The following is a 55502-nucleotide window of genomic DNA, read 5'->3' on the forward strand; positions in this document are numbered from 1 at the left end:
TTTCGCGCGTCCCCGCGCGAAAAGCATTCCGCCTCCGGCGCAGGTTTATGAATTCGCCCTCCGGGCGGAATTCATAAACCTGCGTGCCTCCGGCACGAATTGAGGGGATGTCAGGAATCCTCCGGATTCCTGGAGAGAGAAAGAGAGTTGGGGTTGGATTCCGTGGGGAGAGAACTCCACGGAATCCGGGGAGGGTTGGTCCCTCCGGGCCCAACCCGGCCGGGCCGGTACGTGGGTGAGGGAGTGTCAGAGAGGGGGTGAGAGGAGCTGTAGGCACCCTCCGGGCGCCCAGTACCCGGAGCGCCGTCCACCGGCGCTCCACGCGCCTCCGGCGCCAGCCGGACAACAGACCCCGAATCCCCGAGGCGACCCCGTCCCGTTGTGCCCGCCCGCCTATCAAGGCGGGCACAACGGGACGGGGAAGCTGAGGGGATGTCAGACCACCCCACCACCTGAAAACACCCTCTGTGCAGGCACGTTTGGCGAATTCCCGAAGGGAGCGGGAACAGCCAGCGCAGCAGGTAGCGCAACAGCTAACGCAACATCAAAAGCCGAACCTGGGGGGGGTACCAAACACACGCCTAAGCATCTATTATGGGTATTGCAGGGGCAAGGCGAGCCCCGGCACCGTCACCAAGCAGGACAACGAAGGGGAAGCCGTGGAAATCAAGATCAGCGACGGGATCGTACGGCCCGTCACGGGCGGCATTGACGCCCCCATGACTCCGATTGCCATTCAGGCCCGCACTATCGCCAACCTGTTGCCGCTCATGTGCCAGCGGCTCGGGGCAACAATCGTTCACAACCAGGATTCCCTTTACACCGGAATCCGGTTCGACACGAAGGCCGGCGCGGTCGTGCTGGAAATTCCCAGGGCCAAAGAGTCGTACCGGCTGGTCCACGAATTCATTGAGCCCGACAAGAAAACGGGCCGCACCGGAAAGGTGATCCACCAGATTCCCCAGCTCTACAGCGCAAACGGGATCGCTCACATGACGTCCGAATTCCTGCGCTCGCGTGGATTCCTCGCATAGCGGCACCACCGCACCGGGGCGCCCTCCGGGCGCCCCGGTATCGACCGGACAGGAATCCACGACAAGGAGTGGCAATGGACGAGACCCAGATGGGCGCAGCGGCAGAACTCCGGGGCGAGCCGTACTCAGAGCTTGAACTGGACGCGTCAGCGCATGCTCTCCAGGAATTGGCCCGAAGCGACCGCGACCCCGAAGCGCTGCGGGTGCCCGCGCGCTTCCTCGAAACGGTGCGCCCCTTCTTCAGGTTGGGTTGGGCGACCGGCGTACGGACGGGACACACGGGCCCGGCACTGGCCGGGGTGCCCGTAGACAGCGAGAACATCGACGCCGCATTCGCCACACTCATGGCGGAGGCAGTGGCAAACCGGCTCGCGCTGGACACCGCCCGGCGTCTGCCCTACGACATCCCCGCACTGTGGCAGAAGGTCACCTATCACGGCAGCCTGCCCCGCATGCACGGTGACTACTGGGTGGTGGGCATGCACGTCGACAGCCGCGAACTTGGATACGAGCCGGAAGTCCGGTTCGACCTGGGACGGGTGGTCGGTTCGTCCGTCGCACCGCTGGTCATGAAGGTGCGTCGCCAGAGTCTGACGCCTCATCAGGAGTACTACTGGCACTCATAGCCGCAGGTCACAGGCAGGGTTCACAGGAACCCAGAAGCCTCTATTATTAGTGGTGTCGGGGGGCGGTGGCCCCGCCCCCCGATTCCAAGCATCAGCAACGAAGGGGAACACCGCATGACTCAGCAGTACGCCGAGCGCGCCACGACAGCAGCCCCCCGAAGTGCCCGGAACGCCGATCTCCGCGATCTGGTCACCATGCTGGAGGACCACCGGGAGCGGAAACTGGACGTCGTGACGTCCGCGTCCGCCCTGTCGTTCCGGGACGGGAACGTCCAGGTCGAGGGCATAGAGCGGCAGATCACGGCCGACGGGGTCACCACCGTTGACGGCACCTACCGCCCCACCGCCGTTGCCGACGAGCACGTTGCGGAGAAGCTGAGCATCCCGGTCAGCTACCTGCGTCGCATGCGTGCCGAGAACGTGCCGCTCCTGGACGAGAACGTGAACGCGTGGCTCCGGAAGGACCCGAGCCGCCGTTTCATGCTCCGCGCGCTCCGGGGCGACAGCACCCCCGGCGCCGCGCCCGCCGAAGGCGTGGCCCGCGCGCTCATGTCCGACAGCTACAAGGTCATGGACAACCTTGACATCCTGTTTGCCGCGCTGGAGGGCGTGCAGGAGGCGGGGCACCCGACCGACGTCACCGGGTGTGACCTCACGGACCGGCGCATGTACGTGCGGGTGGAGTCCAAGGCGGTCGAGGTCATGGCGCCCGAGCTTCTCAGCGGGTACCGCTCCCCGTTCGACGGCCGCAGCGGCAACGAACTCCCGGTCGTCTCGGCCGGGTTCGTCATCACGAACAGCGAAGTCGGATCCGGCGCGTGGTCGGTCACCCCGCGCGTGGTCATGCAGGTGTGCACCAACGGCCTGACTCTGCCTATGGACGTCATGCGCGCCGTGCACGTCGGCGCCAAGCACGGCGAAGGCGTCGTGTCCTGGTCGCAGGAGACTCAGAAGAAGGAACTTGCGGTCATCACGTCCAAGACCGCCGACGCCGTCCGCACCTTCCTGTCGCGGGACTACGTCGAGGCGAAGCTCCGCGAGATCCAGGCCGCAGCCGGTAAGCCCGTGGCGGAGCCGACGAAGACGATCGAGCACGTCACGAGCGCCCTCAAGATCAACAAGGAGACCAGGGACACCATCCTTGCCCACTTTGTGCGGGGCGGACAGATGACGGCCGGAGGCGTGATGCAGGCCGTCACGTCGACCGCGCAGACGCTCACCGACGCCGACCAGGCCGCCGCCCTGGAAGCGCTCGCGCTGCCCGCCCTCACAGCCGCCGCCGCGCACGGCTGACAAGACCCCCGTGCGGGCCGGGTGACCCCGACACCCGGCCCGCACGGGCCCAGCCTCCCGAGCGCGGAGCGCGCCGCGTCCCCCGACGGAGCGCGCCGGCCTCGGCCCTCTGCCGCATAGCGGCAGAGCATCGCGTCTGCGGAGCAGACCGCGCGCCAAGGCCGCCGGGGCCATGAGCGAGTGCGGCATCGCCCACCGCCCCACCGCCGTCCGGGCGGCCCCGCCGGCCTTTTGCTGTCCCCCCTCTCGCCAAGGAGTGATTCGACATGCCCGCACGCCCCGGAATCAGCCGCCCAGACGACGCCGCCACTCAGGCCGCTATGGAGCGCACCTTGTCAGCGCTGGCCGCCGTGTTCGAGACCATCGGCCCCGGGCATCGGACCCTGGACATCGCGATCCTGCGGACCGATGACGTGCCCCTGTGTCAGACCGTGGAGTTCTCCCCTACAGCGGACGTCCAGCTCAGCGGCATTCTCGGTTCTGACGACTTTTACACGCTGGCCGTGTTCCTCGTGTTCGCGCTGGAGGGCAGCACCGTCACCGGCGCCACGCTCATAGCCACCACAGCCGCCGAGCCGCGCCCCCGCACCTGCGGTTGGACGGTACGTGACGGATGGCTGCACCCCATGGACCGCACGACCCTCGAGGTCGCGCTCATGCCCTGCCCCGGTGTGCCCGCTGAGGACCGCGAGATCTACGCCGCGCCGTCTCTCCCGGAGCCGCCCGCCAGCGACAAGGAATCCGGCCGTGCCTGACGCGCCTGCCACCGCGGATCCCATCGACATCCCCGCCCGTCAGCCGCTCCCCGGTACGCGGCTGATTGCCTACCGCATCCCGGAGTGGGGGATTGAGGGCCCGTACATCCACATGGCCGTCGCCGACATCCACGCGCGCTATGCCCAGACCGCAGGCCGCGCGGGGGACTTCCCCGCCCGCACCGCCCAGTTCGGCCGCACCACCGACGGCGAGGGGCTGGACAGGTTCCTACGCGGCAACCTCAACTTCTGGCGGTTGAGCGAGGCCCGGATTACGGACGACGGCATCATCCGCTACCGCCAGACCCGCAACCACGTTCACCCCCGACAAGGCGTCCGGCATCCTGATCAACAGGCCGGACGAGCAGGTGACCGCCCCCGCCTACCGCGTCACCGGACCGGCCGGTATCCCACAGTTGTGGCGCGGCCGTGCCGTCCGCGATGCCGTCGCCCGGTGCCGCCGCAAGCCCGTTGTCGGGTGGCCCGCAGGGTGGGCCCACCTCATGCCCGACGCGTCCGTCCGGTCCGACCCCGGAGGGTTCCCGTGGAGCACCCCGGACGTCTACACGGCCGAACCGGCCGCCGAGCCCGAATCCTGGGGCCCGCCGTGCGCCGAGTGCAAGTACCCCGATTCTGAACACGATCTCTCGCGTCTGTGGCCCCGTTCCCGAGCCGACGGCAGCGGCCACACCTGCTCGACCTACACCATCCCGCAGACGTAGCCCCCTGGCCCCGTGTCCCTCTCCAGCCCCCTGAGGGACACGGCCCCGGCCAGCACGCCACTGGCCGCAGTCTGTCTCCCCGCGCCCGCCCCTCCCCTTCGTCAGGCGCGGGGAGACCAGAACCGCCCACCCAGCACGACCATCATCTGAGGAGCCGTCATGCCCACCGCCAGCAGGCACACGTTCCGCTGGGCACACATGCCGTTCGACGACGAAGAGGACGAACCCACCTCCCTCATGGGCACGGTGGCGCAGCAGGTCGTTGCGCTTCTGGGGGACCAGTGCCAGTGGGGCGCCGCCGAGGGCCCCGGGGGCCGTACCGGGCACCTGCGCAACGCGCATCAGGCCGTGTTCACCATCGGGGTGTGTGAGGCCGGATGCGTGTTCCTGCGCAATGACGTTTCCGGCGCCGTGATGCACCTGCCGTACGTCGATGCGGACAGCAGTGCCGACGAGATCACCGAAGCCGCGCACGAGCACATCGACGAACTGTTCTGACCCCCGCCGCCCCGGTGCGGCCCGGCGCACCTGCCGGGCCCCACCGGGCACCGGCTCCGCCCGTTCACCGCGTCGACCGCCTCCAGGAGCAGCCGCCCATAAACCCGAGCCTCAGCGTCGAGACGCCCGCCGGCGCCGTCCACGCCACCGCCCGCCCCCGCGAAGGCGACTCCGTCGTGTTCGACCTTGGAGGAGCGATGCGCGGGAGCGTGCACGTCACCGGTACCCACCACGTGCGGCACTGGGACCATTTCACCGCCGTCCGCGCCTGTCTCGGCCCCCTCAACGCCTTCCAGGCCACCGCCCCCGCCGACGTACTGCCGCGGCTCGCACGCAGCCTCACCCTCTACCGCGACACCCCCGCCGACCGCCCCCAGGTATCCGTCTATCCGATGGAGTCCGCCGCCGGACACGAACCCTCACCCAGGACAGCGGCAACGCTCACCGCCGTCCTGCGCGCGTGCGCCGAACACGTCGAGCAGCGGGCCGACTTCCCCCAGATCCTCACCGCCTCCCGCGAACGCGACACCCCCACCCTGCTGCGCTTCCTGGCATGGTCGGCCGACTACCACCGCGGCGCAGCCGCCCGCCTGGAGGACAAAGCCCACGCCTCCCGGCCCGCGCTCCGCGCAGCCGTGGCCGCCTGGTGGACCGTCGCCCGCTGGTTCACCGCCCACCCCTCCCCCGTCCTGCTGCTCCTGCTCGCCGACCGGGACGGCTCACTGGCCCGCCAGGTCGACGTACAGGCGTGGCTGGGCCCCTACTGCCTCACCGAAGCCGCCGGCGAACACGACCGCGCCCGCAACGCCGAGACCGAAGCCGCCTCGCTGCGCGCCCAGCAACGGACGCGGCGCGCGGTCCACCAGACGCGGCCCGCTACGTCCGCCATTGCAGGTTGAGAGTGGGTTTACACACTCCATGAAGCATCCATTATAGATAGTGCGAGCAGATCCCATCTCCCTCGCCCCCACCTCTCACACTCGAACCAGACTGCCGCACGTCGCACGCCACACCAGGGTGCGCACGCGGTCAACCCGGCCAGCACGCCACTGGCCGATGACTGTCGTCCTGCGCCCGCACTCCCCTTCGGCGGGCGCAGTACGACAGAACACCTTTCAAAAGGAGAGCATCCATGCCACAGGCCCACGCGTCCGCTCAGCTGATTGGCGACCGTTCCCACCAGTGCGACGCCACTGCCACCTACACCCACAACGGGGCCCGCGCGTACGTCCTGTGCTACGGGATCGGCTCCAATGACGAGGTACAGGCCTGGACCCGGACCGCCGCCCGCCGCATCGCCCGTGCCGCCGCCCGGCGCGGCGACGCCGAGGCCGGCCTCCGATCCGTCTACGACCGCTACGCCGCCGAACCCGAGCGCAGCTCCCCGTTCGCGCACCTCCCCAGCGCGTGTGCAGCTGTCGCCGTCACCACCCCCGGCCAGCATCTGACCGTGGCAAGGTGCGGCGACGTCCGCGCCTACACCCTCACCCCGGACGGTGCCGACCACAACTTGCGACGCGTCTTCAACGGCAGGCGCAACGTCGTGACGTCCTATCTGGGGGCCGTCGAATCCGACGACCAGCGCAAGGGCCAGTACGGGCACCCGGCGATCGAGGCCGCCACCGCCCCCGCGGACGCCTATCGCCTGCTGCTCGCCAGCGACGGCGCGTACGAGCCCCTGGAGGACTCGGCCCGCAAGCTCGCTCGCTATCTCGACTGGAGCCCCAAGCGGGCCGCCGACAGCTTCGTCTCCGCCGCGATCGAGCACGCCGGTAGCCACGCCGACAACGCCACCGTTCTGATCGCCGATCTCCCCACGGGCCCCCGGGTAGCGCGCACCCGGCGCATGGCGGGCAAGTAGCCGCAGGTCAGGACAGGATTCACACCCACCACATTGCATCTATTACAGATAGAGCGAGAGGGGGGTTCCCCTCACCCCGCCCCCTCTCGCACCCAACCTGACAACCCGCCAAGAGCGCGCTGCGCGCGGCCAGGAGGACACCGGTGCCCGACGGACGCCCCTTCTTCGTCATCGGACAGTGGTCCGGCCCCGACCTCACGATCTGGCAGATCCAGCAGGCGTCGGACGACCCGGACGAGGCCTACGAGGAGATCCGTTGGGACGCGTGGGACGCAGACGGAGGCGTCGAGATCGTCTACGCGGCCAGCGCCACGGAAGCCGAGGCGACCGCCCGCAACGAGGCAGCGCAGACGGCCGAGCGGATCCGCCAGGACCTGACACGCCAGCGGGCGCGGCGCAACCGCACTTCCCGCCGCCGCAGGAAGGTCCGCCACCACTACAGCCAGCACGCATCGCGGTCGCGCGCGGCCGCCGGACGAAGGAGAACCGCCCCGTGGCCACGTTCGCCCACATCACCCCCGCACGCTGCACCCAACTGAGCAGTGCCCTCACCGCGGCTGGCCTCGCCTGGACGGACAACGGCAACCAGGACCGCCCCGAACTGCTCACCTACACCGTCACCGACCCCCACCGGCGCCGCTGGACCATCTCCCCGGCCACCAGCAACCAGATCACCCCATCCCGGCCCGCGAGCCTGTGGCAGGCCAGCTGCGCAGAGCCGTTCCACCACAGCCCCGTCCTGTCCGCCCGGACCGTCACCGCGCACATACGCGACTTCCCCGCCTGAGCAGGACCCCAGGAGCACCCAACCGACCCCATGGGGCCACGAAGTCGAAGGAGCGAACAAGCCGCCATGCCACCGGAGTTGACCACACAGGAGCAGTTCAACACTTTCGCCGACGAGATCGCGCGCGAGTTGGGCACACACTGCCGCACCGCCCCCGACACCAAGATCACCCACATGCTGGCCCGGCTCATCATCGACAACGACGGACGCACCCTGAGTCTGCGCCAGCACGACTCCGACCAGCCCACCCGCCTCAAGGTCTACGCCGCTCTTCCGCACGGCGCCGACCTCCCCACCCCGTCGATCGGCGTCACGGCCACCAGCGCCCGACACATCGCACGACAGATCACACGCCGGCTGTACCCGCTGCACGCCGAAGCAGCCGAAGTGGCCACCCTGATAGTCGAGCAGAAGGAGGCCGAAGCCCGCGCCCGTCACACAGTGGCCGAAGCCTTGGCCCGGCCGCTCCCCGGCGCCCAGGTCCAAACGTTCCACCGCCGCACACAGGTGTCCTGGCAGCGCGCTCCCGAGCCCCAGGAAGAGCCCGGACCGGCCCAGACCGACAAAGTCCATGCAGTCATCGGGCCCTCAGGGGACTGGATCAGCGTCGAGGTATCCGGCAACCTCCAGGCAATCACCGCCATGCTGGCCACCCTCGCAGCCGCACAAGAAGAATAGAAAGCGCAGCTCAAAGGCCGGGTTCACACCCACATAAATTCCTCTATTATAAATCTAGGCGGGGCCGGTCGCCCCCTGCACCCTCAGGAGACGCCATGCTGGAATCGCTGTTCCGCACCCTGCTCCCGCCCGTGATCCGGCTGACCGCTCGCGGTCTCACCACGGGCACCCCGCCGCTGCCGCCGACCGCCCGCGAGGTATTCGGCCCCGACCTCACGGCAGAGCAGGCCACTACCTACAACCGCGGCCGCGTGGCCACCGCGACCGCGCTTGCTCTGTACCGCAGCGGCCAGAAGGCCGAGATGCTGAGCGATGACGCACTCGACAGCGCCGTGCGCGCCCTGAAGTTCCCCTACTCCCGCCCGAGCGCAGAGACCCGCGCCGCCATCCGCGCCGCCCTCGGCGTACTGGAAACCGATCCGGCCATCACGCTCTTCTGACCCGCCGACCGGCGCCCTACCAAGGGGCTGCCCCACAGACCGCCCGGCGGCAGGACATGCGACCGCGCCACGGCGCACCGACTCGCTTCCTGCCGCCGGGCCCGGCACCACCGAACAGACAGACGCACGAGGCCGATTGCACACCGCACCCCGAACCGGAGGAATCCCCGTGACCGCCCCTACGCTCACGACGGATGACGTCACGGTCACGACGGACCACGCCGGCCGTCCGTACGCCGTCATCCTCGACGCCATCGCCCGCCCGCTCACCATCGCCTCGCTCAAGGGCATCGACCCCAAGGCGCGCGGCATCTTCTTCGAGTCCGACCCGCACCCGGCCGACTCCTGGGCCGCGACCACCGTGCGCACCATCTTCGAGGGCCTGCTCGCCTCGCCACTCGCTCACGAGGACGTCCACACCTGGGGCCTTGGCCAGTACCGGGAGTTCGGCGCCGGCACCTTCTACGGGTTCATCGTCGGCGAGAGCGGCTGGGACCCCGAGGCCCGTTGGTGGCGCGACCAGGAACGAACCAGCGACCTGTGTATCCGCGGCACCGCATCCATCGCGCCCGCATGCCGCCGAGCCCTCGCCGGGACCTGCACCTTCTGACCGCGCCACCCACGCCCGACACCCGCCCATCCACGGGGCGGCCGTTACCCGATCCAGGCCGGCCGCCCCGCAGGAGAGCCAGCCATCAGCGCGACCCCGCCCCCCAACCAGCCACGCCCGTGGATTCCCTCCGAGGACTTCACGGGGCCCTGTGAGTCCTGCGGCGTGCCCGCCGGGCCGACCGCACTGCGACACCGGATACACCGCCGAAGACGCACGGCGGGACAGCGAACGCCGCGAGCAGCAGCGCCCGCCCACCGGCTGAGTCCTTGAACCGTCCACGGAGCACCCGGCCCGTCGGCGCAGCGCCCGGGAGCAGGGCCCTGCCCGATGTGCCCACCGCCGCCGGCCTGGCATCTGGCCCGCGGCGGTGCCGAGCTCCGCGAGGCCGATCGAGCCGAGCCCGGCGACGGTCCAGACCGCCAACGGTTCACGCCGTGCGAGCTGGGCAAGCCCACCGCCCAGCCGCTCCGAGAACGCCGACCGCCCCCTTGCCCTAAGAGAGATAGCAGCGTGTTCCCCGAACCCGAACCCGCCGAGCATCTCCACCTGAATCCCCACCCCAACTGTATCTGCGCACGACTCCCGTGCCGTAGCTCCGTACTGTCTCCGGGATGCACCACGCAGGAATGCTCTCCGGTCGCATTCACCTGGCACGACGCGCACGTGTGCCGCAGCCAGCCCCGCCCCTGAGACTCCCCGAAGGAATCCCCGCCGCGACCGGGACGCTCACCTAAGGCACGCGTTCGACACTGCCTCGGTCAGATCCTGAACGCTCTCTGTGCCCTGTGCGATAGCGGCTGTGCCCCGTCGTCCGGGGCGCAGCGTTGTCCGGTCCCGGGTTCGGGGACCACCGTCCGGTGGGCACCACCGCGGCTGACGTCCGCGCCGCGGGGCCGCCAGCAGCCCGCCCGCTGCAACCGCAGGTCGGGAAGCTGTGTCTCTCTTGGCATGGCATTGAACCGGGGGCCGCGATCAACTGGAGATGATCGAGAACTGCGGCTGTGGAGGGTCGGCCGGGCCTTGTCCGTCACCTTCGTCGCCGCGGTTGTGGTCTCTGGGGGCGTCTTCTACGGCTTGGTGTCCCTGCTGGACTTCCGGAAGATTGGCGCCACTGCGACACTCGACGCGAAGACTCTCTTCGACTTACTGAAACTCTCCTTCGGCGTGGTCGCCGGGGCCGGCGCGCTCGTTGCCTTGGTTGTGGCTTACCGGCGCCAGCGCGTTGACGAGGCCGGTTCGCACCGTGAGGCCACCCGGCTCCACACCGAGCGTTTCTCCCAGGCCGTCGACAAGCTCGGCTCAGACTCCCCTGCCGTCCGGCTCGGGGGTGTCCATGCCCTGGCCGGCCTCGCTGATGACGCACCCACGCAGGACTTGCGCCAGACCTGCATCGACGTTTTGTGCGCCTACCTCCGGCTTCCTTTCACCCCCGACCCCGGCACAGACCCGATCCACCTGGACGGGCACCACCAGTACTTGGCCTTTCGCACGGTTCGGCACACCATCCTGCGTCTCATCGGCGATCACTACCGACGTCCCCAAGGCACCCACCGCTCATGGCAAGGCTGCGACCTCGATCTCACCGGTGTCACCATCGATGGCTACATGAACTTCAGCGGCGCAGTCTTTCCCTCCGGTGGCGGGGTGGACTTCGGCGGCGCGACGTTCAACAGCGCGGTCTTCTTCGACCGCGCGAGGTTCTCTGGCGGCACGGTGAACTTCGGCGACGCGACGTTCTCCACAGCCGTGGTGTCCTTCGATCATGCCCAGTTCTCCAGCGGCAGGGTGTCCTTCCGGGGCGCGACATTCTCCGGCAGCACGGTGTCCTTCGGCGGCACGGTGCCCTTCCACGGTGCAGAGACCATCCTCGACTGCGCGATCTTCTCCGGCAGTGTGGTGGACTTCGACGAGGCAATCTTCTCCGACGGCAGGGTGTCCTTCCTCGGCGCAGTGTTCGCCGCTGGCGCCGTGTCCTACGGCGACGCGACGTTCTCCGGTGGCACGGTGTCCTTTGACCGCGCGACATTCTCCGGCAGCACCGTGTCCTTTGACCGCGCGACATTCTCCGGCAGCACCGTGCGCTTCATCCGGGCAACGGGTCCAGCCCCCTGGGGGCTTCTCTATGCCGTCGGCACTCCTGTTCCTGAAACAATCACCCTTCCTCCCGGCTGGCTGGTTTGATCTCAGCGGCCTGAAACTGTGGGCGCACCGGCAGCTCGCCACCGCCGGGGTCCCGTTGCAGTGGCACGTCCAGGACCACCGCATCAGCCTTTGTCCAGGGCCGCTACCGCACCCACGTCGTGCTGAGCGGGTCCGATGTCGCCGCGGTGCACGCCGAGTGCGCCGGCGCGCTGGCCGCCACCCATGACCAGATACTCGCCGAGGACCGGTTCCACCGGGCCGTCAACAGCGGCGGCACCGTAGTCGACGTGCCTGGCCCAGCACACACTGGTAGCCGAGCTCGCCAACCCCCAGCTGACGTACCGCCTCCTCATCCCCTGCAACCTGCAGTGGCCCGCCCGTGCCACGGCACAGGAAGGGTCGATTTGGCGTGCAGGGATCAGACACAGCTTCCTACCTTGTGATTTATCCACTCGTCTTCGTCGGTGGAACAGGTGATCTGTGGTGATCATCATGCGGAAGACTGTGTGCGTGACGCTTCCTACTCCGCTTGCCGCTGCTGAAGAGATCTACGATCACCTCATTGATCAGCTCAACCTCACCCTGCGCCGGCCCGGGATGTTTGGGGGCGAGGTGGCTTTCAGGATCCTGATTGACCACCTGCTGTTCGTCGAGCGCCAGCCCGAGGCGTGGAACCATCTGAAGCAGAGTTGGGAAGAGCAGGGGCTCTGGACCCCCATCGGCCCCAGCGGGGCCTTCCAGGATGTCTTCCCCGCGCAGGCTGACTGTTACGAAGTCGCCTCGGTATACGCGGAGTTCGCGCAGCGACGCGGCTGGCTCAAGCCCGATCGAGTTCTCACATCTGAGGAGTACGAGACCCTCACAGGCCGAGTCCGGGGGTGGGCCGCAGTTGACCGCACCTGGGCTGACGTGACGGCGGAGTTCGGTCCTCCCTCTGTGATGTTCGGAGGGAACAATCCTCTGTACGGGAAGACGCTCGGCTACCTCTCGGAGGATCCGCAGCAGCCGACGGTGGTCTTCCACCTGTGGAACGGCAGCGAGCCGGGGGCCGAACCGTGGCCGCCCGAGCATGCGCAACCGTTGCTCCTCGCAGTGCGTTTCGGCGGCGGCTCGTTCCGCGGATCGTTGACCTTCACCCCCGAGGGCGAGCGGAGAATGCCGACGATCGGGGATTCTTGCCTGCCGTAGTAGCGGGTCCGGCGGCGAGCGCAGGTCACCCACATGGGGATTTCCAAGACAGCGGACCAGCCCCCGCATGATTCTGGACCTCCAAGAGGTACAGGACGCGACGCGAAGGCCGTGCTGGTGAGCGTGGTGGAACAGGGCGTGCTGGGCGAGCCGGGAACAGTTCTGCCCGCGCCAGTTCCCCTATCTGCGGACAAACCCGCGTAGACCTGCGTGCGTGGAGAGCCACCGGCCCAAGGGCGCAAAAGCACAGGTCAGAGGGGGGTTCACACGATATTAATAGCATCTATTATGGAGACATCGCCAAGGGTCTCGCCCATATCGACCACACAGAAGGGCACCGTTCATGACGCCTCCGGAGCTGGCAGCGCTGCTGTCCCAGCCGACAAGTCCCCTGCTGCGCGAAGCGATCCGCAGCCTCCCCCTGGACTCACTGAAGGCACTCGTCATCGAAAGCCTCACAGCGACGGAAAACGCGCTACAGCACGTCGTCGTCGACCGGGTCGCCGCGTTCGTCGCCGAGCACGAGGGGGACGCCCCCGCGCCCGTGGCCGCCTACTTCACACCGACGGAGCGCCGGGCAGCGGAGAGCCTCACGTGGAGCCCGTTCATCGCGGCGCTCGCCAGCACCGAGGAGATGCCGGAGCTGCGGCACGCCAGCACGCGGGTCGTCAGCGTGCCAGTAGGCGAGTCGGAGCTGACGGATGCCCTGTTCGCCGACCCGGAGCTATCCAAGACCCTTGCCGACGAGCCCGGCCACCAAGACGTCCTGCGCGTCCACCTGCCCACCCGCCAGGTCACCCGCCTGACGATCTGAATCACCCCGCCGCCAAGCGCCCGCGCACCCAGGGAAGGACGACGAGACCGCATGCCCGTTCCGCTCATCTGCGACTGGTGTCACGAGGGCCGCTACCAGGTCAGGGCAGCCGACACCTACGCCTGCCAGGCGTGCGGCAACCAGAGCACCCGTGCCGCGCTCCCGGTCGGGGACCACGAGCGGCTTGTCACGGCCGCGGGCATCCTTCAGATCCTGGACGTGCCGGACGGCCATCAGGTGATCACCCCCGACCGGCGCTGCTACGCCCCGCACCTGGGCGCCTCCCTGACTCTCGCGCTGCGGCTGCACCGGGCGCGGCGCACCGTGTTCTCCCGTCCCGAGGAGGCCGAGGCCGCCGACCTTCCGGCACTGCTTGACGCCGACGAGTCCGGCCCCTGGGTTCTCTCCCCCCTGCAACTGGGCGCCCTCACCCGCGCCATGGACGTGCGCAGCGCCGCCCTGCCCTCGGCGGCCCGCCAGCATCCCGAGTTCGACGCCGAGGTGCGCAAGGCCCACGCCGACAGTCAGCGACTGCCGACCAACGACTGAACCGCAACGGCTCCGCTCCTTCTGACGCACACCGACCACAGCACACCGACGGGAGCAATCCGCCGGCGAGCAGACCCAGGAGACCTCCCTTGCTCCAGCACTCTGTCTACGTCGTCTACGGGGTGGCCATCGAGCCGCCCGAGGACCGTCGGGCCCTTGACTCCGCGCTCGCAGCCCAGCGGCTGGCGGCCGAACTCACGGGCGCAGACTGCGCACACGTCGCCCTGTTCAACGTCGGCGACACCGACCACGTCATCCTGGGGACCACCCAGAAGTCGCTGGAATCCAACGAACTCCTGCCCGCCTCCGATCTGGTGGCCCAGCCGGTCGGCAGGAAAGCGCTGTGGCGCATGGTCGAGGAGCTGGGGCTGACCGTTCCGGTCGGGCCGGACTGGCTGCTCGTGCACGACCTGGACTGAACAGCCTCTGACGCATCCCTACAGCCCGGCCCGGCCAGCCCCCCGGCCCGCATCACCGCAGGTCAAAGGGGGGCTAGCCACACACCATAAAACATCTATTATGGATGTTGTCACCGGGTGCTCGATACCCCGCCGCCATCGCAGATGCGGTTCCTGACAAGGAGAGATCCCTATGAGCACAACGCTTTCCCCCGTCCCGGACGCCTCCGTCCAGCAGGAGGAGGCCACTCCGCGCATCGAACTACTGGACGCCTCCCTGCTCGTGCGGGACGAGTTCAACGCCCGCGAGCACGACACCGAGCCGGACGACAAGCTGATCACCTCCGTCAAGGAACTCGGCGTCGAGGAGCCCATCAGCGTCCGGCCGAGGGAGGACGGCACCTACGGAGTGTTCAAGGGCTGGCGCCGCGCCCAGGCCGCGCAGATCGCCAACGCGACCGCCGAGCAGGACGGCCGCCCCGTCCGCACGGTCAAGGCGTTCGTCCGCGCCGACCTGGCGGGCAAGGACGGGTACACCCGCTTCCTGTCCCTGGTGGAGAACGACAACCGCCAGGAGATGAGCGCCCGCGACACCCTCAAAGCCCAGGAACTCGCTCTCGTCGCCATGGACGACGTCGACCAGGCCAGGGCCGCCAGGGCGATGGGCCTCAAGCGCGAAGCGGTCAGGTACCTTCGCACCGCGCAGAAGCTCGACGACGCGACGCTTCGGCAGGCCACGGCCGGAGGCATGGACCTGGAGCAGACCGCCCAGCTCACCGAGGTCGAGGACATCCCCCGGGCCACGCAGCGACTCCTCAAGGCCCTCGCGAAGGACCAGGAAGAGGGCCGGGGCGGGCGCGGGCACTGGGACCAGGAGTTCGCCCTGCTGACGGAGGAGCAGGCCAGCGTCAAGGCCCGCGAGGACGCCGTCGCCGCCATCAAGGAGTCCGGCGTCACCCTGGTGTCCAGTCTGCCCTACGGGCAGAAGCAGTCGGTCAAGCCGCTGGCGGATCTCACGACTGGTCTCGGGGCCCCGCTCAGCGCCGACAAGCACCACGCCTGCCCCGGCCACTGCGCCACGCTGGACGAGGACAACCAGCCCGTCTGGCACTGCGCAGACCCCTCCGCCCACGGCCACAAGGTCCGCAAGCAGCCCAAGCCTTCCCTCACCGCCGACGAAGCGGAGCGGGCGGCCCAGAAGTCGGCCGAGCGAGCGCAGGTCGTTGCCTGCAACCGGGCATGGAAGGCCGCAGCCGGACCCCGCCAGCAGTTCGTGACGCGTCTGGTGCGCGGCAAGAGCCTGCCCGACGAGGCCCGCCTCTTCGCCCAGCAGGTGCTGCTGGACCTGCCCGGCTTCTACGGCAGGTGGGCCGAGAAGGGCGACACCCAGACCCTGGCGGCCTTCCTGGGGGCGAAGGACGACGAGCGGACCGCGCCGTCCGAACTCGCCGCCACCTTCCCGAAGGCGCGGCTCGCGAACCTGGTGTTCGCCCAGGTCGCCGCCGCCGTCGAGGCCGACATCCGTGGGCCGAAGGTCTTCGACACCTTCCTGTGGAAGAAGCTCCACCCCCGCCAGGCCGCCTACCTGCTGCTCCTCGAAACGCTCGGGCAGGCCGACAACGGCAGCTACGCCCTCTCCGAGGTCGAGGAACAGGCCGTCGCCGCCCACCGGCCCAAGACGCCGGACGCCGCCTGACCACCGCACGCACCACGGCCGGGGCACACCGTGCCCCGGCACCGCCCACCCGAACACCGCCCTGGGAGTTCGTCATGCCCTGCCCCACCCCTGCCGACCCCGAGGACTCCACGGTCCAGCGAGACCAGCCCCTGCCCCTGGCCCACCTGCGCCACCTCCTCCGCACGGACTGGGCCGGAATCCCGGCAGGACGCTGGTCGTCCTGTCCGGTGACTTGGACTGACCACCCCGCACCGTCCCGTCCCGAGCACCTGCCGGGACCGGCCGACACCAGGCCGCCCAGCCCCGGTCGCCAGATCTGACGCCCGGCACCCCCTCCCCACCAGGAAGAGCCCCCTGCCCATGACCACCACTCTCGACGAAGTCCGCGCGTTCCTCCGTGACGTGCCCGACACCGAAACGCTCACCGCCGTGCAGGAAGCTGCCACGTCGCGGCTGCTCGAACTGGACGCCGCACGGCGCCCGGTCATCACCCCCGGCCGCACCGGAAAGATCAACAGCGACATCCGACCGGCTGCCCTGCGCAACCTGACCGGCACCGTCCAGCAGCCCAACCGCACCAAGACCAGGTTCGACTTCCTCCTCACCGAGGAAGCCACCACCCGGCTGCGCCACCTCCAGGACCCGTACGACCCCCGCTTCAAGATCCCCGAGGGCGTGAAGCGCTACCGCCTGAACAAGGAGCCGGCCACATGCATCGAGCTGGACGAGCCGACCGACTCCTAGGCACTGCTGTTCCGGGGGCAGCCCAACGGCTGCCCGGCCGCACCGCCCGCCCCCACAGTCCCCGGAAGGGACCATCCCCGATGCGTGTCCACCTGCACCGCGCTCAGCGCGACTTCCTGCTCGGCTGCTTCGAGTCGAGCCACCCGCCCGTCCGAGGAGGCCCCTCACTGCTCGCCGCCGTGCAATCCGCCGGCCTGGTGCGCGAGCACTGCAACGTGAAGCGCACCAGGCTGGCGGAAGACCTGCCGATGGCCCTCAGGTGACGCCGCACGGCGGGCGGCCCGTCCCAGTGCACGACTCTGCTCCATCTACGCCTCCGAACTCGTCGGCGAACCTCGTCCGGGAATCAGGCATAGTCCCAGCAACGGGTGTAGAGCCGCGGAATCCGGAACGTCGACCTGGTTTGCGTGCCCTGCTGCTCCATCACGCGTTCGAGGAATCCCAGGCGCTCCAGAAGGCGGACCTGGTCGCCGATCTTGCCCTCCCCGCTGTCGAACAGCTGTTCCACCTCGGACAGCGTGAAGCTGATGAGTTTGCCAGCCCGGCAGTTCAGCACGAACGTCGGCGCAACCTTGAAGTCGTTGACCACCTCGGAGAAGCTCAGGTCGGACAGTTTCGTCATGGCCCGCTGCACCGCATCGGCGGAGAACAACGGGACTGCGGCGACGACGGCGTCAGGTCGCGCCGAATACTCCCGGGCCAAGTGCAGCAGGAGCACGGCCAGGCGCGGGGAGATGTCGCCGTTGCCATCCCGCAGCGAGTCAACGAGCCAGCGGTCGACGGGCTGGCTCTCGATCTCGACCGGGAACAACACCTCCAACGCTGCCCGCACCTCGATCTGTTCGTCGGCAACACGCAGCCTACGGGCGAGCCGGGCGAGCGGTTCGTTGGCGAACACCCGGCGAATCAGCACCTGCAACCAGTCCTCTTCCGACCAGTCGAGCGCAAGGGACCGGGAGACCAGCTTGTTTTTCTCCTGGAGGTCGTACAGCTCGAACAGGTCCGAACGCAGGAACACCACCAGCCCGATGCTGTCCAGCAGGGATACACGGCCCTCGGCCTGCAGCAGCGCCTGGACCAGTGCCTCCTGCCGGCCCCGGTCGTACTTGAACGTCTCGTCGATGCGGTCAAGCAGTACCACGACGCGGCGCCCCGCTTGTTTGAGCAGGTTGTCCGTATCCTGCAGCAGCGACTCGACGTCGAGGAACGACCCGCCCGGCCGGGTGCCGACGGGAAGCGTCGCCTCGAAGTTGACTGGCCCCACCCCAAACTTCAGCGTCGTACCGCCCAGCAGGCGGGCGGCCGCGCGCATCGCCCGCCGGGTCTGGCTGGGTGGCTCGGTGGGCAGCCCGAGGGCGGCCCGCAGATCTTCGGCGTTGCGGCGCAACGCCTTGGGCGCCTCACCGGGGACAGCCGAGGCCACCACGGCAGCGGTGGCCACGAGCCACGCCGCGCGCAGCGCGTCAGCGTCCAGCCAGGCGTCCTTGTCGACGATGCGATGCAGCAGGTCGCCAGCATTAGCGACTGGGAAGGTCTCGACGGACCGTTCTTCCGCGAGCTTGAGGAAGATGGCGCTCTTGCCCGAACCGCGGTTGCCGATGACGATGGACCGCTGCTGGCCGAGGATCCGGTCCAGGCTGTGCCGCCCAACGAAACTCGCGTCAAGCAGGTCGTCCCGTTCCGCCTCCTCCGCACCGAATTTGAGCTCGGCCAGCCGGAACGGCCGCAAGAAGACCCGCCGGGACAGCACAGCGTCCTGGACGGAGGCATGAAAGAGTGCCACAGTCCCGGCTGGCTGGTCGACGATGAGCAGGCTGAATTCCGGCAGGATTCTGCGGAGTTGGCTTTCTGGGATGCGCAGCTTCCCGGCCAGCGCCGAAATCCGGTCCCGGCCACCGGCGAGCGCGAGCTCCTCCAGGACCAGACCGTAGAGGGCCGGATCTGGGGAAGCGCTGAGGGCACCATCGACCTGCCATGCGAGCAGATCTTCCAAGCGATCCCCGAACACCACCCCGGGTGCCGTAAGGTCTTGCGCGCGACGGGCCGCCAGGCGAGCAATGAGCGCATTTCCGTTCGCCAGCCTGACGATAGTGCTGACGACATCGTCCGCGAGGTTCGGAGCGGATTCCCGCAGCATGGCGACCATGTCCCCCTCAGTGAGGGGCCCGAGTTCAAGTACATCGAACCGAACGAACCGGCGGAGCTCGATGCCGGGGCCGGGGCGTGACGCCACGACGAGCCTCCAGCCGTTCAAGGCTTCGCTCAGCTCCTCGACAGCGGCGGCCGTCCGCCGTGGGTAGCGCGACTCGTCCAGGGCGTCGAGCAGCAGTACGGGCGTTTGCAGCCGCTCGGCGGCCCGGTTCAGTACTGCTGTGCTCTGCCGAAGCGAGTCGCCCGCCGACGCGCGGATCGGCCGCTCGACCTCGAAGGCGCCCGCCACCCGCGTGATCTCGTCCATGATCCTGGCCGAGAGGTCATCCAAATCGAAGTGTCTCAGGCTGACGAGGAAGGCGGCCCGGCCCTGCCGCTGCAGGTCGGCTTCGAGCTGCTGAAGCAGCACGGTCTTGCCAACACCCGGGCCGCCAATGACGAAGACTCCCCCGCGGTCCGGGTTGTCGAGGTGGTGCAGGAGGTCGACGAGTTCACGGCGCTGAAAGGATGCCTCCACGCCGATCCACGTTAGCGGATCAGGCGGTACCCATGGGGATCTGACCGGGCCAGCCACCCGGACCGGACGGACTCTCCTGCGCGACGCAAGCGCGCCGACACCCGGGACCTCGCGGGGCGCTTGTCGCGGGCCTGGCACGCGGAGCACATGCCGGACGGGATCCGCGTCCCGGTCGAAGTCGTCGCCTCGCTCGCCCAGCTCGTCGACACACCCGGAACCGAGGCGGCACTCAGGGCGCTGGCTGTAGAAACGCTGTGGCGTCTGCTAGAACGCGTGTGGGCGGTCCGCTGGATCGAGCAGACCGAACTGGCCGCCTGGGCGGCCTCGTTGCACCAGTGGTTGATGATGCAGCCCTCCCCGGATCAGGCCCGCCCCGTGGCCGCGGTGGCGCACGCAGCAACTCGATGGCGGATTACTGCGGCTGCCCGGTGCCCAGGACACCCAGGCGCGCCAGGAGGCCGACCCGCTCGGCGCGGTCCACGCCGCACCGCCTCCGGAGTCCTGGTCATGCCCGGGCACGTCGGGACGATCTACGCCGTGACCAACGCCCTGTACGCCGGCAGGGCCACCGTCCGCACCCCGAAGCTCTTGCCGGACGGCACGGTCTTCAACGCCCGGACAGCACAGAATCCGCCGCCAGGAGCAGGGCCACCGGTACACCCAGGAGCAGCTCATCGCGCTCGGAGCTCCGCGGCCGCGGCCGGGCGTCGACCTCGCCTGCTGGCTGCGTGAGGCCTTGGCCACGGTCGGCACTCGAGCGTCCGACACTGCGGCGCCCACCGCTGGCTCTTCCGCCTCCGCCGGAAGCGTCGCGAGCGCGAGGAGATCCGGCTCGGTCTGCCAGCGCAGCAGCGTCACCCCAAACAGCCCGACCTCGAGCACCTTGCTTCCTGAAGGCCGCTTGTCACAGCCCGTGAGGTCCAAGCCCGCATCCCTCCCACCACCCTTCAGCGGACCGCCTGAAAGGCATACTGAGCGTCGTGGCCACCATCACTGAGCTCCTCCTGCAGGTCGCCGCCGAGTCTGCAACATCTACGGATGCACGGCTGCGGCGGCTGCTGTACGAGGGCAACGCTCTCTACCACCAGGGGCTTGGGGAGACGCGCAGCAAGATCGCGGATCGCTCCCGCGAGCTGTCCACCAGCCAACTGTGTCTGGACAGCGATGAGGCCGGGTTCCCTGGTGCCGAGAACCGTGAGGAAGCGTTGAGCCGACTGGCTCTGGCCTCGTGGCAGCACACGCCGGGCGCAATGGCGTTCGCGGAACTGGCCGCACATGCTGCGCGTCAGGGTGTCTGCCTCCTAGCGGAGAGCTACTGACACTCCGAAACCGTCCGGAATGTTGAGCCGGCCCCTGGACACCCTTCCAAAATTGCTGCCATTATGGGCTTTGGGGCCGGAGGGGCCGGCCCGATCTCTCGCTCAGAACGGATGCGACCACCATGGCCGGCAAGCCGAACAAGCAGGACCCCGTCGACTCCACGGAGCTCGCCGCGGAACTCGGTCTCAGCGCCGGTCGCATCAACTCGCTGTACGCCGAACGCGAGAAGAACGACTTCCCCGCACACGTCGACCAGCGCGGCCGCGCGCGCCTGTGGGATCTGGCCGAAGTCCGCGACTGGTACGAAAGCAGGAAACCCTCACGCCTGCAGGAGCTTTCGCTCGCCGGCGGGGATCCGGATGAACTCCTGAACGCCGCCCAGGTCGCAAGGGTGCTGGGCTACAAGCACCGCAGCCAGATCACCACCTACCTGGCCGAGCACCCAGGCTACTTCCCCGAGCCCGATGAGGTCGAGGAACTCGGCACCTACAAGCGACAGAAGTGGCGCCGCCGAACCATTGCCGCCTGGCGCGACAGCCGGCCGGGCAAGGGCAAGCGGACAGGCTCGACACGGCAGGCACCGGCACTGCCCGATGTGCCGACCGACGGCAATCCTGAGGAGCTGCTGTCAGGAACGCAGGCCGCGGCCCTTCTCGGCTTCAAGAGCCTCAACTCCTTCAGCAGTTCCCTCTCCCAGGGCAACCTGCCGCTCTTGGAAGAGACCGACGGACTTTCCGACCGCGGCAGGCGGGCATGGACGCGCCGGCGCATCCTCGAGCAGAGAGCGCAGCGTGGCCGATAGAGCAGGTTTGTACACTGCCTTCACAATCGCAGGCTTCGGGTGATGAGGTTCGTTGTCCTCGCTTGGGCCCGAAGACTGCACGATGGCCGGTATGACGCGGCTCGCCACCACGCCCACGCCGGGCTTGAACCCGGCGCGAGCCGGCCATCGCTCATGGAGCCCCGCCCAACCGGGCGGGGCTCCACCTGTTTGTGCGTGCGACTGCTCTGGGGAGGCGGCCCTAGGGCGGCCAACCGAACTGCTCTGTGGCCAACCGAGCTGCGCAGTGAGGCGCAAGCGTCGACGGACACGAGGCAACAACAGGGCCCTCTGACACCGCTCTGCGAATTCCGTCACCTCCGGAGCCGCATTTCGTCGGTTGCCCAGTCCGGCAGGTGCCGGTCGGTGCCGTCGCTCACCGTGAGTCCACGATCCGGTACTCGCGGGCCGCGGGGCTTGCCCGTCGGCGCGAGCTCGGCGAGCGCTTGGCCCGGTATTCGTCCGTGATGACGACCTGGCTGGCCGGGTGTCTGCTTGGGTTGATCTTGTAGGAGGCCATGAATCCGGGCCTGAGCAGCGTCTCGACGGTGTGGGCGCTGGGGAACGCGACGAGCACGCCGCCGGTGGCAAGCTTCAGCGCGTAGACGCTCGGGTCTCTCGGGGGCTTGGCGAATACCGGTTGGTGGCGTACTTGCTGTTGTCCTGCTTGTCGCGGTCGGCGTACAGCTTGAAGGCCGCCTTGGGGGTCTGCCGCACGATCGGGTGACATCGCTGTGCCCAAGCCTTATCCGCAAGAGTTCCGCGAGGACGTCGTGCGGGTCGCGAGGAACCGCGGCCCGGGCGTGACGGTCGAGCAGGTGGCCGCCGACTTCGGCGTCCACGCGATGACGCTGTGGAAGTGGATGCGGCGCGCGGACATCGACGAGGGCGTCAGGCCCGGGTGAGCAGTCAGGAGAGTGCGGAACTGCGGGAGGCGCGTCGGCGGATCAAGCTGCTGGAGCAGGAGAACGAGATCCTGCGCCGGGCGGCGGCCTACCTGTCCCAGGCGAACCTGCCGGGAAAAGGATCTACCCGCTCGTGAAGGAGCTCGCCGGGGACGGAGTGCCCGTCGCGGTGACGTGCCGGGTGCTGAAGCTCGCCAGATAGCCCTACTACCGGTGGCTCGAGCAGCTGGTGACCGGCGCCGAGTGCGAGGAGGCGTATCGCGCGAACGCGTTGTTCGCCGCCCACCGTGACGACCCGGAGTTCGGTTACCGCTTCCTGGCCGACGAAGCCCGCACGACCGGAGCGATGATGGCGGACCGGACCGCGTGGCGGATCTGCCGGGACAACCGCTGGTGGAGCGTGTTCGGCAAGAAGCGCGGCAGGACCAAGAAGGCCGGCCCACCGGTCCATGCCGACCTGGTCCGCCGGAACTTCACCGCGCCCGGCCCGAACCGGCTGTGGCTGACCGACATCACCGAACACCGCACCGGAGAAGGAAAGTTGTATCTCTGCGCGATCAAGGATGTCTTCAGCAACAGGATCGTGCTGGTTGAAGCGGTCACCTCAGCGTGGCTCGGAAGGTTTCCATGTCAGGCGGGGGTTCAGGGATAGCGCGGGAACCCCTGGCTCTGCAGTTCGTTGCCGAGAGCATCGATGGTCTCTTCGGGAACCTGGCCTATGTCGGTGGCGGTGGGCGTGGTCGTTAGGCTCATTTCGCTTTGGAAGGAGGTCAGGGCGGTACGGGTGTTGTTGCCGAATACTCCGTCGAGTCCGTGCGGGTCAAATCCGAGCGTTTCCAGTGCTGTCTGGAGGCCGACGGTCAAGTTGAGCGGGACGGGAAAGTTACCGGAGCGCATGTTGGCATCGAGGGCCACCCCTGCGTTGTAGACGAGTTGTGTCAGGTCGCCTGGGGGCGGATCGGCGTTCCAGCTGGCCAGGGTGAAGAGCAGGCCGTTTCTGACGTTTCTGGGGATCACGCCCGGGTTGCCCGTTTCAGTGATCTTGCTTTCCCGTGCCATGGTCAGCCAGTCCTGCTGTCGGGCTGCGGCCTGGAATTTGGGGAATGCGAAGGCCGGCCCGAGTGCCCAGGCCATGCTGAAGAGGCCCAGTTGCGCGTCGGCCGGCCACTCCTCCAGGTCCTCGAAGTCAGTGCGGCCAAGAAGGTATGGCTCGAACTGTGACAGCTTGCTGCGCACCAGGTCGTCGATGGTCGCGTTGCTGATCCGAAGCCGTGTGATGGCTTCTTTCGCGTTGATCGTGGCGTGAGCGGTGTTGCTGAATTTGACAGTCCTGTACTCCTGAAGGATGTCGCTGCGTGAGGCTGGTTCCAGGGTGTCCTTGTCGTACCAGTCGAGTGTAAAGATGTCCGGCAACGGCTTGAGATTACTACCGAAGTGCTCCGGATCGTCGGCGTCGAGGAGGTTGCCGACGCCGGTCGAGACAAGACTCTTGACGTCCAGGTACATGAACTGGACGCGGCCTTCCAACGGCGCGCTGAAGGGAAGGAAGGCATCCCAGACGCTCTGGTGCATGATTCCTCTTTGAGAAGGTTGCGGCTTTGTCAGATCCGTCCGACCCAGGTGCAGGCGGAGCCGCTGCGGCAGTACCAGCCGCGGGGGCTCAGATTCACCAGAGTCGCTGGGTCTCCTGGTTCGGGTCCGTAGCCTCGGTCAGGCTTCGCCATGATCACGGTGACGGTGCCGTCGACCACTACCTTCTTCACTGGGTGGAGGGGTGACTCCTGTGGTTCACGGCGGTCAACCGCCTTGGTCTGAGCCGGAAGGTCGAGTCGCATGGGAGCTCCTGTGGGGGGGGTGAGCCGCTATGGCCGTATGGACTTTTCAGCGGGCCCAAGGCCAGGCTTGCTGGACCAGCCGCTGCGGGCAGTCGACCGCGTCACGTGGAGACGCCGTACAGCGTCTGGTAGCAGAGCTGCCGGGCAGGGCCGGTCAGATCAGCGCATCGCGTTTTGGAGGCTTCGACGCCGGTCCCGTGGGGGCTGGCCGACGGCTCTGAGCGCTGGTCACGCTGAATGGGGCGGGATTGGATGGGCAGCGTGCTGGTTGGCTGCGACGTCTTGCGGGTCATCGTGTGCTCCTCGTGCGGATGGGTTCCTTAGCGGTCCAGGAACTGGTGGACAGGTGCCAGGCTGACGGGGAGTTCGTCACTGACATCGATGGTGAACTGGTAGACATACTTGGCCCGCGTGTCGTTTTCCGGGTCGAAGAAGCTCACCTGGACGTCTTGGCAGTCCGATCCCGGACGGCAGTACGGGCTCTTCGTCACACGGATGGTGTCCAGGGCGCCCAGGCGCGGCTGCTCGAAGGTGCCGTCCGCCCGCCTGGCCCGGTGGGTAACTCCCGGGGCCAACAAGCCTTGCTTAATGGTGGACCCGAACAGGAAACCGTTGGTCCCGGCAAAGTTCAGGGCACGGTCGGCCGAGCTCTGTCCCAGGTTGCGGAACTGGTAGTAGACCTTGTACAGGAACGCCTTGACCTGCTCGCGGACCTCGTCGTCCGGCAGGGCACTCTCCTGAGCTGCGCTGGCCGCTGTGCTGACCGCTTCCAGGATCGACTCGACGAGGAGAGCCTCGTTCCAGGCACACACGCCGCGGCTTTTGACCTCGACCTCGGGAACGACCTGTCCGGTAAAGAGGCGGATAGTTCGTCCGGTGAGAAACCCGGGAATGGAGACGCGGGAGACGTAGTTGCGGTCGCTCTCGGCCAGCAGCTGTCCCCGCAGTATGTCGCGGAATTGCCGGTAGATGACCGATACCGGCGGGTGAGCGAGGTTCTTCAGGAGATCCCGGAGGTCACGGGTGAGGTTCTCGCCGTCGACGTCGATCTCGATGCGCTCGTTCCAGTCCATGGCCACCGGCGTCTCCGCCACCAGGGCGTAGACAGGCGTGCCCTCCTCCATATTCAACGTCCAGACGACCTTGTCCGACGCCCAGGGGTTCTCCGCGAGGTAATCGGCGAGCTGACGTCCGTCGTGAGGGTTGGCCGGCGATTCGATGTCTGTGTCGCCCTGCCGATAGACCGGATTCTTCATCTGCTGGGTGAAGCCGTCTCTTCGCGCTTCGGTTTGGTAGTCATACCCGAGCGTGCCGATGGCGTAGATCAGCTGCCGCTGTGGGGCACCGCTGCCGTTCGTTCCACACTGGCATTCCGAGGCGGAGCCCCCGCCGCACCCGCACGAGGGACGTACCCCGGGGCTTCCTGCACCTTGCCCATGCCAGGTTCCAGCGGATGCTTCAGCCGTCTGCGCAATTGGTGCAGGCGTGTCGGCAAGTGCACCCGCCGGGCAGCCCGCCAGGACATCGTCTCCGCTGGCAGCCCGCACACCGGCGGCGTACTCGCCGGGCGGTCGTACAGCCGCGGGTTGACCGGCAGCCGCCCGTGCCCGCTCGCCGGATGCCGCGTCAAGTGCAGCCGCACCATCGCCTGCGGCGTTGGCATCCCCGAGTGAGCCCGGAGCGCCGACTTCATCAGCTGTGCCAGCAGTGCTCCCTGCTGGCTCGGCCGGCCCACGCGATACCGGGCTCGTGTCAGGCGTCGCTGCATCGAGGTTCGTCATGGCTGTGTCTCCTATCGCGCTGATCAAGTCGTAGGCGCGTGCGGCGTTCAGGTTTCCGCCGAGGTAGCGGCGGCATGCGGGCGCATCGGCGGGCTGGCACAGTGCGTCGGACGCGGTGGTGAGGATGGCGTCGCCGACCGCCTTCGGATCGGCACGGCGCCCGGCTCGCAGTTGTGTATCGACGAGGAGCGCGGCCACGCCGGCCACCAGGGGTGCGGCAAAGCTGCTGCCGGTGACGGCTGTCCGGCCGCCCCCTGGTGCGGCGCCTTCGATGGACTCGCCGGGGGCAACGACGCCGTGCGTGGCGTAGGCAGCACCCCAGTTGGTGATCTGCAAGGGTGTGCCGTCTGGCCCGGTTGCACCGACGGCGAGCACGCTGGGCACCGCGGCAGGCACTTGCAGGCAGTCGCATCCGTCGTTTCCGGCCGCCGCGATCACAAGGACTCCGTGGTCCTCGCAGAGCCGCAGGGCACGTCCCAGCAGCTCATCCGCCTGTCCGTCTGGTGCGCGCTCGCCGCCGCTGATGTTGATGATCTGGGCACCTTCCTGGACGGCCCGCTCGATGGCCCGGGCCAGATCCATCTGGGGGACCCGCGCCTCATCTCCGTCCCGGAATACCGGCAGCAGCAGCCCCCGGCAGTGCGGTGCGATGCCGGCCACGCCTCTATCGGGCTGCCCGAAGACCAAGCTGGTGACGAGGGTGCCGTGCAGCGACATCGGCCCAGGGCCCGGCGCCTGGGTCACGAGTGTGTCGATTCGTGTCAGGTCGGCGCCCTCAAGGCAGGGCTGGGACAGGTCCACCGGCCCGTCAAGGATGGCAACACACACCTCGGGGCTGCCGAGGAGCTCTTCTTGAGGGGCTGCCACGCCTCGAAGTACGGACCGGGCTTCCATCCCAACTCCCACATGCTCGTCTTGCTCTGCCTCCGAGCATCCGCCGGCCCTGTGCGGCATCCGTTGTCCCGGCAGTGCAAGAGGCGTTCTGCGATCGTTGTCCAGGCATGAACCCCACGTTCTTGACGCAGGTCGGACAACGATCGCGGAGGCGTCTCCGAGAACGTGAGGACAGGGACGCGGGCCTCGGGCGGAGCGGAACGACGGCTATACCCGGATGCGTCCGGCACATGCCACCTGCACAGTAAGAATGTGTTGCGGAACGAAACTGCGAACGAACCGTCCCTTGAGCTGCTGGGCGACTTCGGGCTCGTCTGCTCTGGTCACAGAGTGCGCATGCCTATTGGAGTCCAGCGCTTGCTGGCGTTCCTGGCGTTGCAGAGCGACGGAGTCCATCGGGGCGCCGTCGCACAGCAGATGTGGCCCGACTACCCCTGCCCCCGGGCCGCCGCCAATCTCCGTTCAGCCCTGTGCCAGGGACGACGCGCCAGCTACGTTCCCCTTGTCGACTGCATTGGACAACGATTGAGGCTGTCGCCTCTGGTCCGTGTCGATCTCCATACGGTCGGCGTAGACGCACGGAAAGTCGTCGACGGCCTGGACCCTCCCAGTGACACAGAAGCCCTCATCAACGACCTCACGCGAGAACTGCTCCCCGGCTGGACCGAAGAATGGCTCGACCTGGACCGAGAACGCTGGAACCAACTGCGCGTCTACGCCCTTGAGGGCCTAGCACAACGCATGCTGGCCGCAGGGCGATACCTTCCCGCACTTCAGGCGGCCATTGCAGCCATCGCCATCGACCCCATCCGCGAGACGGCCCACCGCATCGTCATCGAAGTTCATCTGGCGGAGGGCAACGTGGCGAGCGCCGTACGGTCCTACCAGCGCTACTGCGACTTCCTCTTGCGGGAACTCCGCGTGAACCCCTCACCGCAGATGACCAGCCTTCTACAAGGCTTGCTGTCCACATAGCACCGGATCAGGATGCTGCAGCGACGTTGCCATGACGCTCCTCGAACGCTGCAGGGGATACCTCCACAACGGTCCCGGAGAAAGCTGATGAACCTCAGCAAAGTCCTCGTTGTTCTCGAGGATGCAGGTGCCTCCCGCACGATGGTCTATCGGCGGGATGACCAGAAGGGAGATGAGTGTGGTGGACACTTATTTCGGTCAGGAAGCGGACCGCAGGCCGGCCGGCCTTTCCATGCCCCTCCAGGCGCCGCCTGTCTACCGCTCCGCAGTCGGAGCAGCGGGTGCCGCCAGTGCTGCTGGCGTCCAGGCCGACGGCATCGGATCGTGGCTCGGCGGCCTCGTGGACGACTGGTCGCACGCGATTCCTGGATCTGGACCCGTCGGCGACGTTCTGGGCTGGCTCGGCCTCTGAGGAACGAGGTGCCGGCAGCCCAAGCGGCTGCCGGCGCCATCCCGCAGTCGTCGTCGCGCAACCGTGGACCCCTGCCAGGCCGAGCAGACACTCGTACAACGTCGGCCGCTGGGGCGTGAGAGCCGATCGGCGGCAAGGGCAGTACGGCCGCGCCAGAAGATCACCGTGGCGGGCCGTGCCCCAGCGACGCTCTCGCTCTGCAGAGCGAAGCCGCTGTACGAGCAATGCCCAGGCCAGCTACCGGCGACATGAAGAACACGGCCCTTGCGTCAGATGGCGCTAGCACGGCAACGCCGACCCGGCAGCCTGCCGCTCCAGCCGACCATCGCCTCCTTCATTCACCGCACAGGACAACAAATAAGGGAGCATGATCATGAAGCAACCGACCGCCTGCACCAGGGAACGAACCCGCCCAGCCGCTGCGTCCAACATGCCGCGGCAGACACCGCCCATCGATCGAACCGAAGCCGCCGCAAGCATCACCAATGCTGCCGCCGGCGTTGAAGCGAGCATCGTCGCGCCGCCGTTCGACTGGAACAAAGTGTGGACAGGGATGGGTACCCCCCCATACACCCCCTTCGGCGGACTCAACGCTCCCTACATCGTCTACTGACCAGTCGGGAGCGACCCGCTCGCAGCGCGTCCCCGAGCTGAGTACGACCGGCCTCCCGCTAGACCATCCAGATCGCGAGCTCCCGGCGACGAAGCTGAATTTCGCCTACTCGGTCAAGCCCTTCAGAGTGCGGCACCTGCCGCTTTCAGCCGGTGCCTACGACCCCGGCGCTCGCATCCCCGACACCGGCCTACAACCCACACAGTCCGACGGCCGCAGAGGCATCCCCACAGCATGCTAGAAGCGGCTGGATTGGCCGCCGAATACCGGCGCCTCTCGCCCGAACCTTCAGACTGTGCCTCCAAATGTTCAGAAAGGGAAAAGGTGAGCGCAAATGGACACTCGCCGCGCTCAAGGACCAGTAGAAGAGCACGCGAGCCCTTCCATGCCCACGCAGGCACCGCCCGTCTACCGCTCCTCAACAGGTACGCCGGGCACCACAAGCGCCATCGCCGGCGTCGAGCCCACAGGCCTCCTCGACCTTGCCCGCTTTCTCGACATCGACGTTGGCTTGGGCCCCTTCCATGGCGGCCTGCACATCTGATGGAGCCACGCGATCGTCATTCGGACATTGATGCCGGTCTCCTCGAAGACCTCGCATACAACGCCTGCCATGGTTCCTCGTCCAGCTCCAGGACACCGCCGGGTGGCTCCCAGGTTCCGTCGTCTGCCCGGCGGATAGAGCGGATCCTGCCGTCTCCGCGACCGCTGATTCCCGTGACAGATACAGAGTGCCTCGGTCCTGCTGGCTGTGACGGAGTGTTAGGGCTTCTTAGGCGTCAGATGCCGGCGGTACCGCTGCCGCGGCCAGCCCCAGGGCCACAGTCGGGGGTGGGAGGGGGCAGGCTTTCGACGACGTGCACGGTGCGGGGCGGGCGGGACGGCGTTCCCGGGGGCGGGTGTTGGCGAAAGACAGCTGGATACAGCCGCTCTCGAGCGCGGTGGCGTCCACGCCGAAGCCATTCCGTCCGACCTGATGGAGGCCCGTCCCGCCAGTCTGACGATCCTCGGCTGCCTTTTGGGCGCCTGGGGCCCACGCAGACCACTCGGGCAGAGTCGAAAACCAGCCACATTTTGCCTGACGATCGCGAACACGCTCCACCTCCTGGGCGCAGGAAGTACGCAGGAAACCCATCTGCCGCCGGGCCGCCAGGCCCTCAAGCGCGGCCCGTTGGGGCGGCACGAGGTTTTACGCCAACACCCCACGAGCGCATCGAATCTTTGTGCGGGTCTGTGTGTCCTGCATAAGGTGAAGCCGCGCATGACGTGAAACCTGACCAGTTTCGTGTTCGCGCATGTCATTCGGCGGCCGGGGGAACACCGTCGCTCACGGGGATGGGTTGTATTTGCCATGCCGTCATACGGCTTGGCGCATGTATCGATGCGGTTGGTTCAGCGTGCTTCTGAGCAACCCTCAGGATCGGAATCATCGCTCCCCTTTCGTTCGACCGTTCCTCGGGCTCGTACCCCCCAGTGAACGCAGAAAGGGATGCCTTCTTGCACCCCAGACCATGGTTCCGGCTGCCCGCGGCGCGAAGATCGCGAAAGCGCACCTCCGCCGTCACCTCAGCGGCTGCGCTGGCCGTTCTGGCCGCTCTCGCGGTGCAGCCCGGCTCGATCAGGCCCAACAACGAGCCGGTAGCCGACTCCTACCCCTGGTACGACGACACCACTGCCGAGCAACTGCGCCAGGACCAGTGCCTGATGGCCGACGTGCTGCGTCTCGGCGGCCCGTCGATGGCCGCGACCGCCCAGGACGGCCTCAACCAGACGCCCGACAAGCTCCACGTCCTGGCCGACCGCAAGAACTGGGAACGGACACCGCTGGCCGTCGCGTACAACAACGACCGCAACGCGGCGGGCAAGGAGATGGACGCCCTTTCCTCTCAGCGCGACGGGTGGAAGAAGCCTCTGGACGGTCTCGCGACTCCCGGCGGGTTCACCGACACCGACTTCCATCAGCCGCCCGACGGCGACAAAAGCTTCTACTCCCAGACCGGCCTGTCCGCCTGGGTCGCCGACCGGTTCTGGAAGAGTGACTCCGACTTCTACGACGACGCCACCCCGAAAGCTGACGACACGACCCTCAGGGCCGTCGACCAGGTAGGCAACCCCCTCTACGGGAAGGACCCCGACCCCACCGGGACGACGCAGGCGGAGTGGAACCGCGCGCTCGCCGAGCGCAGCGCCTTTCAGTGGATGCACGGGGGTCCCGCGGCGAACGCCGGCACGGACGACGCCCGTCTCTTTCTGTCCTCCGGTGGTTTCCCGCACAGTGCGCCGCAGCCGGGCACGGCGGAGTACCGCATAGCCGTCGAGGACGTGAAGTCCCGCTTCGCCGCGTGTGGCTGGCGGGATCCGCTCGACCCGGACGGCGTGCTGGGTGACATCACCTCCACGGCGGCCGGCGAGTGGCAGCAGGAGGTCACGTCGCAGGCCGCTCAGCGCAATCAGATCCTGGGCGCGAACAAGGACGCGGTCAATGCCCTGTCCAAGGGTGCGAAGGCTTTGAGCGACATGCTGGGCCAGTCCTGGAGCGCCGACCACCTGACCCGGTGGCAGGACTACTGGATGCCGGGCGGTCTGGGCTGGGTGGGCGACAGCCCCACCGTCATCGAAGTGCACGCCGCGAAGGACAAGTGCCTCGACGTCCAGGGCGGTAAGAAGGACAACGGCACGCCGGTCCAGGTCTACACCTGCAACGGCTCGGCAGCGCAGAAGTGGGTGCTCCTGGGCAGCGAGGACAAGCTGCACCTGCAGAACGTCAACTCGCTCAAGTGCCTGGACGTGGCCGGAAACGACACGGCGAACGGGACGAAAATCCAGATCTCGTCGTGCAAGGAGTCCACGTCGCAGACCTGGGCGTCCGAACTGCGTGGCGCCACCAGTCTGAAGAGTGTCGGTACGGGCAAGTGCCTGGACCTGCACAGCTTCGACAACGGCAACGACGCCAAGCTCTACACCTGCAATGACAGCGCGGCGCAGCAGTTCGACATCAAGCCGTCCGGCCACAACGGCACCGGACAGCTCGACTACCCGGAGAAGGCGCAGTTCGACAAGGCGAAGGCCGGTGTCGCCGCGGCGCAGGCCGGTGCGAAGAAGCAGCTCGCTGTCCTGAAGGCCCAGCTGGCCGCCGTGCAGAAGGCTTCGGCCACCTCGGACACGGCTGTCCAGGACGCCTACGGTATCGCTGACACCAATGGTGCGCCGCGTGGGCGTGGTCTGCTGGTCGGGCAGCAGAAGGACCAGGTCACTAAGGGTGCCGCCGCCGCTCTCGCAGCGTTGGTGAAGGCGGGTGAGACGGCCGAGGCTGCCACCCGTGCCTCCGCTGGCGACAGTGCGACGCTCGCGCAGCGGGCGCTGGCGCAGGCCGCCCAGTCGAAGGCGGAGTTCCGCAAGAAGGCCGCCGAGACGGCCGAGCTTCAGGCGAAGGCCGCAGCCGACGCGGCCAAGGTTCACCGGGACAACGCCAAGAAGGACAAGGAGACCGCGCAGGCCAAGCTCGCCGACGCGCTGAAGGCCGAGGGGGACGCGAAGGCGGCGGCCGCCGACGCGCACGCCAAGCGTCTGGCTGCGGAGGCCGAGGAGAAGACGGCCAAGGCGGAGAAGGAGACGGCCGCCGTCAAGCGGGCCGAAGCCGCCAAGCACAGGAAGAACGCCGAGTCCGAGGCGACGAAGGCGAAGGACGCCAAGGACAAGGCGGAGACCGCGGAGAAGACCGCCGGGGAGCGGCGCGACGACGCGGTCAAGGCGAAGGACCACGCCAAGTCCCTGCGCGACGACGCCTGGGACGCCGAGCAGAAAGCCGACGCCGCCCGCGCCAAGGCCGACGCCAAGGACGCCTACGCAGACTCTCTGGATTCCGGTGACGCGGCGACCGCGGCCCGGGCTGCTGCGAACGACGCGGACGCGGCGGCCGACGACGCCGAAACCGCCGCTGGCAAGGCTCGCTCCGAGGCTGACGACGCCACCAAGGCGGCAGCCGACGCGGATGCTGCGGCCACCCGCGCCGAGGCCGCTGCCAAACGCGCTCGCTCCGACTCCGATGCCGCCCAGGCCGACAAGTTGAAGGCCGACGCGGCCGTCAAGACCTCCACCAGCGCGGTCGCCGATGCCATCAAGGCCTCCAAGGATGCCTCTGGCGAGGCCAAGGCCGCGGTCAAGCTCGCCGATGAAGCCGAACAGCACGCCAAGGATGCCAAGACCCAGGCCAAGGGTGCCAGCGCAGAGGCCGTCAAAGCAGTCGCAGCCTCGGCGAAGGCCGCCGGCTACGCCTACGTCACCGCCCAGGCCGCCATCGACGCCGGCGCAGCCGCCAAACGGGTCGCCGACCCGGCCAACGACGCCATCCAGCTCGGCTCCGCCTACGTCGACACCGACTCCGCCGCGGGCCTGGTCGTCCTGACCGGACAGGGCTCGAAGACGATCGCCGACCAGCAGCAGGCGGTCGCCGAGGCGCACGCCACGAACGCTGCTGCCGAGGCCCAGGCCGCCAAGAACCTCGCCGACCAGGCCAAGGGCGACTCCAAGGAGGCCTATCAGCACGCGGCCAGCGCCGCCGGATACGCGGCGGACGCCCGCACCTACTCCAAGGACGCCCTCGGCTACGCAGCAGGCGCTGCCAAAGCCGCCTCTTCCGCAGCGGCCTCACTGGCCCGCACCATCGACTACGACACGCAGGCGACCACCGACGCAGCCGCCGCCGACACGGCGGCCAGCAACGCCGAGGGCTATGCCATGGACGCCCGCGACAGCGCCGACGCAGCCGAACTCGACGCCTCCGCCGCCCGCTCAGCGGCCGCCCAGGCCGAACAGGACGCCAAGGACGCCCGAGCAGCCGCCACTCGCGCCGACACCGCTGCGACCGAAGCCGAACAGGCTGCCAAGGACGCCGACAAATACGCCGAGGAAGCCCAGGAGGCGGCCGACAGGGCCGAGAAGGCGGAGAAGGCGAAGCAGATCAACGACGGAACCGTCCCGGACGAGAACGGCCACTCGATCGGCAACGTCTTCCACGTCATCGACCACATCGAGAAGATCGGCAATCCGGAGGTCATCAGCAAGAGCGGCGGCTGCGACCACTGGTGGGACCACCTCGCCTACAGGGGCAACTGCACGATCACCTCGAAGATCAAGTACAAAGAGGTCCTCGACCTGTATCTGTGCAGTGCGGAGGGCATCGACCCGCAGAAGCTCATGTGCCCGACCGAGGCCACAACGTATCTCGGCGAGATCACAACCGACGAACTGTCCCAGGAGGTCACGCACACCATCACGATCGCCGAGTGGCAGGACGGCGTCGATCCCATCGACATCCTCTTCGGCAGCTGGATCAAGTGCGCTCAGAAGTTCACCTCCGGTTTTCAGAGCGGCAGTTGGAGCGGATGCGCCTGGGCGTCCCTGGACGTCGCGAGCCTGTTCGCCAACAAACTCATCCGACCCATCGCGGAAGCAGTGCGTGCCGTGGACGCGGCGTTCGTCACCGGCATCGGCGTCCGGGACGCGCTCCAGGCACTCAAAACTCTCAAGGGCGTCGACGCTGCAGCAGTCGCCGCGATCGAGAGGGAGGTCCAGATCTACGAAGAGGCCGTGACCGCGTGTGAGAGGAACAGTTTCCCGGGCGGCACCCGGGTACTGATGGCCGACGGTACGCGCCGGCCGATCTTGGACGTTCGGGTCGGTGACCTGGTGCTGGCCACTGACCCTGCCTCTGGTCGCGCTCGGCCCGAGCCCGTCACCCACACCTTCCGGCATCACACGGACCATCTGGTCGACGTCTCTGTGGCCGACGGCGGCACGCTGACGAGCACGAGCGGACACCGGGTGTATGTAGCCGGGCACGGCTGGGTGCATGTGTCGGACCTACGGGTGGGCGACCGGCTCCGGACCTCGGACGGGGCCCTGCAGTCCGTCACCGCGTTGAATGACCGGCCCGGGCTGGCTCCGCGTCCGGTCTACGACCTGACCGTCGACGGCCTGCACACCTTCTACGTCCGCCCGCAGGGCGCACACTCCCGGGACGTACTCGTCCACAACTGCCTGAACCTGGTGCAGGACGAGGGCATTGAGGAGGCACATACCCTCAGAGAGCACGTGCGGCCTGGCGACAATGCCATGGCGGACGCGGCCGAAACGAAGGGCAGAGCCAGCCGGTGGAACGACGAAGCGACGGCCGTCACGAGCGTCCAGGCCGCGTTCGACGCCTGGATCAAGAAGCCGAGTAATGTGAAGCGGTTGGACAAGTGGCTCAATGAGCAGTCCCACAATCCGGCGTTCGATCCTCGGCACGACCTGCTCGACATCAGATGGCAGCTACGGGGCCAGGGGTCCCTCGGCCGCGTCTGGGTCAGGGACGGAGTACAGGGTGCGCGCACCGGAGATACGGTCGTCATCCAGCTCAAGTACGCGGGCAAGCACAAGCCCAGCAGGTTTGTTGTCTACACGTCCTTCCCGGAGTGAGACGATGACCGCGATGACAGAACAGGGCGAACCCGCAGGACGCGCCGGCGACGACGCGTTGATCCTGGACATCGGGCTCAGTTGGCTCGCGTCGAAGTCGGCGTACCCGTCGTGGCTGTCCGCAGAGGACTCCGACCGGTTTCTGCCCCCGAATCCCGTGGCCGCCCAGCTGGGTCTGGTCGAGGGAGCCGTCGGCACGGTGCACCGCACGATCGCCATGCAGATCGGCGAGGACGTACGGAGGCTGCTGGCCTCCGCACTGCCGGACCAGGTGCTCCGCACCGTATGGCTGGGAGCCACGAAGGGGTACTTCGACCCCGCGGCTCACGGCCTGAGCGGAAGGCAGTGGATGGCGCGGATCGAAGAGACCTGGACCGCGAGCGTCCGCGAGGCCGACGCCATGTTCGTCCCGCCCACGCCGCAGCCGGTGACAGACGCGGACCTGCGCAGGCGTGTTCTGGACCAGATCGGCACCGTCGCCGACGCCCTGGAACGGGCTGCTGACGAACGATCGCTGCCCGCTCTGGTCCCCGCACTGGAGCAGGTCGTCACAGGGGCCTGCGCGGATCTCGGGTTCCGGCTGTTCCTGCGGGCCATGAAGGAGTACTTCGTGTCCATCGACGAGAACCATTGCGAAGCCTTCACCGCCCTGGGTGAGCGCTTCGGCTACCCGGAGTTCCTCGTAGACGACAACCTCAACGTCGGATAGGGCCGACCTGGCCTGACAGCACACGGGTCCTGCCGAGCCAAGAGGTCACGGCTCGGCAGGGCCTGTCTCGTGAACCAGCGGGGACGGCCGTACCCCGCGGCATCGGTCGACGAGGAGGCCCAGGCAGTACGCCGTGATGCATGGTCGAACAGCCATAGCGACAGGGACGGCATTCACCTGAGCTCGACGGCGTAAAAGTCGCCGTTGAATTCCCACCCGTCAGTGCCTTCGCCGATATCGGCGACGATGACGTCGTCGATGAAGCGATCCTCGAAGTCGTCGTCGGAGTCGGCCGCCATACAGCAGAAGCGGTCTCACGACTGGAGCGAAGCGGGAGAAGGAAACCAGCACAGTTGGACCGCGCGGGCGGACAGCGCCGTGAGACACCCGGGGAACGGTCAGTCACGGGACGGGGTCGGCCCCTCCGGCAGGAGCATCCCGGACAGGAGGCCCTCGACGGCCTGCGACAGGATGTGTTCGAATTCCTCGTCTGTCACGTGCAGGCTCACGGGGCCGCCTCTGCGTTCGGGGCAGCGGATCTGGCAGTTGTACCCACCCTCCGCTGTCTCGGTGATGGACACGCACATATGCATCGGCCAGTTGCAGCCGTCGGCACCCCGTTCCAGATGCAGATGCCGGCGCAGCGCCGCGAGTCGATGGTGCGGCGGCACCGTGCGGCGGGGGCGACAGCCGTCGCAACGGAGCAGATGCGCAACGCTGCCTTTCAGGTTGAGGAACTCCTTGCCCTGTCCCTCTGCGGTGTTGCATCTGCCGCACAGCGGTCCGCGGACCAGGCCGTGTTCGTGACAGTGGTCCCAGACCGCAGCGGGCCGCGGCGGGTCGCACAGGACACAGAGGTAGTCGCTGGCCTTCGGCCCCCGGTCCCGGATCCGGGCGTAGGAAGTGCCTTTGAGTTCCTGACGGTAGGGGCGCAGGGTGGCGGTCGCGCACGCGGGGCACAGCGTCTTCCACCCGCTCGTGGTCGGGACACGCCAGGAGGAGTCCTGGCTGGGTGTGCCGCAGCCGCTGCACGGAGACAGGACCGTGCTCAGATCGTGCTCGGTCTCCTGCCATCGGTCGAGGATGAAGGCGAGGGTCCTGGGGATCAGCCAGGTGGCATCTGTCCAGACGAGGGTGGGGATAGGAAGCATGCAGGCGATGGAGTAACTACCGTAGTGCTGCAGGAGGTCGTGGGCGGTGAGACCGCACGGCAGTGCCCAGCCGGTCTCCTGTCGGCACCAGGTTGTCCCGCACGGGCAGCCGTTGCGGTGGCGCGCGGCAGCGGCCGCACTGCCGGTCACGTTCTGGATCTGGGCCCGCCAGCCCGTGGGCGCCAGCGTGTGGGAGTCGGCACTGGGACGGGGGTCGACGATGTCTGCCGGATCCCACTCGAGCGCGGCAAGCCTGCGGGCAGCTTCGCGGACGTCTGGTTCATGGAACTGCCAGCGGTTGGCGTGCTTGTATGCCCGCACCGGCTGATGCCCGAAGAAGACGGCGTCGTGCCCTGTGAAGCGCTTGCGCTTGAATTGCTCCGGCGCCACCGGGAGGGGGCAGCCACGCATCTCATCGATCAGGTACTGGACAGCCAGCTTCTGAGTGATCACCCCTCGAGCGTCTCATCCACGACTGACAACACTCCGCGACAGCCCATCGGCTCTGCTGCTTCGACTGCGGCCCGCCGCACCCTGCCCGCGCTCCGCACCTCGGCATCTGAGCCCATCGCGTACGGAGAGCAGGGCAGCGACGTCGCCGCGACCCGTGAACGACACAGGACCATCCCTCGCCTACGAAGGTGGGGGCCCGGCATCCTTCTATCGGGACACCAGATTGTCGCCGGGCCAGAGAGCACAGCCTGCTTCTACGCGAGCCAGTTCTTTGCCGATGGACACGAGCACCTCGATGCGGTCGGCGGGCCCATAAGTCCGGTACTCCCGGGACGCCAGGTCGTACGCACGCACTGTGCTGTGAGGACCGCAGCACACCAGGGTCCGTGCACGGGCCGGCAAGTTGAGACTGAGGGCGTCGCAGCCGCCGTCGCCGATAAGCCGCAGCAGATCACGGGTAACGGTCTGCCAGTCACCGACCTTCGGCCATGCGGCGCCCCCGCCCAGTTCGTAGGTAAGCGTGGCCAGTGGCACGATCTCCCCTGGCCTGCGGCCACGGGTGAGGCGGTCATAGATGTGCATGCCGTCCGGCTGCAGCACGTGCGGGTGCAGTAGTGAGGCTGCTGCCACCAGCGAGGTGTTGACCTCGCGCGCGCCGGCCCAAGGGAAGTAGGCCTCGTGGGCGAACAGCAGGTACACCTCGCCGACGGGTTGCTGGAGGCCGTTCTGCGAGTCGGGCATAAAGGATCCTCCTTCGATGACAGTGCAGGACGGCGCACTGGGACTGTCCTCTGGGCCCGGACAGACAAGGCCCAGAGATCTCTGCGTGTCGGGGCGTCGCGGAACAACGCGTTGGATATCTGCTGAGCTGCTCTCTCCCGCCGTCAACCCTGGCTGCCCCGGCCCCAGAGGCGCTCGAATCGCTGCTCCGGACACAAGCTGCGGCTGCTGGTCACCACGGCGCACCATGCCGACCGAGGCGGGGCGATGGCTGATGAGCGCAGAGACGATGGCGTACGTGCCTTCCATGCCGTCAGCTCACCCGACGGCCCCGACCAGGCTGACGACCGTCAGCCCCGACCACCGGTCTCAATCCGGCAACACAGCCTCTTGCCCACCACAGTTGGGAAGACCACCCCCCTCGGCCCTGTGCGAGCTTGGTTGTACATCTGCGTCAGCAGCGCAACGGGCAGCAACGGCGCCTACGACGGCTTCCGCAGATAGGAGAGTCCAACGCCGAGATCCCTTACCGTCCTGTATCCGGATTTCGGCTACAGATCCCGGCTCCGATGAAAGATCCGTGGGACACCGCCCGCAGCCTGGTTGGACTCAGACTCTAAGTTCGTATGCTCAGCGCGCGACTCTGATCGTTCCAGACAGGCGAGCGCCTTTCCACTCGGCGAAGAGCAGAAGCCGGCTCACTGAATTGCGCCTACTCAAGGCTCTCCCTCACGTCCGGGGAGCAGAGCGCTCAGCGAGGATCTGACTGGCCGTAGGGAGGACCATCCCCGCAGGTGCGGGGAGGAGCTTCTGCATGCCCCACGTGAAGGGACCATCCCCGCGGGTGCGGGGAGCAGTCCCAGGTCGCGCGTGGCGACCGGTTCCGCCGGGGACCATCCCCGCGGGTGCGGGGAGCAGTGGACCGGCCGTGGCAACCGGCGCGGCGGGTGGGGACCATCCCCGCGGGTGCGGGGAGCAGAACTCGTCTTCGGGGGTGAGGGGGCGTGTCTTGGGACCATCCCCGCGGGTGCGGGGAGCAGGGCCAGTCGGGCGCGCTGGTCTTCGGCGTCGCGGGACCATCCCCGCGGGTGCGGGGAGCAGTGACAGCCATGGTCCTCCGATCAGGGGGTGGTGGGACCATCCCCGCGGGTGCGGGGAGCAGCAGGTCCGCGAGCTCGTGCCCGTCCGAAACGCGGGACCATCCCCGCGGGTGCGGGGAGCAGGGAAGGCCACCAAAAAGGGGCCGGCCTCCTCGGGGACCATCCCCGCGGGTGCGGGGAGCAGACTGTCTGACCTGCGACGTTACCGGCAGAACAGAGAACTTTCATTGACTTCCATCGATTCCGGCAATCCGGGCACAATGACAGAACCATCAGTCGTGGCCCGGCAGAACATCCTCCAGCGCATCCAGCGGCCGGGTAGGCGGGTGAAGCCGGTGATCATCCATGCCACCAGGGCGACGGTGACGCCAAGTTGGGCAGCGGACAGCACGGATCCGTGCATGGGCAGGAACCTCCGGCGGGGAGGGTGAAGGGTGGGCGGCCTCGCGTGGCGGGGCGGCGCCTGGGATCAGAGCTCGGGCTTGGGGGGTCGCTGCATCAGTGCGGCGGCGGCCTGTTCGAGGGTGACCTTCTCGTGCAACAAGGCGGAGATTACATCGGTGATCGGCATCTCGACGCCGTGGGCGTGGGCCAGGGCGAGGATGGCCTTGGCGGACTTGACGCCCTCGGTGGTCTGCCGAGTGGCGGCTGTTACCTGTTCAATGCTCAGGCCTTTGCCGAGGTGGGTGCCGAAGGTGCGGTTGCGGGAGAGGGGGGAGGTGCAGGTGGCGACCAGGTCGCCGAGGCCGGCGAGTCCTGCGAGGGTGCCGGGGTGGGCGCCCATGGCCACGGCCAGACGGGTGGTCTCCGCCAGCCCGCGGGTAATGAGCATCGCCGCGGCGTTGTCACCCAGGCCCATGCCTGTGGCGATGCCGACTGCCAGGGCGATGACGTTTTTGACCGCGCCGCCGAGTTCGCAGCCGATGACGTCGGTGCTGGTGTAGGGCCGGAAGTAGGGGGTGTGGCAGGCCTGCTGAAAACGGCAGGCTGCTTCCTCGTCGAGGCAGGCGATGGTGGCGGCGGCAGGCTGGCCGATCATGATCTCGCGCGCCAGGTTGGGACCGGACAGTACTGCGACCCGGTTCGCGCTCACGCCGGTTACCTCGGTGATGACCTGGCTCGCCCGGTCGCCGCTGCCGAGCTCGATGCCCTTCATCAGCGACACGATCACGGTGTCGGGCCCGATGTACGGGGTCCATGCGGCGAGGTTGGTCCGCAGGGACTGCGCGGGGATGGACAGCACGAGGTAGTCGGCGCCATCCAGCGCGGCGGCCGGATCGGTCGTGGCCGTCAGAGAGGCGGGCAGCTCGATGTCCGCGAAGTAGCCGGGGTTGCGGTGGACGGTGTTGATGGAGTCGGCGATCTCGCTGCGGCGGGCGTGCACGGTGGCGGTACTGCCTGCGTCGGCAAGGATCTTGGCGACGGCGGTGCCCCAGGACCCGGCGGAGAACACCGCCGCACGGGCGGAACGGTGGCTCACTGCGGGGTTCCTTCGCTGTACGCGGCTCTGCCGCCAAGGTAATCGAGCTGGTCATCCTATCGGCCGCGCCGGCTACCACTGGGAAACGGCAGGGCGGTGCAGGGTCAGCAGGACGGCGCGACGGCCGGGCAGCGTGGGCGGCACCTGGTGCGCCTCGCGCAGCATGTTCCGTGCCTGGACCCCGCCAAGCTCGCGCCGGAGTTCGTCGGCGTGGGCGATCCACAGCCGGTAGCGCCGCTCCCATACAGCGGGCTCTGTGGGGCACTCGTCCACATGTTCCATCGTCAGCCCAGCGGTGCGGGCCCGCTCCTCCCAGACGGGTTCCCTGCCGTGCCGCAGCGACCGGGACAAGGCCAGCCGACGGCCGGCCGGGGTCAGGACGTGGCCGAGGGCGTCCACGCACAGGATGCCGTGGGCAGTGGAGTCGGGCAGGCCGCTGTCCTCCCCGCGGGCGCGGGGAGCAGCCGGACATCGACGACTCCCGGCAGTACGCCGTGGGACCATCCCCGCGGGTGCGGGGAGCAGTGGAGCATCAGCCGCGCGTTCGGGCCGGTCCTGGGACCATCCCCGCGGCTGCGGGGAGCAGGCTGTCTGATCTGCGAAGCTACCTGGCCAACAGAGCTTTTCCATTGACTTTCACTGATTCCGGCAATTCGGATGAAGGTACCCCTCCGTCAAGCTCTGGCGACGACATTCCCTGCCGTTTGTCTCCTGGAAGGTGCCCGCTGTCAGGCCGAAGCGCTGCGCCGGTCACATGCCGCGCTCTGGGCCGTACATCGGGGCCGGGCGATCGCCGGGTGCCATCGGCAGCGGTTCGAGCAGCACCGGGCCGGGGTAGAAGGCGGAGCTGTTCGGGCCGACCATGTCCTCGCCAACCAGATAGCGGTAGAGCCACTCGGAGAAGCTCATTCGGTACTCGTACCAGGATCCGTCATGGTCCACCGCACAGATCCGGCGTCCTGCGCGGTCGGGCAGCGGTGCCAGGAAGATGTACTCGCCGCGATCGGTGCTGGTGATCGGAATCAGGCCGTCCTTCGTCCCGAACCGCACTTCCTGCAGGTCGAGGACGACACAGATGTCCTCTTCCGGCTCGAGCCAGTCCTCACGGTCCCAGTCAAGATCGGCCCAGACCTGGGCGGTCTCGCGGATCCACTTCCCGAGGTTCCAGCGTTCGGTGGCCGGATGCGAGAGATACAGGTGCCCGTTGATCTGCATCGGGGCATAGGCGTCAACGACCGCCCTGTAGTCATCAGGGAAGTCAATGCCGATCTCGGCCTCCAACTCAGCCCATGCGCTGCGGCTGGTGAAGCGCTGTTCGCCAGGGCCGAGCATGGCGAAGACCTCAGCGAGATAGTCGCGCACCGGCTCTCCTCATCGAGTTCGGGCGTCAGAACGCCGCCTCATCGCCATCACGAACGCTGTGGCCTGCCGTGAGGGTAACCGGGACCAGCGACATCGCCTCGGTGGGGCAAACTCGCCCTGCTCAGGCGTTCTGCAACATGCTTTGCTCTAGCCCCTTGGATTCAGAGGTACGGAAGAGAACGAAGGGTGACAACCCCTACGATTGGCTACCGCTTCGGCCCGTGGGTGCCGTTGATCATCAGGGGGATGAGCGTGTCCAACCGTGTTCAGTCGCTGCAGCCGGGCGATCCACGTCGCATAGGGCCCTACCGTGTAGTCGGACGGCTCGGCTCGGGCGGCATGGGCACAGTGTTCGCCGCGGTGTCCGCCGCGGACGAGCGGATGGCTGTCAAGGTCATTCATCCTGCGCAGGCCGCGGACAATGAATTCCGCGCCCGGTTCCGGCGGGAAGTTCAGCTCTCCCTACGGGTCGCCGGCCCGTGCCTGGTACCAGTCCACGACGCCGACACCGAAGCTCCACTTCCATGGCTGGCCACGCCCTTCATCGCCGGCCCGACTCTTGACGGGCATGTGGCGATCAACGGCCCTCTGGCCGGGGCGCGTCTGTACGCATTGGCAGCCGGCACCGCGGCCGCGCTGGGCGCCATCCACGCCGCGGCCGTGGTCCATCGGGACGTGAAACCGTCCAACGTGATCCTCGCTCCGTCCGGGCCGCAGGTGCTGGACTTCGGTATCGCCCATGCGCTGGACGGCACCTCGGTCACCCGTACTGGAGTATTGACGGGCACACCGGGCTGGATCAGCCCCGAGCACTACCGCACCGGCGAAGTCGGACCGCACGGCGACGTGTTCGCCTGGGGAGCCCTCGTCGCCTACGCCGCATCCGGCCGTCTGCCCTTCGGCAGCGGCGCTGTCGATGCCGTGGCGTTCCGTGTGATGTCGGCTGAGCCGGACCTGAACGGCGTTCCAGCAGACCTGCTTCCCTTGGTCGAAAAGGCCCTGTCCAAGGAGCCGGCCGACCGTCCCTCGGCTGCACACCTCGCTACCGCGGGGGCCGAACTGCTCGCTGTCCAGGCAACGGCGATCACTCCGCTCGACAGCAGCCGGCAACACACGCTGATACCTGACCTGATCAGCAGCCTGCAATGGGATCAGGCACCCCAGGACGAAGCCTCCTGGCCCGCCCCGGCACGCCACGGAAGCCGGGTTCGCCTCTACGCGGCTGTCGCCGTGGCCGCAGCGGTCCTCGGCAGCGTCGGTGGAGCGTTCGCTGCCTCTCAGTCGTCCAACGACAACCACGATGCAGACCGTTCAGCACAGAGCGGCCGGGCTACCTCCGAGACCACCGTGGACACCGCCGCCAAGAAATCCACCTCTCAGCCCGAAAGCCCCGCCGCATCCACCCCCTCGGCGCGAGCCGCATCGCAGACCCCTCAGCGTGCCGTTGCCCCCTCCCCCGCCTACACCCGAAACGACACCGCGCAGCCCAATGTCGATGAATGGGTCAATGCCCGGGTACCGGCCACGGATGCGGAGAAGGAGGCTGCTCAACGCCTGGTCGCCGACGCAGCCCCCATCCTCCAAGGCGAGCAGTACACGGACCAGGACATCACCGTGACCTTCAACCCTGCAGCGCAGACGATGTTCGTCACCTTCGGACCCGCGGTCTACCCCGAAGGGCAGGACTACCAGGACGACACCGACTGGATCGACGTCCGTCGGAGCCTGATGTTCGGCAGCTGCTCCGAAGCCCAGGAGGACTTCCACAACGACCCCACCTGGCCCTACGGCCGCGCAGCCGTCGTCTACCGCGAATCCATGGCCAGCCCCATCATCGCCGACTTCCGCGACGTCACCCACATCGACAGCTGCCGCGTATGAACCCCTGAACCTCTAGGTCACAGGGTCGGCCGGATCGCCCGTACACGGGCCGAGGCGTGAGCCGCTCGTTATCGCGTAGGGCTTGTCGGTCAGATGCTCGTGGAGCTACGTGGAAGGCCGATGCTTGATGTCCTGCACGAAGTCTGTCCAGGCTTCGGATGCGACCGCTACGACCCCGTAGTTGCGGTTCTTGGTGTCGCGCACCAGGACGGTTTGCGGTGTGTTGTCGGCGATCTCAACGCAGGAGTCTTGGGAAGTGTAGCTGCTGGTACGCCAGTTCGGCTTTTCGGACATGGTGGGTGCCTTCCTAGTCGGCGGGCATCCAGTCAAAGTGCTGGATCGCTGAGAGGATCAGGTCTCGCGCGGCTTTGCCGTAGACCGCTGACTGCTGTAGTAGAGCGAAAGCCTTGGCGTAAAGCTCGATCTCTCGGGGTTGGGAGACGGATAGCTCGGCAGAGTAGGTCTCCACGAGGACGAGTTTGTCGTCAAACATCGAAAATGAATTTCCGGGCCAGATAGCAGCTGGTGCAGAGCGGGGCACAATACCGAGGCTGAGCCGCGGCAGTCGCATCACGGCTAGAAGCCGATCGAGCTGCCCTTTCATCGTCTCGGGGCCGCCGAAGTTGGTGTACAGAGCCTGCTCACCGAGCAGTACGTTGAAGATCCTCTCACCTTGGTATAGGTACTGCTGACGTTGAAGGCGTTTGGCTACGGCAGCCTCGGAATCGTCTGGGATCTCATAGTAGTTGACGACCTGTTCGAAGACATGGGCAGCGTAGTCGGTCGTCTGCAGGGTTCCCCACACGACGGTGGGGTGCCAAATGCGGAATACCTTGGTCTTGGCGTACACCGGGATAGCTTTGTGCTGTCGGCGTTCCGCTCCCGTCTGCAATTGACGACGCCATTCGAGCCAGAGTTCATCGACATGTCGGACGATCGCGATCAGGTCGCCCAGTTGATCAGTTTGGCCGGTGATCTCGCACCAGGTGCGGATGTCGTCTTCACTTGGGCGTTGTTTGCCGTGTTCGATGCGCGAGATCTTGGATTCGTGCCATGCGGTGGCATGGGCGAAGGCCCGGCCGCTGGTGTATCCGGCGTCCTTGCGGAAGCCGCGCAGCCGGGCGCCAAGCGCTTGCAGTGCCTCATCTACCTGTGTCGTCACGGATGGTTCAGGCTTTGTAGACGGTGTGAGGGATAGCGGCAGCCCAGAGCTGGTCGCGGAGTGCTGCGCACGCGGCGACTGCATCTTGGTCCACGATGAGTTGCGACCCAAGGACCCGGCCGTCTGTATCGAAGTGACCCACTGCAAGGAGCTGATCGTCGAACAACCACCAGTCTCTCCCATCGAGCGGGAAGGTCGTGGTCTCAGGCAGGAGGTGACGTGGAAGCCAGCGGATGTCCTCACCGGCCTCCGCGTTCAGTGTCGTGAGTGCATGCTCCCACTGGATGTAGGGAGTCACCGGCTCAGTGACAACGCGGACCCGGCGAATGGTCATGCCTCGCCTGGTGCACTGGCGCACGAGCTGCGTCCAGGGGGCGAGGTATGAGTGGTCACTGTCCCTGCCCCTGAGCCAATCGCGAAAAGGCGTGTCTTCGTCGGGAACCGAATAGTCGTCTCGCAGCTCAAGGTGGAAGGCGTCGCATTTGTAGCGTGCGAAGAGCAGGTTGCGCTCAGCGCTGGAAATCAGTTCCACTCGGTTCCTCCGCCAGGGCGGTGACATCCGACTTCGAGACCTCGACACAGGTCTCGTAGTACGGGATCGACATCTGTGTCAGGGCTTCCGTGTCGGTCACTACTTTGCCTTGGACGACGCACGTGCCCTGCGGGGTGAGGATCATGATTGGCGCCTGGACGCGTGTGATCGACGTGGCTGGCAGCCCGTCCTTCTCTAGATGCTCAAACAGTTCGGTGGGTACCTCAACCGCACTCTCTCCGTCGGTGATGTGAAGCTGCATCAACAGGTCGTTGGCGAAGATCTGCCAGCCCTGAACGACGTAGCTGTCCCGGTCAGTCGCGTACAACGTCGGGCAGTCTCCCCCAGTGGAGTTGTTGCCCAGGAAGCGTAACTTCACGGTCCGTCTCCCGTCTTCGTCCTTGCCCGAATTTGCTGGACACATCGATGGTCAGCGAGCCGTATGAGCCCGTCAACCGACATGCTGCAAACTCCTGCAAGTTCCTTGGGAGTTGCGCCACGACAGCCCTACCGTCGTCATCGGTCGCCACAGGCCCCGGCATCTGTACCGGAATTGAGGCCTGCGGAAAGGCGACTTGGAGAGCCCGGCCCTGTCTCCCCCGGCAGGGCCGGGCGGCCCACGCCAAAAGGGACGACTAACCATGACCGATCCGCCAGTGAACACCGCCGGCAGTGCTGTCAGCCCTCACCTCGCCGCACGCATCTCGCGCTACATCTTCCGGCCCAAGCACCGCACACTAGGCCCGGGGCCATCTCGTGCTCTCGGATCACGACGCAGCTCTGTCGCAGAAGCTGTCCCCAACCGTCCATCGCGTGTGCGGGATCTGATGATGGTGACATTCACGATCGCCTCAGGTGGGACCGGTGGCACTGTCTGTGAGCATGATGCCCAGCGAGTACAAGCTGTTCGCCGCCTGACGGCAGCTCACTTGAAGTACCAGGCGTTGGAGGAGCTCGTCGACGACGCAATCCTCGTCGTCTCGGAGCTGGTTACGAACGCTATCAAGCACAGCGGCGGAACCCAGATCACCGTCACGATGGTCATCAGGGACCAGCAACTGCAGCTCTTCGTCCACGACGAGGTACGGGACGGCGGCCCTCAACTTCGGGCGGCCAGTGAGGACTCCGAATGCGGCCGCGGTCTCTTCCTGGTCGACCGCATCGCTCGCACCCGCAGCGGCCGGTGGGGAATCGGTGATGCGGGCGCAACGACATGGTGTTCGCTCTCCCTCGCTGCGGAGCAATCGTGACTGCGCTCGACGCTGTGTTCCTACCAGGCCAAGTCGGTGATGGCGTGGACTGTTGGCCAGGCCGCGTTGCAGACGATCGGCACCAAGATCCTGCGAGGAGGCGGCAGGCTGAATTGCAGCCCGCCGCCGAAGGAGAACCAGTGACCGCGGCTCTCCGGTACGGGCCACATCTGCTACCCGAGTGGACGCCGCCTCTCGACGCCGATGTACTGCATTCCCTGCTCGTGAAGGTCCGTCGATGGCAGCCCTTCGATGGCGAGGCCGTCTTCGACGACATCAGCGCTGTCCTGGACGAAGGCATGGTGAGCGAGGAACAAGTGTCCCCGCTCACCATGAGGCTGCATGGCCACCATTCGCGCTTGGTCGAAATCGCTGTGGCGTCCGAAGCCGACTTGGCCGACAGGATCACTTCGCAGCTCGTTGCCCAAGCACGCACGCTGCATCCCACAGCTCTGCCCGATGACTACATGGCGGCGGCGGGGCGGCTCCGCCGGACGGGCTGGATCGTCAACGCACTCTTCGAGCGCCTGATCGCCCTGGGCTGCCTGAGGGAGGCGGCATAACCAGTCCATGCCTCGCCACGACCACGATCACCAGCACGGAAGAAGGCAACTGCGTGAGCACGCCACCGGAGGGGGCCTGATCCCCTTCGTCATCCAGCGCCGCGGCGAGGAGGCCGCGCCAGCCGAGTTCGTCTTCACGCGTTCCGGCCCCGGCCGGTACCGATTGCGCTACCTCGACGAGGATCCCCGGGATCGCGACCTGCACGGCGTGCTGTGGGGCCGCTGTTCCTTCAACCCCGTCGACGACCAGGGCTCCCCCACCGGTGAACCCGAGTGGAAAATGATGCATCCCTTCCGCCAGCGCATCACGATGCAGTCCCTGCGCTGCCAGGTCTGCACCAGCCCCGCTCGCACCCGCCTCGGCACCGTGTTCCTCGCCGGGCCGCACGACCTCAACCCCGAAGCCGACACGGTACTGACCAACCAGCCTCCTGTATGTGCCCGCCACGTCAAAGCCGCCGCACGGCTATGCCCCCACCTCGCAGACCAGCCACGGGCCTTCATCGCCCGCAGTGCACCGCTGTACGGAGTCGTCGGCGTCATCTACGGCTACAGCCCCGAACACGGCGTCCACGTCGTCGCGCAGCCCGACATGCCGCTGCCCTACGGACACCCCAACCTGACCACCTGCCTGGCCTCCCAACTCGTGCGCCGGCTCTCCTCATTCACCGTCCTCACCGTGGACGAGCTGATGCGAGATCTCGACGCCACCCCATAGACCCCGCCTGGTGGCCCGGACGCTCTCCTCGGGCCCGCAGCCGCCAGGCGGCACCAGCCCCCGGCGCGGGGAGACGTACCCGCCACTCCCCTGGGCGGGCTACGCAGCCCCGCTCCCCGCGCCGGGCCCATCCCTGCAATCTCTGCATGGCTCATTTGCGTTCGCTGGTCAAAGCCGGCGTAGTCCATCCAGCACACGCTGCAGCAGCGACACGTCGGGGGCTTCTTCTCCATGCGATGGCCGGTGGATGACCACCAAGCCGGCTTCGGCCAGATCGGCCACCAGGATTCTGGCCACTCCCAAAGGCATACCAAGGAGTGCAGAAATCTCCGCCACGGACTTAAGTTCCTCGCACAGTTCCAGGATCCGCCGATGCTCTGGCAGCGTCGCCGCATAGGCCGCTGGCGTAGAAGCGGTGCTCACCAGCGCCTCGATGGCGATCACTTCCCGGGGACGTGTCCTACCTCCGGTCATCGCGTAGGGACGCACCAGCTCGCCTTGGCTCTCGACAGGATCACCAATCGTCGTCGCCCCAGGGCCATAAAAGGGCACCGGACCTGTACGCGGGCTAACGGATGCGCCGGCGCGAGGCAACCCGGGACCAGGGGTTGGGCGTCGTGACATCGCTGTCGGAGATTCTTCAGGATCTCCTGGGAAGGGAGCGGGTGACCGAAACGCTGTGACAGCCGACTGTGCCGGCTGTTGCCCTCTACGACTTCGTTCGACGGCGGTCGCCGCAAGCAAGAGGGCGTTCTTCAAGCAACGTTCGTCGTCGGTTGCCTGCGCCAATGAGTATTCGGCCGCGGCCAGACACCGAAGAGCGGACACCGCCCGTGGATGCTCGCTGCCCAATGCTGCGCAGATCCGTTGCACCGCGATGGCCATGACATCCGCCGCACGTGTCATTCGGTCGACGTCGTGAGAGGCAGCCGCCGACTCGCACTCCGCGGATGCCACTGTTACCACGGTCGACAGTGATGTGGGGTGATCGCGCCCAAGGAGCGGGACAAGCCGTCGGGCAATATCACTTAGCTCGTCCAGCAAGTGGTCAGCCTCTTGGTGCTGACTGCCCTCGCGCCGGATCTCCGCCAGAACGGCCGTGGCCAGGAACTGAGCATTCAAGTCACCGGGCGCGCTGGCGTCACCCGCTGCATGGCGGGCACGGTCCGCGTAGTCTGCCGCCGCTGCAAGATCCCCTGCACGAAGCTTTACAGCTGCCTGGTTAGCCAGGGCGAGCACAGATAGAACGCCGTCGCTCTCCGACGGCGAAAGCAGGCGGGAGGCGGCCGCCAGGTGACCGCGCTCACCGACAGCTACGGCAAGTTGATTGCGTTGGGAAACATCCATGCCTGACAGCGAAAAGGCATCTCCTCGCAGGTAAAGCGACACCCGATCCAGGAGATCATCGGCTGCATCGTGCAGGCCTAGTCCGTCCGCCAGGCTGACTAGGTAGGCGAGATCTTCGCCGGCCGACGGACGGCTGAGGAGTTCCAGGGCGGCTTGCGCGCCCGCCATCTTGCGCTCCACGACGGAACGCTCAGCATCCACGCCGCGTAACGCTCTCTCGGCGGAACGGATCGCATCTTTGAGGACGTCATTCATGACTGACCGCACGGCTGTCGTCCATGAAGACTTCCTTCAACGCGAGGTACCGCAGCTCGGCAATGCGCACGGGATCAAGGACGTTGCCGTCTGCGAGTTGCTGAAATGCCTGGATCACCGCCTCGACTCGGTCCGACTGGTGACGTGCCGGTGACGGTGCAGGCTGCAACGCTGGGGACGCATCGGACCTGACCTGGGGTGGTCGCAGTACGTCAAGGAGATGCACAACGTCGAAATGGTCGAAACGCTGCATCGCCTCTCTCAGAGTGGCGGCGAAGAGAACGTTGGTGTTGCGGCCCGCATCGCAACGATCGGGAACCTGCTCCAGCAGAATGCCTGCGACAACCGGTCTTCGTTTTCTGTCCCCTGTCTCAACGGGCCCACCCGAGTAGCCGGAGTAGTCACCGAGGTACTGATCGGTCGTCAATTGGAGTGCTTCGATCAGCGCACCGCCCTCGCACAGATAGCTCACGCCTGCATGGTCGACCTGGCCCGTGAGTTCGACGTCGTTTTCAGCCGGCCGGTACGGACCGCGCCAGTGCATTCCGGCGCGCGCGACGCCGGCGGCAGGTACCGGCTGTCTGACGTCGTGACCGGCGTCGATTTCGATCAGTGCGAGGTCGGCATCTTTGTCCCGCCGACGAACCTCACCCCGTACTTGGGTGCCGTCCGCCAGCACGATGTTCAGTTCCTCCTCGACTGCATTCAGTCCGCGCAGGCAGTGGAGCGCCGTGAGGACGAAGCGGCGCGTCACCAAAAAGCCGCCCCCCAACCGCTGCTGACCCTGGTATAGCTCGACCCAGTAGCCCTCGCTCTTCATGGCTGGTCCGCAACGCGCTCCACGGTGAGGGTCACCTCGAACGATGCCTCTGCGGACGCCTTGGAGAGAATGACGCCCGCTTCTGCGGCCAACGTCAGCCCGAACGTCACGTCCACACTGCTGACCTGCCAGCCGTGATGCACCGGCACCTGCGCCAGCGCTCGTTGCGTAATGGCAGACGCCTCAACGATGGCTTCCTCAACCTCCGTTGCGCGCTCGGCGAGAGCAGCCGTCGAACGCGTGCGTGTGCCGATCTGCCGACTTCCTGACGCATCGAGAACAACGGTCTCAACTCTGACTTCGGCCATGGATTCGCTTCCCCCGACCACGATGCGCGGATCACCTCCCAGGGAGCGTAGCCGTGCTACGCATCGTCTGCGAAGGCTTCCGCCGCTCCTACTTCATGGAGAACTGGCGGCATCGCCAAAGCGAGCTCCGAGGGGCTGAAGCAGCAGTCGGCGGCAAGAGCGCCGACGATGTCTGCCAGATGCACCTCAGCGAGACCAGGTCACAAACGGGCATCGAGCACGTCCCAAGAGAAGAGGGCCAGTACACGCACTGGTATCGGCCGGCCTGGGGCGGAGCGGTAGATGCGGCCCACGGGCCAAAGCCGCGCTCTCGAGGGCAATCCGATTGAGATGGCCAATCGTTTCAGCACCGCGATAGGTGCACCATATTCTCCAACCCCCAACACCCCTGTGAACGGGATTCCCTGGAACCCGCCCTTACGAGCAAGGGAGCCGACTACATTCGCCGTCCTCGATGTTGTCGACAAACAGAGGATGCCTTCATGGTGGTTCGTGACCTGCTCAAGGTGGCCGATGCGTTGCCTGGATCGGCTTCCCGAAACGGGTTGCAGCTGATCTCAGCATCGGTGGGCGGGGAAACCGGACTGCAGGCCTTTCTCAGCCCGGACCGCTACGACGTCGACGCTGTGGTGCGGCTGGCTGCCGCCTGCGGGGCCCGCATTCTTTACATGGACCTCGACCATTTCGACGCGAACGAGTTCGACGTCCTTTTCGCCGACGAGGAGGAGCCGATACGGCCGACAGGCGATGGCGTGCAAGGCAGCGTCCCCGCCGCACTGCGTCAGCGAGCGGACAAACTGCTGGCTGACGCGCGGCGCCGTGCGGATGCATTGGAGGCCGTACGGATCGCCTTCGTCGTGGAGGGCGTGGTGCACGAGTGGCAGATGTCGGCCGCCTGGGCTGATGACCTACACGCCCAGCATGCATCGCTCACAGACGAACTACTGCAGGCACACCGCGAGCAGTCCGGGTCGGACGAACCTGACCCTCTCGAAGTGAAACGGATTGCGAGCCTTCTCCAACAGATGCCGGCCGTCATCTCAGCCGGTTCACACAGCCTGCGATGCGCCGCTGCCGAGGAGGCCTTCCCTCCCCTGAACGGCAACGACGACTGGCGTCACCGCCGCCTGCTCCAACAGGCCCTCGCCCTTGCGCAGCAGGCCATCCAAAAGGACGCGGCCGACATCTACCGCACTATCGAGAACGCTCTGGACGACACTGCCGCCCGCCTGCTCAACCAAGGCATCCTGGACGACGTCCACGACGCACCGGCACGCCGAATCCTCGTCACGGACTTCCTCACCGAACTCACTGGCGGGCACCGGCCCAAACCACGCACGGTGACACTGCTGCTGGGCCGCCCCGCCGTCAAAGAGTTCCTCGCCCAACAGAAGAGCGCCGCCAAAAGCGAGGCTCAACAGGCTCTGCCGCTCTGATCGGCGAGCGGCCTGCGCCGGTAGCGGGCCGGGCGCAGCGCAGCGCAGCCCGTGAAGTGACGTGACGCGGGGGCTCGTCATGTCCCGGCGTCACGTCACCTGGGCCCTCAGAAGCGGGATCGCAGGCTGCGGCCCGTACTCGAGGAGCAACCGTCCGGCCGCGGCCTTCACGCCACCGCAAACGCCACGCGAAGTCAGTAGGCTGCGCCGGGTGAACCATGCACCCCAAGCTGCCAGCACCTTCCGCCTGATCGTCACGGGGGGAGGTACCGGGGGCCATACCTATCCCGCGCTCACCGCGATCCGCACCCTTCAGGAGCGGATGGCGGGCGAGGACAGGACTCTTGACGTCCTGTGGATCGGCACGGCTGACGGCCTGGAGGCGCGTATCGCCCCGGCCGAGGGGATCGCGTTCGCCACCGTCGCCACGGGCAAGATCCGCCGGTCCAGCAACCCGCTCAAGATGATGTCGACAGCGAACATGAAGGACATGGCCCGGGTCCCGCTCGGCGTGGCGCAGGCGAGAAAACTGGTGGCCGACTTCAGGCCGGACGTCGTCCTGGCTACCGGCGGGTACGTGGCCGTGCCCGCCGGCCTGGCCGCCCGCCTGTGCCGTCGCCCGCTGGTGCTGCACGAGCAGACCGTGCGTCTGGGGCTCGCGAACCGGAAGCTGGCAGGCTCCGCGACGCGCATTGCGGTCTCTTCACAGTCGACGGTGGCGCTGCTTCCGGAGGCAGTACGCGGTCTTGCGGTCGTCACCGGGAATCCGGTGCGCCCGCAGGTACTGACCGGGCACGCGGACAAGGCAGTCGAGGCGCTGGGGCTTCACGGCTTCGACCGGCAGCTGCCGACGGTCTACGTCACCGGTGGGGCCCAGGGCGCCCAGCAGATCAACGGAGTCGTCGGTGATGCGCTCCCTTGGCTGCTGGAACGCGCGAACGTGATCCATCAGTGCGGCCCCGACAACGTCGCCGGCCTGCAGGCCCACGCGGCCAGCCTGCCTGCAGAGTTGGCCGGCCGGTACCGTCTGGCCGGGTTCGTCGGCCCGGAACTGCCCGACGTCCTGGCGCTCGCCGATGTCGTGATCTCCCGCAGCGGGGCCGGCACGCTGTCCGAGCTGACCGCACTCGGAAAGCCCGCCGTATTCATCCCGCTCGCCACCTCCGCGGGCAACGAGCAGGCGCACAACGCCCGCCACCTGGAGGAGGCCGGAGCAGCCGTCGCCCTGCTCGGTGACGTCACCGCCGACCGGCTCAAGGATGCCGTGGGGGTCCTGCTCACCGACCCCGCGCGGCGCGCAGCGATGGCCGACAGGTCGCGGGAGCACGGGAGGCCGGATGCGGCGGACCGGCTCGTGGACGTCATCTTGTCCGCCGCATCCGGCTGACGCGCGCCGAGGGCTATGGGCGGCTGCGGATATGCAGCGCCGTGCCTGCCTCGATCAGTACGGCGCAGTCGTCGAAGGCCTCATCGCTGTGGCCCATCGGGTCGGGGATGTCGCGGTCGTCGAGGTAGAGGCCGATTTTGCGGGTGTTCTGCTCGCCGCAGATTGTTTGGAGCGTGGCGAGGACGGTGGCATCCATCGCCAGGACCGTATCTGCCCAGTGCAGCATGTCCAGGGTGATCTGCTGACCGCGGTGGTGGGTGAGGTCGTGTCCGAGGCGGCGGGCGGCGTTGACCATGGACGGGTGGGCGGGGTGGTCCTGCCATTTGCCGATCAGGCCGGCGGAGCGGACCGTCACGGCTGTGCCGCCCCTGCGGGCGAGCGCGACTTGGGCGAAGGGGCTGCGGCAGTAGTTTCCCAGGCACACGGTCAGCAGTTTGCGCATCACGTATCTCCGGCGGACTTGATGGCCTGTCCGAGAGCGGCGACTACTCGGTCAATGTCCTTCTCGGTGAGGTGCTGGTGGAAGGGCAGGCTCAGGATCTGTGCGCCTGCCTGCTCGGTGGCCGGGAGGGGTCGCCGCCAGGCGGCGAAGGCGGGCTGGAGGTGGTTGGGCGGGTAGTGGACGCCTACGGCGATGTTCCGGGAACGCAGTTCGGCGAATACCCGGTCCCGGCGGGCCACGCGGATCTGGCAGAGGTGCGGTACCGCGTGGTCGGCGTCGACATCGACGAGCCTCACGCCGTCCAGCGGGGCGAGGGCGTCGCGGTAGGTGTGCCACAGGCTGCGCCGGGTGTGCTCGGTGGTGGTGAAGTGATCGAGCTGGGCCAGGCCGATGGCGGCGTTGATGCCTGAGAGCTGGTAGCGCAGGCCGAAGCCGTCCACGCGGTAGGTGGTGGTGTTTGCGCGCTCGTTCTGGGACTGGGTGACGCCGAGGAGCCGCAGGCGGCGGATCGTGTCGGCTTCCTGGGGTGTGCGGGGGATGACCATGCCGCCCTGGCCGCAGGTGAGGTTCTTGATGGGCCCGAAGGAGAAGCAGGTCAGGGCCCCGGTCGCGCCCACCCGGCGGGTACCTGTACGGGATCCGAAGGCGTGCGCGGCGTCCTCAACGACAGCGATTCCGCGTGCATCCAACTCACCCTGGACAGCGGAGAGGTCGATGGCCCTGCCCCCGAACAGGACAGGGACCACGGCGGCAGTGGCAGGGCTGAGCGCCTCCATGACGAGCTGGTCGCTCACGCACAGCGTGGCGGGGTCGATGTCGGCGAACCGCGGGGTGGCACCGGTGGCAAGGATCGCCTGGACCGTGGCGCAGAACGTCATGGACGGGACGACGACCTCATGGCCAGGGCCCACTCCGGCGGCGAGC

The 55502-nt window shown here is 67.4% G+C and carries 59 protein-coding genes, 1 pseudogene and 1 CRISPR repeat array (1 of these 61 running past the window's edge); of the genes and pseudogenes, 37 read left to right on the plus strand and 23 right to left on the minus strand.

What is annotated here, in order from left to right; all coding sequences use genetic code 11:
• Positions 1-659 precede the first annotated feature (659 nt).
• From ACFRIC_RS38785 to ACFRIC_RS38850, 14 genes are all read left to right on the plus strand, one after another.
• Entirely contained in the window at positions 660-1034 is a 375-nt protein-coding gene (locus tag ACFRIC_RS38785; protein WP_382796351.1) for a hypothetical protein, read from the plus strand.
• Between the two features lie 74 nt (positions 1035-1108).
• On the plus strand, positions 1109-1660 hold the full coding sequence (locus tag ACFRIC_RS38790) for a hypothetical protein (protein WP_382796353.1): 552 nt from the start codon (positions 1109-1111) through the stop codon (positions 1658-1660).
• Positions 1661-1774: 114 nt separating this feature from the next.
• Positions 1775-2953 (plus strand): DUF932 domain-containing protein, encoded by a 1179-nt coding sequence (locus tag ACFRIC_RS38795; protein ID WP_382796355.1) that lies wholly within the window; start codon positions 1775-1777, stop codon positions 2951-2953.
• 266 nt (positions 2954-3219) lie between these two features.
• Positions 3220-3708: a hypothetical protein gene (locus tag ACFRIC_RS38800; RefSeq protein WP_382796356.1), complete on the plus strand. Its 489-nt coding sequence runs from the start codon at positions 3220-3222 to the stop codon at positions 3706-3708.
• A 503-nt stretch (positions 3709-4211) separates the two neighbouring features.
• Positions 4212-4430, plus strand: a complete 219-nt coding sequence (locus ACFRIC_RS38805; RefSeq protein WP_382796358.1) for a hypothetical protein — start codon at positions 4212-4214, stop codon at positions 4428-4430.
• A gap of 159 nt (positions 4431-4589) precedes the next feature.
• On the plus strand, positions 4590-4928 hold the full coding sequence (locus ACFRIC_RS38810; RefSeq protein ID WP_382796359.1) for a hypothetical protein: 339 nt from the start codon (positions 4590-4592) through the stop codon (positions 4926-4928).
• A 176-nt stretch (positions 4929-5104) separates the two neighbouring features.
• Positions 5105-5827 carry a hypothetical protein gene (locus ACFRIC_RS38815; RefSeq protein WP_382796361.1) on the plus strand — a complete coding sequence of 241 codons (723 nt, stop codon included), beginning with the start codon at positions 5105-5107 and terminating at the stop codon, positions 5825-5827.
• 233 nt (positions 5828-6060) lie between these two features.
• Positions 6061-6789 carry a mucin-2 gene (locus tag ACFRIC_RS38820; protein WP_382796363.1) on the plus strand — a complete coding sequence of 243 codons (729 nt, stop codon included), beginning with the start codon at positions 6061-6063 and terminating at the stop codon, positions 6787-6789.
• Between the two features lie 143 nt (positions 6790-6932).
• Positions 6933-7328, plus strand: a complete 396-nt coding sequence (locus ACFRIC_RS38825; protein WP_382796365.1) for a hypothetical protein — start codon at positions 6933-6935, stop codon at positions 7326-7328.
• On the plus strand, positions 7283-7576 hold the full coding sequence (locus ACFRIC_RS38830; protein WP_382796367.1) for a hypothetical protein: 294 nt from the start codon (positions 7283-7285) through the stop codon (positions 7574-7576). The genes ACFRIC_RS38825 and ACFRIC_RS38830 overlap by 46 nt, the downstream gene beginning before the upstream one ends.
• Before the next feature lie 66 nt (positions 7577-7642).
• Positions 7643-8254, plus strand: a complete 612-nt coding sequence (locus ACFRIC_RS38835) for a hypothetical protein (protein WP_382796369.1) — start codon at positions 7643-7645, stop codon at positions 8252-8254.
• Between the two features lie 95 nt (positions 8255-8349).
• The gene (locus ACFRIC_RS38840) at positions 8350-8694 is read left to right on the plus strand and encodes a hypothetical protein (protein WP_382796371.1); all 345 of its coding nucleotides are present in this window, start codon (positions 8350-8352) and stop codon (positions 8692-8694) included.
• A gap of 169 nt (positions 8695-8863) precedes the next feature.
• On the plus strand, positions 8864-9304 hold the full coding sequence (locus ACFRIC_RS38845) for a hypothetical protein (RefSeq protein ID WP_382796373.1): 441 nt from the start codon (positions 8864-8866) through the stop codon (positions 9302-9304).
• A gap of 951 nt (positions 9305-10255) precedes the next feature.
• Positions 10256-11488 (plus strand): pentapeptide repeat-containing protein, encoded by a 1233-nt coding sequence (locus ACFRIC_RS38850; protein WP_382796375.1) that lies wholly within the window; start codon positions 10256-10258, stop codon positions 11486-11488.
• A gap of 83 nt (positions 11489-11571) precedes the next feature.
• Here the strand turns inward: ACFRIC_RS38850 and ACFRIC_RS38855 are convergent, their stop codons facing one another.
• Positions 11572-11754 carry a hypothetical protein gene (locus ACFRIC_RS38855; protein ID WP_382796377.1) on the minus strand — a complete coding sequence of 61 codons (183 nt, stop codon included), beginning with the start codon at positions 11752-11754 and terminating at the stop codon, positions 11572-11574.
• A 175-nt stretch (positions 11755-11929) separates the two neighbouring features.
• Here ACFRIC_RS38855 and ACFRIC_RS38860 point away from each other — a divergent pair, with 175 nt between their 5' ends.
• The 7 genes from ACFRIC_RS38860 to ACFRIC_RS38890 all read left to right on the plus strand — a co-directional run bounded on the left by ACFRIC_RS38860 (position 11930) and on the right by ACFRIC_RS38890 (position 17083).
• Positions 11930-12637 carry a hypothetical protein gene (locus tag ACFRIC_RS38860; protein WP_382796379.1) on the plus strand — a complete coding sequence of 236 codons (708 nt, stop codon included), beginning with the start codon at positions 11930-11932 and terminating at the stop codon, positions 12635-12637.
• Between the two features lie 343 nt (positions 12638-12980).
• The gene (locus tag ACFRIC_RS38865) at positions 12981-13451 is read left to right on the plus strand and encodes a hypothetical protein (protein WP_382796381.1); all 471 of its coding nucleotides are present in this window, start codon (positions 12981-12983) and stop codon (positions 13449-13451) included.
• Positions 13452-13502: 51 nt separating this feature from the next.
• Entirely contained in the window at positions 13503-14000 is a 498-nt protein-coding gene (locus ACFRIC_RS38870; RefSeq protein ID WP_382796382.1) for a hypothetical protein, read from the plus strand.
• Positions 14001-14089: 89 nt separating this feature from the next.
• Positions 14090-14419 carry a hypothetical protein gene (locus ACFRIC_RS38875; protein ID WP_382796384.1) on the plus strand — a complete coding sequence of 110 codons (330 nt, stop codon included), beginning with the start codon at positions 14090-14092 and terminating at the stop codon, positions 14417-14419.
• A 172-nt stretch (positions 14420-14591) separates the two neighbouring features.
• Positions 14592-16094: a ParB/RepB/Spo0J family partition protein gene (locus tag ACFRIC_RS38880; protein WP_382796386.1), complete on the plus strand. Its 1503-nt coding sequence runs from the start codon at positions 14592-14594 to the stop codon at positions 16092-16094.
• 342 nt (positions 16095-16436) lie between these two features.
• A complete protein-coding gene (locus ACFRIC_RS38885) occupies positions 16437-16820 on the plus strand; it encodes a hypothetical protein (RefSeq protein ID WP_382796387.1) in 384 nt (127 codons plus the stop codon).
• Between the two features lie 80 nt (positions 16821-16900).
• Entirely contained in the window at positions 16901-17083 is a 183-nt protein-coding gene (locus ACFRIC_RS38890) for a hypothetical protein (RefSeq protein ID WP_382796388.1), read from the plus strand.
• A gap of 83 nt (positions 17084-17166) precedes the next feature.
• On the opposite strand, the gene ACFRIC_RS38895 is transcribed toward ACFRIC_RS38890, so the two are convergent.
• Positions 17167-19488, minus strand: a complete 2322-nt coding sequence (locus tag ACFRIC_RS38895; RefSeq protein ID WP_382796390.1) for a P-loop ATPase, Sll1717 family — start codon at positions 19486-19488, stop codon at positions 17167-17169.
• 980 nt (positions 19489-20468) lie between these two features.
• Between ACFRIC_RS38895 and ACFRIC_RS38900 the strand changes: the two genes are divergently transcribed.
• A complete protein-coding gene (locus ACFRIC_RS38900) occupies positions 20469-20807 on the plus strand; it encodes a hypothetical protein (RefSeq protein WP_382796392.1) in 339 nt (112 codons plus the stop codon).
• 122 nt (positions 20808-20929) lie between these two features.
• Positions 20930-21610: a helix-turn-helix transcriptional regulator gene (locus ACFRIC_RS38905; protein WP_382796394.1), complete on the plus strand. Its 681-nt coding sequence runs from the start codon at positions 20930-20932 to the stop codon at positions 21608-21610.
• Positions 21611-22004: 394 nt separating this feature from the next.
• Here ACFRIC_RS38905 and ACFRIC_RS38910 read toward each other — a convergent pair whose 3' ends face one another.
• Positions 22005-22205, minus strand: a complete 201-nt coding sequence (locus ACFRIC_RS38910; protein WP_382796396.1) for a hypothetical protein — start codon at positions 22203-22205, stop codon at positions 22005-22007.
• A gap of 157 nt (positions 22206-22362) precedes the next feature.
• On the opposite strand from ACFRIC_RS38910, the gene ACFRIC_RS38915 reads away from it, so the two are divergent.
• The 3 genes from ACFRIC_RS38915 (at position 22363) to ACFRIC_RS38925 (ending at position 23185) form a co-directional block, all read left to right on the plus strand.
• On the plus strand, positions 22363-22533 hold the full coding sequence (locus tag ACFRIC_RS38915; protein ID WP_382796398.1) for a transposase: 171 nt from the start codon (positions 22363-22365) through the stop codon (positions 22531-22533).
• Entirely contained in the window at positions 22530-22670 is a 141-nt protein-coding gene (locus ACFRIC_RS38920) for a hypothetical protein (protein WP_382796399.1), read from the plus strand. The genes ACFRIC_RS38915 and ACFRIC_RS38920 overlap by 4 nt, the downstream gene beginning before the upstream one ends.
• Before the next feature lie 92 nt (positions 22671-22762).
• The gene (locus ACFRIC_RS38925; protein WP_382796401.1) at positions 22763-23185 is read left to right on the plus strand and encodes a hypothetical protein; all 423 of its coding nucleotides are present in this window, start codon (positions 22763-22765) and stop codon (positions 23183-23185) included.
• Here ACFRIC_RS38925 and ACFRIC_RS38930 read toward each other — a convergent pair.
• From ACFRIC_RS38930 to ACFRIC_RS38940, 3 genes are all read right to left on the minus strand, one after another.
• Entirely contained in the window at positions 23176-24105 is a 930-nt protein-coding gene (locus ACFRIC_RS38930) for a peptidoglycan-binding protein (protein WP_382796402.1), read from the minus strand. The genes ACFRIC_RS38925 and ACFRIC_RS38930 overlap by 10 nt on opposite strands.
• 364 nt (positions 24106-24469) lie before the next feature.
• Entirely contained in the window at positions 24470-24661 is a 192-nt protein-coding gene (locus ACFRIC_RS38935; protein WP_382796404.1) for a hypothetical protein, read from the minus strand.
• A gap of 27 nt (positions 24662-24688) precedes the next feature.
• Positions 24689-27016 carry a S8 family serine peptidase gene (locus ACFRIC_RS38940; RefSeq protein ID WP_382796405.1) on the minus strand — a complete coding sequence of 776 codons (2328 nt, stop codon included), beginning with the start codon at positions 27014-27016 and terminating at the stop codon, positions 24689-24691.
• A gap of 384 nt (positions 27017-27400) precedes the next feature.
• On the opposite strand from ACFRIC_RS38940, the gene ACFRIC_RS38945 reads away from it, so the two are divergent.
• From ACFRIC_RS38945 to ACFRIC_RS38955, 3 genes are all read left to right on the plus strand, one after another.
• Entirely contained in the window at positions 27401-28018 is a 618-nt protein-coding gene (locus ACFRIC_RS38945) for a BTAD domain-containing putative transcriptional regulator (protein WP_382796407.1), read from the plus strand.
• A gap of 178 nt (positions 28019-28196) precedes the next feature.
• On the plus strand, positions 28197-28430 hold the full coding sequence (locus ACFRIC_RS38950; protein WP_382796409.1) for a hypothetical protein: 234 nt from the start codon (positions 28197-28199) through the stop codon (positions 28428-28430).
• Positions 28431-28803: 373 nt separating this feature from the next.
• Entirely contained in the window at positions 28804-29043 is a 240-nt protein-coding gene (locus tag ACFRIC_RS38955; RefSeq protein WP_382796410.1) for a hypothetical protein, read from the plus strand.
• A gap of 561 nt (positions 29044-29604) precedes the next feature.
• Here the strand turns inward: ACFRIC_RS38955 and ACFRIC_RS38960 are convergent.
• Positions 29605-29756 (minus strand): annotated as a pseudogene (locus ACFRIC_RS38960) (NUDIX domain-containing protein); the annotation flags it as partial.
• 784 nt (positions 29757-30540) lie between these two features.
• On the opposite strand from ACFRIC_RS38960, the gene ACFRIC_RS38965 reads away from it, so the two are divergent.
• Positions 30541-35502, plus strand: a complete 4962-nt coding sequence (locus ACFRIC_RS38965; RefSeq protein ID WP_382796412.1) for a ricin-type beta-trefoil lectin domain protein — start codon at positions 30541-30543, stop codon at positions 35500-35502.
• Positions 35503-35515: 13 nt separating this feature from the next.
• Positions 35516-36211: a hypothetical protein gene (locus ACFRIC_RS38970; RefSeq protein ID WP_382796414.1), complete on the plus strand. Its 696-nt coding sequence runs from the start codon at positions 35516-35518 to the stop codon at positions 36209-36211.
• A gap of 173 nt (positions 36212-36384) precedes the next feature.
• On the opposite strand, the gene ACFRIC_RS38975 is transcribed toward ACFRIC_RS38970, so the two are convergent.
• The 7 genes from ACFRIC_RS38975 to ACFRIC_RS39005 form a co-directional block, all read right to left on the minus strand.
• A complete protein-coding gene (locus ACFRIC_RS38975; RefSeq protein ID WP_382796416.1) occupies positions 36385-36510 on the minus strand; it encodes a hypothetical protein in 126 nt (41 codons plus the stop codon).
• A 99-nt stretch (positions 36511-36609) separates the two neighbouring features.
• Positions 36610-37815 carry an endonuclease domain-containing protein gene (locus ACFRIC_RS38980; RefSeq protein WP_382796418.1) on the minus strand — a complete coding sequence of 402 codons (1206 nt, stop codon included), beginning with the start codon at positions 37813-37815 and terminating at the stop codon, positions 36610-36612.
• 207 nt (positions 37816-38022) lie between these two features.
• Positions 38023-38556, minus strand: a complete 534-nt coding sequence (locus ACFRIC_RS38985; RefSeq protein WP_382796419.1) for a hypothetical protein — start codon at positions 38554-38556, stop codon at positions 38023-38025.
• A gap of 757 nt (positions 38557-39313) precedes the next feature.
• Positions 39314-39819: direct repeats of the CRISPR family, unit length 29 nt; unit sequence GGGACCATCCCCGCGGGTGCGGGGAGCAG.
• Between the two features lie 18 nt (positions 39820-39837).
• On the minus strand, positions 39838-40038 hold the full coding sequence (locus tag ACFRIC_RS38990) for a hypothetical protein (RefSeq protein ID WP_382796421.1): 201 nt from the start codon (positions 40036-40038) through the stop codon (positions 39838-39840).
• Between the two features lie 66 nt (positions 40039-40104).
• Positions 40105-41115, minus strand: a complete 1011-nt coding sequence (locus ACFRIC_RS38995; RefSeq protein WP_382796423.1) for an NAD(P)H-dependent glycerol-3-phosphate dehydrogenase — start codon at positions 41113-41115, stop codon at positions 40105-40107.
• Between the two features lie 72 nt (positions 41116-41187).
• The gene (locus tag ACFRIC_RS39000; protein ID WP_382796424.1) at positions 41188-41514 is read right to left on the minus strand and encodes a hypothetical protein; all 327 of its coding nucleotides are present in this window, start codon (positions 41512-41514) and stop codon (positions 41188-41190) included.
• Between the two features lie 351 nt (positions 41515-41865).
• Positions 41866-42477, minus strand: a complete 612-nt coding sequence (locus tag ACFRIC_RS39005) for an SMI1/KNR4 family protein (RefSeq protein ID WP_382796426.1) — start codon at positions 42475-42477, stop codon at positions 41866-41868.
• A 246-nt stretch (positions 42478-42723) separates the two neighbouring features.
• Between ACFRIC_RS39005 and ACFRIC_RS39010 the strand changes: the two genes are divergently transcribed.
• A complete protein-coding gene (locus ACFRIC_RS39010) occupies positions 42724-44358 on the plus strand; it encodes a serine/threonine protein kinase (RefSeq protein WP_382796428.1) in 1635 nt (544 codons plus the stop codon).
• A gap of 105 nt (positions 44359-44463) precedes the next feature.
• Here the strand turns inward: ACFRIC_RS39010 and ACFRIC_RS39015 are convergent, their stop codons facing one another.
• From ACFRIC_RS39015 to ACFRIC_RS39030, 4 genes are read right to left on the minus strand one after another with little or no spacing between them, the layout of a single operon-like run.
• Complete coding sequence (locus ACFRIC_RS39015; protein ID WP_382796430.1) at positions 44464-44652, minus strand: DUF397 domain-containing protein; 189 nt, start codon at positions 44650-44652, stop codon at positions 44464-44466.
• A 13-nt stretch (positions 44653-44665) separates the two neighbouring features.
• Positions 44666-45520, minus strand: a complete 855-nt coding sequence (locus tag ACFRIC_RS39020; RefSeq protein ID WP_382796431.1) for a helix-turn-helix domain-containing protein — start codon at positions 45518-45520, stop codon at positions 44666-44668.
• Between the two features lie 7 nt (positions 45521-45527).
• Positions 45528-46052, minus strand: coding sequence for a DUF6879 family protein (locus ACFRIC_RS39025; protein ID WP_382796433.1), 525 nt, complete (start codon positions 46050-46052; stop codon positions 45528-45530).
• On the minus strand, positions 46030-46431 hold the full coding sequence (locus ACFRIC_RS39030; RefSeq protein WP_382796434.1) for a hypothetical protein: 402 nt from the start codon (positions 46429-46431) through the stop codon (positions 46030-46032). Before ACFRIC_RS39030 ends, ACFRIC_RS39025 begins: the two co-directional genes overlap by 23 nt.
• A 451-nt stretch (positions 46432-46882) precedes the next feature.
• On the opposite strand from ACFRIC_RS39030, the gene ACFRIC_RS39035 reads away from it, so the two are divergent.
• The 3 genes from ACFRIC_RS39035 (at position 46883) to ACFRIC_RS39045 (ending at position 48583) form a co-directional block, all read left to right on the plus strand.
• Positions 46883-47302, plus strand: coding sequence for an ATP-binding protein (locus ACFRIC_RS39035; RefSeq protein WP_382796524.1), 420 nt, complete (start codon positions 46883-46885; stop codon positions 47300-47302).
• Positions 47303-47442: 140 nt separating this feature from the next.
• Positions 47443-47865, plus strand: a complete 423-nt coding sequence (locus ACFRIC_RS39040; protein WP_382796436.1) for a DUF6415 family natural product biosynthesis protein — start codon at positions 47443-47445, stop codon at positions 47863-47865.
• 7 nt (positions 47866-47872) lie between these two features.
• Positions 47873-48583: a hypothetical protein gene (locus ACFRIC_RS39045; RefSeq protein WP_382796438.1), complete on the plus strand. Its 711-nt coding sequence runs from the start codon at positions 47873-47875 to the stop codon at positions 48581-48583.
• Between the two features lie 168 nt (positions 48584-48751).
• Here ACFRIC_RS39045 and ACFRIC_RS39050 read toward each other — a convergent pair whose 3' ends face one another.
• The 3 genes from ACFRIC_RS39050 to ACFRIC_RS39060 form a co-directional block, all read right to left on the minus strand.
• Complete coding sequence (locus tag ACFRIC_RS39050; RefSeq protein WP_382796526.1) at positions 48752-49207, minus strand: DUF742 domain-containing protein; 456 nt, start codon at positions 49205-49207, stop codon at positions 48752-48754.
• A 970-nt stretch (positions 49208-50177) separates the two neighbouring features.
• On the minus strand, positions 50178-51005 hold the full coding sequence (locus tag ACFRIC_RS39055; RefSeq protein ID WP_382796439.1) for a serine protease: 828 nt from the start codon (positions 51003-51005) through the stop codon (positions 50178-50180).
• Positions 51002-51313 (minus strand): CU044_2847 family protein, encoded by a 312-nt coding sequence (locus ACFRIC_RS39060; protein WP_382796441.1) that lies wholly within the window; start codon positions 51311-51313, stop codon positions 51002-51004. The genes ACFRIC_RS39055 and ACFRIC_RS39060 overlap by 4 nt, the downstream gene beginning before the upstream one ends.
• 482 nt (positions 51314-51795) lie before the next feature.
• Here ACFRIC_RS39060 and ACFRIC_RS39065 point away from each other — a divergent pair, with 482 nt between their 5' ends.
• Complete coding sequence (locus tag ACFRIC_RS39065; RefSeq protein ID WP_382796443.1) at positions 51796-52749, plus strand: hypothetical protein; 954 nt, start codon at positions 51796-51798, stop codon at positions 52747-52749.
• A gap of 211 nt (positions 52750-52960) precedes the next feature.
• Positions 52961-54136 carry a glycosyltransferase gene (locus ACFRIC_RS39070; RefSeq protein ID WP_382796445.1) on the plus strand — a complete coding sequence of 392 codons (1176 nt, stop codon included), beginning with the start codon at positions 52961-52963 and terminating at the stop codon, positions 54134-54136.
• 13 nt (positions 54137-54149) lie between these two features.
• On the opposite strand, the gene ACFRIC_RS39075 is transcribed toward ACFRIC_RS39070, so the two are convergent.
• Both ACFRIC_RS39075 and ACFRIC_RS39080 read right to left on the minus strand, forming a co-directional pair.
• Positions 54150-54578: a low molecular weight phosphotyrosine protein phosphatase gene (locus ACFRIC_RS39075; RefSeq protein ID WP_382796446.1), complete on the minus strand. Its 429-nt coding sequence runs from the start codon at positions 54576-54578 to the stop codon at positions 54150-54152.
• On the minus strand, positions 54578-55502 hold the 3' portion of the coding sequence (locus ACFRIC_RS39080) for a DegT/DnrJ/EryC1/StrS family aminotransferase (RefSeq protein WP_382796448.1). Its footprint extends 209 nt past the window's final position; the window shows 925 of its 1134 coding nt (coding positions 210-1134); the start codon falls outside the window, past its right edge; it ends in the stop codon at positions 54578-54580. Before ACFRIC_RS39080 ends, ACFRIC_RS39075 begins: the two co-directional genes overlap by 1 nt.

Source organism: Streptomyces sp. NPDC056738, assembly GCF_042790435.1.
Lineage (GTDB): Bacteria > Actinomycetota > Actinomycetes > Streptomycetales > Streptomycetaceae > Streptomyces.

What these genes read in the sequence shown, in the direction of transcription:
- ACFRIC_RS38790 (WP_382796353.1), top strand. Translation starts at nt 1,109, where the DNA reads ATGGACGAGACCCAGATGGGCGCAGCGGCAGAACTCCGGGGCGAGCCG.
- ACFRIC_RS38795 (WP_382796355.1), top strand. Translation starts at nt 1,775, where the DNA reads ATGACTCAGCAGTACGCCGAGCGCGCCACGACAGCAGCCCCCCGAAGT.
- ACFRIC_RS38800 (WP_382796356.1), top strand. Translation starts at nt 3,220, where the DNA reads ATGCCCGCACGCCCCGGAATCAGCCGCCCAGACGACGCCGCCACTCAG.
- ACFRIC_RS38805 (WP_382796358.1), top strand. Translation starts at nt 4,212, where the DNA reads ATGCCCGACGCGTCCGTCCGGTCCGACCCCGGAGGGTTCCCGTGGAGC.
- ACFRIC_RS38810 (WP_382796359.1), top strand. Translation starts at nt 4,590, where the DNA reads ATGCCCACCGCCAGCAGGCACACGTTCCGCTGGGCACACATGCCGTTC.
- ACFRIC_RS38820 (WP_382796363.1), top strand. Translation starts at nt 6,061, where the DNA reads ATGCCACAGGCCCACGCGTCCGCTCAGCTGATTGGCGACCGTTCCCAC.
- ACFRIC_RS38835 (WP_382796369.1), top strand. Translation starts at nt 7,643, where the DNA reads ATGCCACCGGAGTTGACCACACAGGAGCAGTTCAACACTTTCGCCGAC.
- ACFRIC_RS38840 (WP_382796371.1), top strand. Translation starts at nt 8,350, where the DNA reads ATGCTGGAATCGCTGTTCCGCACCCTGCTCCCGCCCGTGATCCGGCTG.
- ACFRIC_RS38850 (WP_382796375.1), top strand. Translation starts at nt 10,256, where the DNA reads ATGGCATTGAACCGGGGGCCGCGATCAACTGGAGATGATCGAGAACTG.
- ACFRIC_RS38865 (WP_382796381.1), top strand. Translation starts at nt 12,981, where the DNA reads ATGACGCCTCCGGAGCTGGCAGCGCTGCTGTCCCAGCCGACAAGTCCC.
- ACFRIC_RS38870 (WP_382796382.1), top strand. Translation starts at nt 13,503, where the DNA reads ATGCCCGTTCCGCTCATCTGCGACTGGTGTCACGAGGGCCGCTACCAG.
- ACFRIC_RS38880 (WP_382796386.1), top strand. Translation starts at nt 14,592, where the DNA reads ATGAGCACAACGCTTTCCCCCGTCCCGGACGCCTCCGTCCAGCAGGAG.
- ACFRIC_RS38885 (WP_382796387.1), top strand. Translation starts at nt 16,437, where the DNA reads ATGACCACCACTCTCGACGAAGTCCGCGCGTTCCTCCGTGACGTGCCC.
- ACFRIC_RS38890 (WP_382796388.1), top strand. Translation starts at nt 16,901, where the DNA reads ATGCGTGTCCACCTGCACCGCGCTCAGCGCGACTTCCTGCTCGGCTGC.
- ACFRIC_RS38905 (WP_382796394.1), top strand. Translation starts at nt 20,930, where the DNA reads ATGGCCGGCAAGCCGAACAAGCAGGACCCCGTCGACTCCACGGAGCTC.
- ACFRIC_RS38930 (WP_382796402.1), bottom strand. Translation starts at nt 24,105, where the DNA reads ATGCACCAGAGCGTCTGGGATGCCTTCCTTCCCTTCAGCGCGCCGTTG.
- ACFRIC_RS38935 (WP_382796404.1), bottom strand. Translation starts at nt 24,661, where the DNA reads ATGACCCGCAAGACGTCGCAGCCAACCAGCACGCTGCCCATCCAATCC.
- ACFRIC_RS38955 (WP_382796410.1), top strand. Translation starts at nt 28,804, where the DNA reads ATGAAGCAACCGACCGCCTGCACCAGGGAACGAACCCGCCCAGCCGCT.
- ACFRIC_RS38970 (WP_382796414.1), top strand. Translation starts at nt 35,516, where the DNA reads ATGACAGAACAGGGCGAACCCGCAGGACGCGCCGGCGACGACGCGTTG.
- ACFRIC_RS38975 (WP_382796416.1), bottom strand. Translation starts at nt 36,510, where the DNA reads ATGGCGGCCGACTCCGACGACGACTTCGAGGATCGCTTCATCGACGAC.
- ACFRIC_RS38985 (WP_382796419.1), bottom strand. Translation starts at nt 38,556, where the DNA reads ATGCCCGACTCGCAGAACGGCCTCCAGCAACCCGTCGGCGAGGTGTAC.
- ACFRIC_RS38990 (WP_382796421.1), bottom strand. Translation starts at nt 40,038, where the DNA reads ATGCACGGATCCGTGCTGTCCGCTGCCCAACTTGGCGTCACCGTCGCC.
- ACFRIC_RS39010 (WP_382796428.1), top strand. Translation starts at nt 42,724, where the DNA reads ATGAGCGTGTCCAACCGTGTTCAGTCGCTGCAGCCGGGCGATCCACGT.
- ACFRIC_RS39015 (WP_382796430.1), bottom strand. Translation starts at nt 44,652, where the DNA reads ATGTCCGAAAAGCCGAACTGGCGTACCAGCAGCTACACTTCCCAAGAC.
- ACFRIC_RS39035 (WP_382796524.1), top strand. Translation starts at nt 46,883, where the DNA reads ATGGTGACATTCACGATCGCCTCAGGTGGGACCGGTGGCACTGTCTGT.
- ACFRIC_RS39045 (WP_382796438.1), top strand. Translation starts at nt 47,873, where the DNA reads ATGCCTCGCCACGACCACGATCACCAGCACGGAAGAAGGCAACTGCGT.
- ACFRIC_RS39050 (WP_382796526.1), bottom strand. Translation starts at nt 49,207, where the DNA reads ATGTCACGACGCCCAACCCCTGGTCCCGGGTTGCCTCGCGCCGGCGCA.
- ACFRIC_RS39055 (WP_382796439.1), bottom strand. Translation starts at nt 51,005, where the DNA reads ATGAAGAGCGAGGGCTACTGGGTCGAGCTATACCAGGGTCAGCAGCGG.
- ACFRIC_RS39060 (WP_382796441.1), bottom strand. Translation starts at nt 51,313, where the DNA reads ATGGCCGAAGTCAGAGTTGAGACCGTTGTTCTCGATGCGTCAGGAAGT.
- ACFRIC_RS39065 (WP_382796443.1), top strand. Translation starts at nt 51,796, where the DNA reads ATGGTGGTTCGTGACCTGCTCAAGGTGGCCGATGCGTTGCCTGGATCG.
- ACFRIC_RS39075 (WP_382796446.1), bottom strand. Translation starts at nt 54,578, where the DNA reads ATGCGCAAACTGCTGACCGTGTGCCTGGGAAACTACTGCCGCAGCCCC.